40 protein-coding genes and 4 pseudogenes are annotated in these 57,671 nt (G+C 67.5%); 24 read left to right on the top strand and 20 right to left on the bottom strand.

Annotation, left to right across the window (positions count from 1 at the left end; translation table 11 throughout):
- Positions 1 to 131 precede the first annotated feature (131 nt).
- Both X946_RS15465 and X946_RS15460 read right to left on the bottom strand, forming a co-directional pair.
- Positions 132 to 1,907, bottom strand: a complete 1,776-nt coding sequence (locus X946_RS15465; protein WP_038748925.1) for an SWIM zinc finger family protein — start codon at positions 1,905 to 1,907, stop codon at positions 132 to 134.
- Positions 1,908 to 1,987: 80 nt separating this feature from the next.
- Complete coding sequence (locus X946_RS15460; protein ID WP_038748966.1) at positions 1,988 to 2,932, bottom strand: LysR family transcriptional regulator; 945 nt, start codon at positions 2,930 to 2,932, stop codon at positions 1,988 to 1,990.
- A gap of 124 nt (positions 2,933 to 3,056) precedes the next feature.
- Here X946_RS15460 and X946_RS15455 point away from each other — a divergent pair, with 124 nt between their 5' ends.
- Entirely contained in the window at positions 3,057 to 4,088 is a 1,032-nt protein-coding gene (locus X946_RS15455; RefSeq protein ID WP_038748923.1) for a zinc-dependent alcohol dehydrogenase family protein, read from the top strand.
- An 82-nt stretch (positions 4,089 to 4,170) separates the two neighbouring features.
- On the opposite strand, the gene X946_RS15450 is transcribed toward X946_RS15455, so the two are convergent.
- From X946_RS15450 to X946_RS15435, 5 genes are all read right to left on the bottom strand, one after another.
- Entirely contained in the window at positions 4,171 to 5,301 is a 1,131-nt protein-coding gene (locus X946_RS15450) for an oxidoreductase (RefSeq protein ID WP_038748918.1), read from the bottom strand.
- 111 nt (positions 5,302 to 5,412) lie between these two features.
- Positions 5,413 to 6,804: a class II 3-deoxy-7-phosphoheptulonate synthase gene (locus tag X946_RS15445; protein ID WP_038748917.1), complete on the bottom strand. Its 1,392-nt coding sequence runs from the start codon at positions 6,802 to 6,804 to the stop codon at positions 5,413 to 5,415.
- Positions 6,791 to 6,949 (bottom strand): hypothetical protein, encoded by a 159-nt coding sequence (locus X946_RS35130; RefSeq protein WP_156432257.1) that lies wholly within the window; start codon positions 6,947 to 6,949, stop codon positions 6,791 to 6,793. The genes X946_RS15445 and X946_RS35130 overlap by 14 nt, the downstream gene beginning before the upstream one ends.
- 199 nt (positions 6,950 to 7,148) lie before the next feature.
- A complete protein-coding gene (locus tag X946_RS15440; protein ID WP_226377155.1) occupies positions 7,149 to 8,156 on the bottom strand; it encodes an EthD domain-containing protein in 1,008 nt (335 codons plus the stop codon).
- Between the two features lie 436 nt (positions 8,157 to 8,592).
- Positions 8,593 to 9,015, bottom strand: a complete 423-nt coding sequence (locus X946_RS15435; RefSeq protein ID WP_038748915.1) for a hypothetical protein — start codon at positions 9,013 to 9,015, stop codon at positions 8,593 to 8,595.
- 154 nt (positions 9,016 to 9,169) lie between these two features.
- Here X946_RS15435 and X946_RS15430 point away from each other — a divergent pair, with 154 nt between their 5' ends.
- The 7 genes from X946_RS15430 to X946_RS15400 all read left to right on the top strand — a co-directional run bounded on the left by X946_RS15430 (position 9,170) and on the right by X946_RS15400 (position 17,374).
- Entirely contained in the window at positions 9,170 to 10,072 is a 903-nt protein-coding gene (locus tag X946_RS15430) for a prephenate dehydrogenase (protein ID WP_052145101.1), read from the top strand.
- A gap of 204 nt (positions 10,073 to 10,276) precedes the next feature.
- Entirely contained in the window at positions 10,277 to 10,720 is a 444-nt protein-coding gene (locus X946_RS15425; RefSeq protein WP_226377156.1) for a MarR family transcriptional regulator, read from the top strand.
- Between the two features lie 334 nt (positions 10,721 to 11,054).
- Complete coding sequence (locus X946_RS15420) at positions 11,055 to 12,563, top strand: acyl-CoA carboxylase subunit beta (RefSeq protein ID WP_038748913.1); 1,509 nt, start codon at positions 11,055 to 11,057, stop codon at positions 12,561 to 12,563.
- Positions 12,564 to 12,577: 14 nt separating this feature from the next.
- The gene (locus X946_RS15415; RefSeq protein WP_038748910.1) at positions 12,578 to 13,804 is read left to right on the top strand and encodes a hydroxymethylglutaryl-CoA reductase; all 1,227 of its coding nucleotides are present in this window, start codon (positions 12,578 to 12,580) and stop codon (positions 13,802 to 13,804) included.
- The gene (locus tag X946_RS15410) at positions 13,801 to 15,297 is read left to right on the top strand and encodes an acetyl-CoA carboxylase biotin carboxylase subunit (RefSeq protein WP_038748907.1); all 1,497 of its coding nucleotides are present in this window, start codon (positions 13,801 to 13,803) and stop codon (positions 15,295 to 15,297) included. Before X946_RS15415 ends, X946_RS15410 begins: the two co-directional genes overlap by 4 nt.
- A 49-nt stretch (positions 15,298 to 15,346) precedes the next feature.
- Complete coding sequence (locus tag X946_RS15405; protein ID WP_235364034.1) at positions 15,347 to 15,922, top strand: acetyl-CoA carboxylase biotin carboxyl carrier protein subunit; 576 nt, start codon at positions 15,347 to 15,349, stop codon at positions 15,920 to 15,922.
- A 57-nt stretch (positions 15,923 to 15,979) separates the two neighbouring features.
- Positions 15,980 to 17,374 (top strand): MmgE/PrpD family protein, encoded by a 1,395-nt coding sequence (locus X946_RS15400; RefSeq protein ID WP_038748902.1) that lies wholly within the window; start codon positions 15,980 to 15,982, stop codon positions 17,372 to 17,374.
- A 114-nt stretch (positions 17,375 to 17,488) separates the two neighbouring features.
- Here the strand turns inward: X946_RS15400 and X946_RS15395 are convergent, their stop codons facing one another.
- The 3 genes from X946_RS15395 to X946_RS15385 form a co-directional block, all read right to left on the bottom strand.
- Complete coding sequence (locus X946_RS15395) at positions 17,489 to 21,025, bottom strand: indolepyruvate ferredoxin oxidoreductase family protein (RefSeq protein WP_038748899.1); 3,537 nt, start codon at positions 21,023 to 21,025, stop codon at positions 17,489 to 17,491.
- A gap of 136 nt (positions 21,026 to 21,161) precedes the next feature.
- A complete protein-coding gene (locus X946_RS15390; RefSeq protein WP_052145100.1) occupies positions 21,162 to 21,392 on the bottom strand; it encodes a DUF2783 domain-containing protein in 231 nt (76 codons plus the stop codon).
- 2 nt (positions 21,393 to 21,394) lie between these two features.
- Positions 21,395 to 23,071, bottom strand: a complete 1,677-nt coding sequence (locus tag X946_RS15385) for an FAD-dependent monooxygenase (protein WP_038748896.1) — start codon at positions 23,069 to 23,071, stop codon at positions 21,395 to 21,397.
- Between the two features lie 452 nt (positions 23,072 to 23,523).
- Here X946_RS15385 and X946_RS15375 point away from each other — a divergent pair, with 452 nt between their 5' ends.
- Positions 23,524 to 24,681: an MFS transporter gene (locus X946_RS15375; protein ID WP_235364033.1), complete on the top strand. Its 1,158-nt coding sequence runs from the start codon at positions 23,524 to 23,526 to the stop codon at positions 24,679 to 24,681.
- A gap of 188 nt (positions 24,682 to 24,869) precedes the next feature.
- Positions 24,870 to 25,496 carry a nuclear transport factor 2 family protein gene (locus tag X946_RS15370; RefSeq protein WP_038748891.1) on the top strand — a complete coding sequence of 209 codons (627 nt, stop codon included), beginning with the start codon at positions 24,870 to 24,872 and terminating at the stop codon, positions 25,494 to 25,496.
- A gap of 460 nt (positions 25,497 to 25,956) precedes the next feature.
- Here the strand turns inward: X946_RS15370 and X946_RS36690 are convergent.
- Together X946_RS36690 and X946_RS36255 are read right to left on the bottom strand one after the other, a co-directional pair.
- A pseudogene (locus X946_RS36690) lies at positions 25,957 to 26,399 on the bottom strand (hypothetical protein).
- Positions 26,400 to 26,531: 132 nt separating this feature from the next.
- Positions 26,532 to 27,110: pseudogene (locus tag X946_RS36255) on the bottom strand (sel1 repeat family protein).
- Positions 27,111 to 27,468: 358 nt separating this feature from the next.
- Here X946_RS36255 and X946_RS15355 point away from each other — a divergent pair.
- Genes X946_RS15355 through atsR form a run of 3 tightly spaced genes read left to right on the top strand, consistent with a single transcriptional unit; the run spans position 27,469 to position 30,675 of the window.
- Positions 27,469 to 28,344, top strand: coding sequence for a helix-turn-helix domain-containing protein (locus tag X946_RS15355; protein WP_038748888.1), 876 nt, complete (start codon positions 27,469 to 27,471; stop codon positions 28,342 to 28,344).
- Between the two features lie 25 nt (positions 28,345 to 28,369).
- Positions 28,370 to 28,870, top strand: a complete 501-nt coding sequence (locus tag X946_RS15350; protein ID WP_038748886.1) for a molybdopterin-dependent oxidoreductase — start codon at positions 28,370 to 28,372, stop codon at positions 28,868 to 28,870.
- Entirely contained in the window at positions 28,867 to 30,675 is a 1,809-nt protein-coding gene (gene atsR / locus X946_RS15345) for a hybrid sensor histidine kinase/response regulator AtsR (RefSeq protein ID WP_038748884.1), read from the top strand. Before X946_RS15350 ends, atsR begins: the two co-directional genes overlap by 4 nt.
- A 122-nt stretch (positions 30,676 to 30,797) precedes the next feature.
- Here atsR and X946_RS15340 read toward each other — a convergent pair whose 3' ends face one another.
- Complete coding sequence (locus X946_RS15340) at positions 30,798 to 31,772, bottom strand: LysR family transcriptional regulator (protein ID WP_038748882.1); 975 nt, start codon at positions 31,770 to 31,772, stop codon at positions 30,798 to 30,800.
- 196 nt (positions 31,773 to 31,968) lie between these two features.
- Positions 31,969 to 34,353, bottom strand: coding sequence for a penicillin acylase family protein (locus X946_RS15335; protein ID WP_038748880.1), 2,385 nt, complete (start codon positions 34,351 to 34,353; stop codon positions 31,969 to 31,971).
- A gap of 282 nt (positions 34,354 to 34,635) precedes the next feature.
- On the opposite strand from X946_RS15335, the gene X946_RS33910 reads away from it, so the two are divergent.
- From X946_RS33910 to X946_RS15315, 3 genes are all read left to right on the top strand, one after another.
- A complete protein-coding gene (locus X946_RS33910; protein ID WP_145986812.1) occupies positions 34,636 to 34,974 on the top strand; it encodes a hypothetical protein in 339 nt (112 codons plus the stop codon).
- Positions 34,975 to 35,330: 356 nt separating this feature from the next.
- On the top strand, positions 35,331 to 37,163 hold the full coding sequence (tssF, locus tag X946_RS15320; protein WP_038748875.1) for a type VI secretion system baseplate subunit TssF: 1,833 nt from the start codon (positions 35,331 to 35,333) through the stop codon (positions 37,161 to 37,163).
- A gap of 481 nt (positions 37,164 to 37,644) precedes the next feature.
- Positions 37,645 to 40,725, top strand: a complete 3,081-nt coding sequence (locus tag X946_RS15315; protein WP_038748873.1) for a transglycosylase domain-containing protein — start codon at positions 37,645 to 37,647, stop codon at positions 40,723 to 40,725.
- A gap of 61 nt (positions 40,726 to 40,786) precedes the next feature.
- Here the strand turns inward: X946_RS15315 and X946_RS15310 are convergent, their stop codons facing one another.
- From X946_RS15310 to X946_RS15295, 4 genes are all read right to left on the bottom strand, one after another.
- Positions 40,787 to 41,482 carry a phosphoribosyltransferase gene (locus X946_RS15310; RefSeq protein ID WP_038748871.1) on the bottom strand — a complete coding sequence of 232 codons (696 nt, stop codon included), beginning with the start codon at positions 41,480 to 41,482 and terminating at the stop codon, positions 40,787 to 40,789.
- Between the two features lie 116 nt (positions 41,483 to 41,598).
- The gene (locus X946_RS15305) at positions 41,599 to 42,957 is read right to left on the bottom strand and encodes a nicotinate phosphoribosyltransferase (RefSeq protein WP_038748870.1); all 1,359 of its coding nucleotides are present in this window, start codon (positions 42,955 to 42,957) and stop codon (positions 41,599 to 41,601) included.
- Positions 42,954 to 43,631 (bottom strand): dienelactone hydrolase family protein, encoded by a 678-nt coding sequence (locus tag X946_RS15300; protein ID WP_038748949.1) that lies wholly within the window; start codon positions 43,629 to 43,631, stop codon positions 42,954 to 42,956. The genes X946_RS15305 and X946_RS15300 overlap by 4 nt, the downstream gene beginning before the upstream one ends.
- A gap of 24 nt (positions 43,632 to 43,655) precedes the next feature.
- Positions 43,656 to 44,975 carry an erythromycin esterase family protein gene (locus tag X946_RS15295; protein ID WP_038748868.1) on the bottom strand — a complete coding sequence of 440 codons (1,320 nt, stop codon included), beginning with the start codon at positions 44,973 to 44,975 and terminating at the stop codon, positions 43,656 to 43,658.
- Between the two features lie 317 nt (positions 44,976 to 45,292).
- Here X946_RS15295 and X946_RS36250 point away from each other — a divergent pair.
- Both X946_RS36250 and X946_RS15280 read left to right on the top strand, forming a co-directional pair.
- Positions 45,293 to 45,949, top strand: a pseudogene (locus X946_RS36250) (sulfonate ABC transporter permease); the annotation flags it as partial.
- 480 nt (positions 45,950 to 46,429) lie between these two features.
- Entirely contained in the window at positions 46,430 to 46,621 is a 192-nt protein-coding gene (locus X946_RS15280; protein WP_038748946.1) for a hypothetical protein, read from the top strand.
- Between the two features lie 319 nt (positions 46,622 to 46,940).
- On the opposite strand, the gene mnmH is transcribed toward X946_RS15280, so the two are convergent.
- Positions 46,941 to 48,005 carry a tRNA 2-selenouridine(34) synthase MnmH gene (gene mnmH / locus X946_RS15275; RefSeq protein ID WP_038748864.1) on the bottom strand — a complete coding sequence of 355 codons (1,065 nt, stop codon included), beginning with the start codon at positions 48,003 to 48,005 and terminating at the stop codon, positions 46,941 to 46,943.
- Between the two features lie 301 nt (positions 48,006 to 48,306).
- Between mnmH and X946_RS15270 the strand changes: the two are divergent.
- From X946_RS15270 to X946_RS15240, 6 genes and pseudogenes are all read left to right on the top strand, one after another.
- Positions 48,307 to 48,936: pseudogene (locus X946_RS15270) on the top strand (mandelate racemase); the annotation flags it as partial.
- Between the two features lie 528 nt (positions 48,937 to 49,464).
- Positions 49,465 to 51,225: a cholesterol oxidase substrate-binding domain-containing protein gene (locus X946_RS15260; RefSeq protein WP_038748860.1), complete on the top strand. Its 1,761-nt coding sequence runs from the start codon at positions 49,465 to 49,467 to the stop codon at positions 51,223 to 51,225.
- Positions 51,226 to 51,365: 140 nt separating this feature from the next.
- Complete coding sequence (gene pyk / locus X946_RS15255; protein ID WP_038748858.1) at positions 51,366 to 52,805, top strand: pyruvate kinase; 1,440 nt, start codon at positions 51,366 to 51,368, stop codon at positions 52,803 to 52,805.
- A gap of 1 nt (position 52,806) precedes the next feature.
- Positions 52,807 to 53,541: a TSUP family transporter gene (locus tag X946_RS15250; RefSeq protein WP_038748856.1), complete on the top strand. Its 735-nt coding sequence runs from the start codon at positions 52,807 to 52,809 to the stop codon at positions 53,539 to 53,541.
- An 11-nt stretch (positions 53,542 to 53,552) separates the two neighbouring features.
- Entirely contained in the window at positions 53,553 to 54,470 is a 918-nt protein-coding gene (locus tag X946_RS15245) for an AEC family transporter (protein WP_038748943.1), read from the top strand.
- Positions 54,471 to 54,726: 256 nt separating this feature from the next.
- Positions 54,727 to 56,475 (top strand): methyl-accepting chemotaxis protein, encoded by a 1,749-nt coding sequence (locus tag X946_RS15240; protein ID WP_038748854.1) that lies wholly within the window; start codon positions 54,727 to 54,729, stop codon positions 56,473 to 56,475.
- 165 nt (positions 56,476 to 56,640) lie between these two features.
- Here X946_RS15240 and X946_RS15235 read toward each other — a convergent pair whose 3' ends face one another.
- A complete protein-coding gene (locus X946_RS15235) occupies positions 56,641 to 57,234 on the bottom strand; it encodes a DUF4142 domain-containing protein (RefSeq protein ID WP_038748852.1) in 594 nt (197 codons plus the stop codon).
- Positions 57,235 to 57,671 lie beyond the last annotated feature (437 nt).

Below are 57,671 nucleotides of genomic sequence, written 5' to 3'. Positions count from 1 at the left end.
TCTCACCTGATGCAGCGCGATATCTCCTGCGATGCGTCCCTTCTCAGGAGGACCTTGCAATGCGTGGCGAGGGGTCTCGCCTTATGGGTTCGTTACGGTCGACTTCGGCCCGAAACGACCTGCGAGCGACTTCAGGACAGTTTGGCCAGCAGCTTCATGAAGTTGCGCTTTGCGCGATATGCTGCCCGAATCTCTTCCAGTTCACGGGTGAATTCCGCACGTTCATCCAACTTCGCCCGCAACATGCCGATGGCCCGCACGATTTCAAACGCCTCGTCATATCGGGCGTTGCGCGTACCGCTTTCGGCAGCAACCGGCAGCAGCCTGTGATAGAGGGCAATGGCGTCGTGCGGGTGTGTCTTGCCACGGACAGCGGCCATTTCCGGCCATAGCTGCATTACGACCGGTCCGCCGGTAAACGTTTCCCATGCGGCGTCGTTCTCTTTTCCAGCAAGAAAAATCCTGACCAGTTCGGTCCGCGTCGACCGCTGCCAGACATTGCGCTTCGATTTTGCAGCGGCCTCCTCTTCCCTGACCAGCGCCCAAAGGTGCGTAAGAGTGCGCTCCCGCGTCTCATCATGCCTGCCAGTAGCCGTGGCAACCTTCATCAAGGCGGGAAACGCCTCGGCTGTCGGGCGCATTTCGAAGCGGCGCCACGCGAACGCATCGGCCTTGTCGAATTCGCTGCGACGCAGATACGCGTCGATACAGAAGTCGAGCAGGCGCTGGTCATGGCTCTTGCCGGACTCCTTGATGCCGCGCTCGGCCCAGGCGAGCCCTTCATCCGGGCGACCGTGCTTGACACAAAGCTCCGCCACCAGCAGAAAGCGGTACGGACTCGACAGGTCCTTCGAGTAAATGCGTATCAACGCATCAACGTCTCCATCGAGTTCGGCCAGCGCCCCCATCGCGCGTTCGAGCTGCATGCGCGGCGAGTCGTGTGACCGTCGATATTCCTTGTCCGGCGCGAGCGCGGGCAGCGCTTCCCAAGCCTCGTTGACGAGCTCGCGGTAGCGGCTCAAACCGTTCTTGCCCAGTGGCTCCGCATACGCCGGCAAAACGTTGTAAAAGGTGTCCCACTTGCCTTCTGTCTGAAATCGGAATAGCCGCTCCGCGAGCTTCACTGGGTCGGGGACAGTCAACTTGCAGGCATCGAGGTGCACAGACGCCAGTTCGAGAATCGCCGGCATCACGTCGCCACCGGAGTCGTCAATCTGTTCGAGGCTTGTTTCGGCGCCCGCAATCGCCAGTTCGGATAGCTCGACTACCTGTGCCGCGTGAGGTCCGTGAAGCCTCCGGCGCAGCATGTCGGCCAGCGACATCAGGCCATCGCCGTATGCGCTAGCCTCCCGCCAGTCCAGTGGCCGGGAAAGGCGTGTCGCCTGCCTGACGGCGGCCTTCATGCCGGGCAAGTCGGAGGCCCCCGTCGCACGCGCGGCAAACAGCAGCTTGTCACGAAACGACAGGTCGCGTTCGATGGCTTCGAGCAACAATTCCTGAAGCTCATTTTTGTCGAGCGTCGCGACGTATTCGCGAATCACTTCCTCGTAGGTCTTCCGCTTCTTGCGTGGCTTGCCGGGAGCCGCCTCTTCGGCATGAAACACCTCTCCACCGGAATTCTCGAGCCAGGCGAGCGCAACAGCGACAGCGTGCTTGCAGAAAACGCCATCGTCTCCCACCGGACAGGTACAGTCATAAGCGAGTTCGCCATCGTCATCGACGCCGAGTTCAACCCGGTAACGATGCGTGCCACGTACAGTGGCGTGAACGGCGCCGCCACGCTCCTCGAGACGGGAAACCACGCCCTCGTGGAAATAGGCTTTGCCGCGCGCAAAGGTCTTCGTGTCGGCAAGCGACTGTACTTCGGCAAGAGTAAGAACCTCGGAGAGCGTTGCAGACTGGGACATCGATTGACCGGGGAAAAACGGAAGAATGCCGCGACGGGCGACGCACAGGCACGATGATACCCGTGACGCATGCAGTCGACTCACGGCAGAGTAATGCGTGGACGATTGTCCCAAGGCGGAACCGGCGTGAAATACTCGATCAACTCGTCGATCACCGCCCGCACCTTCGGCGACAGTTTGCGCGCCGCGAGCCAAAGCGCATGAATCGGCATCTCGCCCCCGGTGAATTCCGACAGCACGATTTCGAGCTTGCCCGCATGCACATCGTCGGCGACGAGCCACGTCGGCAAATACGCGAGCCCCGCGCCCGCCAGCGTCGCATCGCGCAATGCGTCGCCCTGCCCGATCGTATGCTTCGCACGCACTCGCGCCGTTACAGCCCCGTTGCACGCATCGGAAAACACCCATGGAATCGTCGCCCCGTCGCGGGCGAACACAATGCAATCGTGCGCTTCGAGCTCGTCGATCGTCCTCGGCCGCCCTCGCGTGGCGACATATGCCGGCGACGCGCACAGCACGGATCGCTGAACGCCGAGCCGCCGACAAACCAGATTCGCGCTGTCGCGCAGCTCGCCGAGACGCACGACGACGTCGATTCCCTCATCGACCAGATCGACGAATCGATCGGTCAACGATACGTCGAGCTGTAGCAGCGGATGTCTACGGGCCAGCCCGAACAGAACGGGCAGCACCCAGCGCCGTCCGAACGACGTCGGCAGACTGATGCGCAGCGGCCCCGCGACCTCATGACGCCGCTGCGCGAGCACCGATTCGACATGCCCGAGTTCGTCGAGAATCCGCAAGCAACTTTCGTAGTACAGGCGTCCCTCAGTCGTCGGCGTCAGTGCGCGCGTCGTACGCTCGAGCAGCCGCACGCCGAGACGCGCCTCGAGCCGCGCCACGTTCTTGCCGACGGCCGACTTGGACAGCCCCATGCGCGCCGCGGCGGCCGTGAAGCTGCCCGCGCCGACTGCATGCACGAATGCAACCATTCCTTGAAGATGAGTCAGTCTGATTCGATTCATGAAATTGGCGACGAAATGGCGCAGGTGTTCGGAACAGATATCGCCACCGGCACGCATGCCCCACCCCTAGAATGAATCAAGGGAATTCGCGGCGGCGCGAATCCGTTTTCGGGTGGGACACCAGATGGCGCAAACGATGAAGGTGTGGGAACTCGACGCATTCGGCATCGATCGACTCGCACTCGCGCAGCGGCCCGTGCCGAAGCCCGGCGACGGCGAGTTGCTGGTACGGGTAGCGGCGGCGTCATTGAATTATCGAGACAAGCTCGTGATCGAAGGGCAGTTGATGTCGACCAAACCCGCGATGCCGTTTACGCCCGTCTCGGACATGTGCGGCGAAGTGGTCGAAACCGGCCCGAATACCGAACGATTCAAGCGCGGCGATCGCGTGATGGGCAACTTCTGGACGCCCTGGATCAGCGGCGCGCTGCCTCCCGAAATGCGCCGATGCGAGCGCTCGCTCGGCGGGCCGCTGCCCGGCGTGCTCGCCGAATACGTCGTGCTGCCGGAATCGGCGGCCGTCTGCGCACCGGCGTCGCTGTCCGACGTCGAGGCATCGACGCTGCCCGTGGCCGGCGTGACCGCCTGGGTCGCCCTCGTCGAGCGCGGGCAGCTCGCAGCAGGTCAAACCGTCGTCGTTCAGGGCACGGGCGGCGTCGCACTGTTCGGACTGCAAATCGCCCGCGCGCTCGGCGCGAAGACGATCGTGCTGTCCCGTCACGACGACAAGCTCGTGCGCGCGAAATCGCTCGGCGCATGGGCCGGCATCAACACGACGCGCGCGCCCGAATGGGAACATGCGGTTCTCGAGCTCACCGGCGGACGCGGCGCGAACGTGATCGTCGAACTCATCGGCGGCGAGAACGTCGCACATTCCGTCGCCGCCGTCGCGGATCATGGCCATATCGTGCAGGTCGGTTTTCTTGGCAGTCCGAAGATGCTCATCGACGCGATTCCGCTGATGCTGACGCGCGCGTCGATCCACGGCGTATCGGTCGGCAGCCGGCAGGCGTTCGAAGCGTTCGTTCGCGCAGCCGACCGGCATGCGATCAAGCCGACGATCGACTTCGTCTATCCGTTCTCCGATGTGCGCGCTGCGTTCGCCCATCTCGACCGCGGACCGTTCGGCAAGATCGTCGTCGCCGTGCGCGGCTGACGTGCGTCGCGCACGGCGACGCGTCGCCGGCAAACCGCCCGCCGCGCGCGACGCTCGCTCGCGGGCCGTCTCATCGGCGCCGTCACGTCAACGTCGAGAACATGTCCTTGCGATACGGCACGATACGATCGAATTCGCCCGTCCGCACTTTGGCCGGCCATTCCGGATCCGCGAGCAGCGCGCGTCCGAGCGCGATGCAGTCCGCATGCCCCGCCTCGACGCGCGCGACCGCGCGATCGAGATTCTCGATGCCGACCACCAAACCCTCCGCGCCGCGTACTTGCGCAGCCGAGAACGCGCTGTCGATGCCGACGCTGCCGACCATGATGACCGGCTTGCCGGACAGCTCGCGCACGAGCGATGCCAAATCGGCGTCGCCTTCCGACGCGAACGCCGGCTCCCAGAAGCGTCGCGTGCTGACGTCGAAAATATCGACGCCCGCGGTGACGAGCACGTCGAGCATCGTCTTCAGTTCCGCAGACGATTCGACGATGAAGCCCGTATAGTCCTGCACCTTCCATTGCGAGAACCGGAAGATCAGCGGTATGTTCGGGCCGACGGCCGCGCGCACCGCTTCGGCGACTTCCACCGACAGGCGCAGCCGGTTCTCGAGCGAGCCGCCGTACGCGTCGGTGCGCGCGTTCATCTTGGCCCACAGGAATTGGTCGAGCAGATAGCCATGCGCGCCGTGCAGTTCGACCGCGTCGAATCCGGCCTCGACCGCGTCGTACGCCGCGCGTGCGAACGACGCCGCGATATCCCGCGCATCGGCATCCGTCAACGCCTCGACCGCGACGACGCCGTCCTTGACGACCCGCTCGGGCCCGATGCCCGGCAGCTCCGCATGGGGCGGCGTGCCGCGCTGCCTGACGTTGCCGAGATGCCAGAGCTGCGCGGCGATCACGCTGCCCGCCGCGTGCACGCCGTCGACGACGCGCCGCCAGCCTTCGAGCGCCTCCCGGCCGAAGAAGTGCGGAACGTCGGCGAACCCGCCCGCCACCGGATGGTCGACGTACGTCCCCTCGGTGATGATGAATCCGGCGCCGCCCTCGGCGCGCTTCGCGTAGTAGCGCGCGACGTCGCGGTCCGGCACGCCGCCCGGCGACTGCCGCCGGGTCATCGGCGCCATGACGATGCGGTTCGGCACGCGTAAGCCGCCGAGTGAAACCGGATCAAAAACGATATCGAAATTGGAGACGCTGGTCGTCGACATGAAGTCCTCGTCGGCTGGCTGAATGGGGCGCACACAGCGCGCGGCATATGGGCGCGCGCGCCATGCACGACGGATGAAACGACAGACACTCGTACAGTCGGCCGGGCCGGCTCACGCCGCTTGCTCGTCGCGCTGCAGGCTCTCGCGCGGATCGCGCCGCGCCGACAGCTTTTCCGAGACCAGAAACGCAAGCTCCAGCGCCTGCGAACCATTCAGCCGCGGATCGCAATGCGTGTGATAGCGTTCGCACAACTGATCGTCGCGAATCTGCTGTCCGCCGCCCGTGCACTCCGTCACGTCGGTGCCCGTCATTTCGAGATGCAGACCGCCCGCATGCGTGCGCTCGGCTTCGTGAACGTCGAAGAAGCGTTCGACCTCGAGCAGGATGCTTTCGAAGCGGCGCGTCTTGTAGCCGGACGCCGACTTGACCGTGTTGCCGTGCATCGGATCGATCGACCAGATCACCTCCCGCCCTTCGCTCTTCGTCATTCGCACGAGGCGCGGCAATAGCTCCGGCAACTTTTCCGCGCCCATTCTCGCGATCAGCGTGAGACGCCCCGGCTCGTTGTCGGGATTCAGCGCGTCGATCAGGCGCAGCAGATCGTCCGGCTTGATCGCGGGACCACATTTGAGGCCGATCGGATTCGCGACGCCTCGCAGGAATTCGATGTGCGCGTCGTCGATGCCGCGCGTGCGCTCGCCGATCCACAGCATGTGGGCCGAGCAGTCGTACCAATCCTCGGTCAGCGCATCCGGCCGCGTCAGGGCCTCTTCGTAATGCAGGAGCAATGCGTCGTGGCTCGTGTAGAGATCGGTCTCGCGCAGCGAACGCACCGAATCCGGCGACACGCGGCACGCGTTCATGAACACGAGCGCCTGCTCGATCCGGCACGCGATCTGCCGATAGCGCTGCCCTTGCGGCGCGGACGCGACGAAGCCGGCATTCCATTGCTGCACGTGGCGCATGTCGGCGAAGCCGCCGTGGCTCAACGCGCGCAGCAGATTGAGCGTCGCTGCCGCTTGCGAGTATGCCTTCAGCACGCGCTCGGGATCGGGCCGCCTCGCCGCTTCCGTGAATTCGATGCCGTTGATGATGTCGCCACGATAACTCGGCAGCGTGACACCACCGATGGTCTCGTCGGGCGAACTGCGAGGCTTCGCGAATTGCCCGGCGATTCTGCCCACCTTGACGACGGGCAGCCCGGTGCTGAACGCAAGCACGGTCGACATCTGCAGAAACACGCGCAGCAGATCACGCACCGCATTCGGATGAAATTCGGCGAACGATTCGGCGCAATCGCCGCCTTGCAGCAGAAACGCGTTGCCGCGCGCGACGTCCGCGAGTTGCGCCTTCAGATCGCGAATCTCCGCAGCCAGCACGAGCGGCGGCAATCGCCGCAACTGCTCCTCCGACTCCGCGAGTTTCGCGGCGTCGGGATAAGTCGGCACCTGATGAATCGGCCGCCCGCGCCACGACGAAGGCGACCAATCAGCGTGCGTCATGATGGCCCTCTCGCGTACCATCCGGATCGACACGCGATCCGCAGTCGCCGATCGGCGCGACGGCGGCATGCAACGCAGGCTCGGGTTGCGCCTGGCCCACGGGAAGCGTGGCGCCGATCAACACATCGTAATCGTAGTGATCCACAGTCAGGCTCCGACAAAGCAGATAACCGCCCGCGGCTCGCGCCAGCGGGGACTTGCCTCACTCCAGCCACACTCGTCGCGGCATACGTCATGCATCGAGCACGTCAGCGTTGCTCCGTCGCGCAGGCGCGATCACGCGTGCCGGCGCATCGCTCGAGCGGCCCACGCGGCGCACGCGATGCGCGGGCCCGCCGCCGTCGTCATCGCGTCGACGTTTCCGGGAAGATCTGATTGACCACTTGATATGCAAGTGCGGTCCAATATTCGCTCGTGTCCGCGGCGACGAGCTTCGCCTCTTCGTCGGCGAGCCCCACCACACCGGGGTCCAGCAGAAAGTCCTCGAGATCGTTGATCGACGTGAACGCGAGAATCGACACGCCGTCGATCGTGTGCCCGACCGAGTGGAAGAACGGCTCGCCTTCCCGAATCGGACCGACGTTGTGCAATTGCACGTAGCGCTTGACGTAGCGGCTCGTCGCGGCCTGCTCGAGCACGCGCGGCGCGTACCGGTTCAACCAGGCGTCGTGAAAATCCGCGCGGGACAGCGACGCATTGCGCCGAGCGACCTTCACGAGCAGGAACGATTCGCGCTGCGTCTCGCTCGGCACGATGATGTGCTGGCGCGCGAGCACCGGGCACAGCTCGCGAAAGATCGCCTGGTCTTCCGGCAAGACCTTCGCGGCGATCTCCGGTTGGCTGAAGACGGCCTGCAGGCCGGCGACGTTCTCGAAGCCGAGATACGCGATGCCGTCCCACTGCGGACGGCGATATTCGGGAATGTGGCCGATCACGGTGTCGAACAGTTTGCCGTTCGCGTCGACGGGCGGCTCGTACGGCAGCGGCGCGCCGCTCGACGGGCCGGCCGGCAGCCGATGAATCTGGTCGTAGCGAAGCAGATGCTGAATGCCGTTTGCCACGGGCGGCTGCGCGTAGATGAAGCGCGGGCCATGTACTTTTCGCCAGTACTCTGTCCACTTCTCGAACGCGACGTTCGGGTTGGACTCGAACGCGCTCGTCTCGGCCGCAGGGTCCTTGATCAGTTCGCCGCGGGCGTCGAGCAGCAGGTTCGGGTCCCTGCGGCGTTCGCCGAGCGGCGAGTTGTCCGCACGGGACAACAGCGAACAGATGACCGTCAGCGGCTCCGCATACGAACGGTAGCTCTTCAGATAAGGCGGACGAAACAGGCTTTCGGCGGAAGCATTGGACACGACTGACTCCTGCTCTTCGGAATGGTTGATCGCATTGCCGAGACACATCGTTTGGCCGCTCGCCGCGCAACCGGCGCAACGAGCGACGCACGCTCGCCCGGCATCGATGAGATCCCGCAACAATTCAGCACCGCTTATCATTGGATCGGCGGGCCGAGCAGTTCGACTCGGCCGCCGTCACGACGCACGTCCGGACATCGCTCGCGGCCGCGCATCACGGCCGCTCGACGCACCGGATGCGCCGCACTCTCAGGTCCCGCGAGCGACGAGCGGACCGGCTGGCGCGCGCATCGCCGCTCCGTCGGAACGATAGGCTCGCTGGCCCGCATCGCTCGGACGGTCGACACTTGCGACCAATAATCGCACGAGATTAGATCGCATGCAATCTAATTTAAACCCCGTTCGGGCCGCACGATTTCCGTTTGCCGCGCGACGTTCACGCGAACGGCGCGGGATGCGGCGGAAACGGCTTCTCGTCGGCCCCACCATCGGTCGAATCGACGCGAGTCGACGGAAAGACGACCGCGCGCGCCGTCCCTGACAACACCGTCGCGCCATCCGGCAGCCACGCGCGGCCGTTGAAGCGCACGACGTCGCCGTTGAGGCCCGAATGCGGCTCGACGGCCTCGACGCTCCATGCGATCAGGCACTTGCTGCCGGGCTCGGGCGTGCTCCTGCAGTCGACGGCGAACGACAGCAGCGCACTTGCGCCATGCTCGGCCGCGAACGCGAGAAACAACGCGGAGAACGCGGACGCCAACTTCGCCTGCGCCGCGAAGCGGTGCTCGGGCGTGTGCGACGCGGCCAGCGACACCCAGTCGCTGCGCGTCTCGCCGATCGAATATCTGGACCGACCCATTGCTTCTCCTGAAAACGACGGAGTCATCCGCCAGCGCAGCCGGATACGGCGACGTCGGGCGCTCTTTTTTATCGCAACAATATTAGTCGCTTGAGATGTAAAGTGTGAATATACTGAGATCGACGAGCGATTTCTCGCTCGAGGAGAAAGCCGAATGGAACGCTTTTCGGTCCAGCGCGTGGGCATCGTCGGGCTGGGGCTGCTCGGCGGCTCGATTGCGCGCGCGGCGAGGCAACGCCTTCCCGGCGTCGAGCTGATCGGGTTCGACGCGAACGAGGACGTTCGGCGCCGCGCCGTCGCCGGCTCGGTGATCGACGACGCGCCGGATTCGCTCGACGGCCTGTCGCGCGCCGAATTCGTCGTCGTCTGCGTGCCCGTGAGCGCGGTGGCCGCCATCGTCGAACGGCTCGCGCGCGGCAATCCGCGAGCGACCGTCACCGATGTCGCGTCGTCGAAGCAGTCGGTGATTCGCATGCTCGCGGGACGGCTGCCGCCCGGCTTCGCGTTCGTGCCCGCGCATCCGATGGCGGGCGGCGAAAAAGGCGGCCTCGACGCCGGCCGCGCCGATCTGTTCGAGGGCAAGAGCTGCCTGATCACGCCGACGAACGCGACGCCCGCGGACGCGACGGCGCGCGTCGAAACATTCTGGCGATCGCTTGGCGCGACTCCGCAGCGCTCGGACCCGGCGACGCACGACCGCATGGTCGCGCTGACTTCGCACCTACCGCATCTGCTCGCGTTCGCGCTCGTCGAGAATCTCGCCTTCGACCGTCCGGAGAGCCGCGACGTCGCGCCGTTCATCGGCCGCAGTCTCGACGAGCAGATTCGGCTTGCGTCGTCCGAACCCGCCGTGTGGGCGAGCATCTTCGAGACCAACGCGTCCGAGCTTCTCGCGCAGCTCGAACGTTTCCAGCGCAGGCTCGCCGACTGGCGCGACCTGATCGCGCACGCGCCCGCGGGCCTGTCCGAGCGGCTCGCGCAAACGACCCGGACGGCGCGCGCATTCGCCTTTGCGAAGCATCGCTCCGAGGAAGTCGAATGCGCGTCAACCCGGTAGTTTCAGGTCTCGGGCCCACACGAGCGGCGGCGAAACATATGCTATATTGGATCGATTACTCTAGACGCAGCATGCGCGCCGCAAAACCAGGAGACGGCATGTCCCGCGAACGTTGGGCGGGCAGGCGCGGCGCACTGCGCGCCCCGCGATTCGCGGCGGCCCGCGTACTCCGAATACCGTTCATTTTCGAGTTGGTCACACTGAATGTCTTCCACTTTGCTCTCCCTCGCTGAAGATACGTTCTGCCTGCGCCTCCAGCGAGCGGCGCGCATGTGGCGCAAGGTCGCGGACGTCGAGCTCAGCAAGCTGAATCTGTCGGAAGCGACGTCCACGCCGCTTTGGCTCATCTACAAGCTCGGCGAAGGTTTGCGTCAACGCACGCTCGCCGAGCATCTGGGCATCGAGGGCCATTCGCTCGTTCGCCTGCTCGATCAGCTCGAGGAAGCCGGCCTCGTCGTCCGCCGCGACGACACATCGGACCGCCGCGCGAAAACGCTGTATCTGACCGACGCCGGCCGCCGTGTCGGCGAGCAGGTCGACACGATGGTCAAGCGCATCAAGGGCAAACTGCTGCACGGCGTCGGCGCCGATCAGCTCGCGCTCGTCGATTCGGTGCTGAATACGATCGCAACTTCCGCCGAAGAGTAACGTCCGCGGCGAAACGGCCGCGCGCCGCCCCCGCGCACTCACCCGATATTCCATTCTTCGCGTCCGCCGCACTGCCGTCGGCCGCACGCCTTTCTTTCCCCTCCTTCGCCGCCCGGCCGTTCTCGCGTCGGCAATCCTTCATCCCACTCGTTGACTCGCATTTTGGCGGACAAAATATGGAGTATTGCGACTAAATCGCACATGATTTATTCTCGCCGGTGAATTGTTCCCGGAGTCGGTCAGTACTCCAACTTACCCTGAGCATCGTCGTTGACTCGTTGCTGCACCGGGTGAAAGACGATTGCGCCATCGAAGCACATCTCAAGGCGATTCGATGAGTGATCTTTCCGGAGTAGAAGAACGTTCGCGCGAACGGCAACCTCAAGCTGCCGAGCCCCCCGTCCATATCCGACGGCTTCGGGAACTGCTCGATCCCGGCTCGTTCCGCGAACTCGACGCGCTCGCCGAACACGACTGCACATGGTTCGGCGCGGATCGCCGCAAGCAGCCGGGCGACGGCATCGCGACCGGGCACGGCACGATCGACCGCCGCCCCGTGCTCGTCTATGCACACGACGGCGGCTTCCTCGGCGGCAGTTCGAGCCGCATTCACGCATTGAAGATTGGCAAGGTGCTCGATCTCGCGCTGCGCATCGGCGTGCCGATCGTCGCGCTCAATCATTCGTCGGGCCTGCGCATCCACGAAGGCGTCGACGCCGACTCGCAGTTCAGCCACGTGTTCTACAAGACGGTGCGCGCGTCGGGCGTCGTGCCGCAGATCTCTCTGATACTCGGCGACTGTGTGGGCGGCGCAGCCTATACGCCAGCGCTCACCGATTTCATCGTGATGGTCGACAAGGAGTCCGCACTATTCCTGACGGGCCCCGCGGTGATTCGGCGCGCGACCGGCGAAGAAGTCACGAAGGAGGAAATCGGCGGCGGGCATCTGCATGCGGCCGAAACCGGGCTCGCGCACTTTCTGGCCGAATCGGCCGACGACGCAATCGCGATCGCGCGCGAGCTCCTGTCGTATCTGCCGCAGAACAACGCGTCGCTCGTGCCGGCGACACTCGGGCCCGCGACGCTGCCGCGCGCGCTCGACGGCATCGACGATATCGTGCCCTCGAGCAAGACCGAGCCGTTCGACGTGCGCCGCCTGATCGAGCTGGCCGCCGACGATCACGTGTTCCTCGAGGTGCATCGGCTGTATGCGCGCAACATCGTCGTCGGCTTCGCCCGCATCGGCGGGCAGAGCGTCGGCATCGTCGCGAACCAGTCCGCGTGGCTCGCCGGCTGTCTCGACATAGACGCGTCGGAAAAGGCCGCGCGGTTCGTGCGCACCTGCGACGCGTTCGGCATTCCGATCCTCACGCTCGTCGACGTGCCGGGCTATCTGCCGGGCAAACAGCAGGAACGCTCGAACGTGATCGGCGCGGGCGCGAAGCTGATGCACGCGTATTGCGAGGCGGTCGTGCCGAAGCTCGCCGTCGTGTTGCGCAAGGCGTACGGCGGCGCTTATCCGACGCTCGCGAACCGCTCCGCGACGGACGTGATCTATGCCTTTCCCGACGCGGAGATCTCGGTGATGGGGCCGGAGGCCGCGGTCGACGTCATTTTCCGCAAGGAGCTCGCGAACGCGCCGGATGCGGCCGAACATCGCGGCGCGCTGATCGACGAATACCGCAATGCGCACGCGAGCGCGCGCTATTCGGCGAGCCGCGCGTACATCGAAGGGCTCGTCGAGCCCGCGGAACTGCGCAATGCCGTGGTCTCGACGTTCACGCTGCTGCGCGAGAAGATCGCGGGCGCGCCGGGCCGACGCCATTCGAACATCCAACTCTAGACAAGAGAAAACAAATGGGCATTCCGAGAGATTCGCAAAACGACTACGCCGCCGCCCAGGTCGACGCGCGCTTGCGCTGGGTCGAAGCCGAGACGGGCAAGCGCTATCCGCATCTCGGCGGCGCGAGCGTTGCGCCCGAAGCGGTGCAGGGCACGTGCGAGAATTTCACGGGCTTCGTCGGCATTCCGCTCGGGCTCGCGGGCCCGCTGAAGATCAACGGCGCGCACGCGCGCGGCGAGTTCGTCGTGCCGCTCGCGACGACGGAAGGCGCGCTCGTCGCGTCGTTCTCGCGAGGCATGAATCTGATCTCGGACAGCGGCGGCTGCACGACGACGCTGCTCGCGAACGCGCAGCCGACCGACACCCGGCCCGCGTACCGCTTTCTCGGCGACGCGCTCACCAAAGTTTCGGCGATCGTGCTGCGCTCGGCCGACGACGCGAGCGCATTCGACGCATGGCTGCGCGAGCACGTCGCGCAAGTCGTCGACGCGGCGAACGCGACGAGCCGTCACGCGCGCCTGCTCGAAGTCACGCCGCTGTTGCAGGGCGATCTCGTCGGCCTTGCGTTCACATACGAGACCGGCAACGCGATGGGCCTGAACATGGCGACGAAGGCGAACGAGGCGGCCTGCCGCTACATCGCCGAGCATTGCCCGAAGTTCGTCGACGGCTACCTGAACACGCTCGGCGGCGACAAGCGTTTCGTCGCGGATCAGGCGAAGGGCCGCTACGTATCGGCAAGCGTGCGCATTCCGGCCGCGCTGGTCGAGGCCCGTCTGCGCACGACTCCGGCGCGGATGCGCCGTTTCCTGCAGGCGTGCAACACGCTGCTCGCGCAGCGCGGCGCAACCGCGCCGAACATTCATGTCGCGAACGCGCTGACCGCGCTTTTCATCGCGTGCGGCCAGGACCCGGCGTTCGTTACCGTTTCGTTCAAGAACGCATGCACGACCTTCGACGTTCTGGACAACGGCGATCTGCTCGCGGCCGTCACGCTGCCGAACGTGATCGTCGGCGTCGTCGGCGGTGGCACACGCCTGCCCGCGCAACAGGAATGCCTGCGCATGCTCGGCTGCGAGGACGATGCGCGCAAGCTCGCCGAGATCGCTGCCGCCGTCGCGCTCGCGGGCGAAGTGTCGGTCGCGGGCGCCGTGAGCGCCGGCGAATTCACGCGCGCGCATACGGTGCTCGGGCGAGGACTCAAGCAAGCCGAGCAAACGCCGTCGGAGCTCGCGACATGAGCGTGAAACGCGTCCTGCTTTGCTGCCGCGGCGAGATCGCGCTGCGCTTCGTGCGCACCTGCCGGCTGCTCGACATCGAAACCGTCGCGATCTACACCGACGACGACGACAACGCCGGCTTCGTGCTCGCCGCCGATTCGGCGTTCCACATCGACGCGTGGAATCCGGCGACGCTGATCGACACCGTGATCTCGATCGCGCAGGCGGTGCGCGCGGACGCGGTCGCGCCCGGCTACGGCCCGCTTGCCGAGAACGCGGCGTTCGCGGCGGCTTGCGCGGCCGAGGGGCTCGTCTTCGTCGGTCCGCATGCCGAAGCGATTCGCCGCACCGGCGACAAGATCGAGGCGCGCGCGGCCGCGCAACGCGCAGCCGTGCCCGTCGTGCCGGGCGCGACGGTCGCCAACGACGCACAAGCGGCAACGGCCGCGGCCGAAATCGGCTTTCCGATTCTGATCAAGGCGGCGCTCGGCGGCGGCGGCCGCGGCATACGCGTCGTCGAGCGCGCGGAGCAGTTCGACGACGCGCTGGCCGAGGTGCGCCGCGAGGCGAAGCTAGCATTCGGCAGCGACGACATCTATCTGGAGCGCTTCCTCGGCGAGCGAATCCGCCACATCGAAGTGCAGGTGCTCGGGGATCGTCGCGGCAATCTGCTGCATCTCGGCACGCGCGAATGCAGCGTGCAGCGGCGCCGGCAGAAGATCGTCGAGGAGGCGCCCGCGCCCGCGCTGTCCGATGCACTGCGCGAGCGGCTGCACGAGTCCGCGCTCGCAGTCGCGCGCGAAGTTGGATACGACAACGCGGGCACGGTCGAATTTCTCGTCGACGGCAACGAGCGGTTCTACTTCATCGAGATGAACGCGCGCATTCAGGTCGAACATCCGGTCAGCGAAGCCGTGACGGGCGTCGACATCGTCGAGCAGATGTTGCGCGCCGCGGCCGGCGAACCGCTCAGCCTGTCGCAAGACGACGTGCGTTTGCGCGGCTCGGCGATCGAATTCCGCATATGCGCGGAAGACGCGCACGCGGACTTCCTGCCGACGGGCGGCGGCGTCACGCACTACCGCGTACCCGAAGGGCCCGGCATCCGGATCGACTCGGGCGTGCACGCGGGCGCGCGGCAATCGACGCGTTTCGACAGCCTGTGCCTGAAGCTGATCGTCGACGCCGCAACGCGCGAGCGCGCGCTGCGCCGCGCGCGCAACGCGCTGCGCGAGCTCGTGATCGCGGGCTTCAGCACGAACGTGCCGTTCCATCTGTGGCTGGTCGATCATCCGCCGTTCAAGCTCGGGCGCTACGACCTGTCGGTCACGCGAGACTTCCCGTTCGCCCACCGCGTGCCGGACGACACCGCGCGCGTGTTGCACGCGCTCGCGGCTCTTGCGGCTCACTGCAGCGGCGCGCCGCTTCCGGCGCGCGCAGGCGAGCCGGCCGTCGATGCATCGGCACCCTCCGCGTGGGTGACGCGAAACGACCGCCGCGCCTGGGCATCGTGACGGCGTCGAATCGATCTGCAATGCCAACCATGACGAAGGAGCGCCCGGCATGAGCCTTCCCCTGCTTCACACGTCTTACACGGGCACGTTGAGCGGTGCGCCGGAAGACGAGCCGCCCGCGCGCATCGACGTCCGCACGCTCGAGGCCGGCACCTATCGCGCGACGTTCAACGACGGCGACTCGTTGCTGCTTCGCCTCGTATCTCGCGAGTCGCTGCCCGACGGCGTCGTTCGGCTCGTCGCAGACGCGAACGGCACGCGTCACGACATCCTCGTCTCGCCCGCCGCAAACGGCGGCGTCACGCTCGACTATGCCGGCATCCGTCGCACCGTCGACACGCGCGGCGCGCGGCGACGCGCAGCCGGATCGCGCGGCGGTGGCCGGTCGACGCACACGGCGATCGCCGCGCCGATGCCCGCGCGCATCGCGGAAGTCCTCGTCGTCGAATCGGATGTCGTCGAAGAAGGCGCACCCGCGGTTCGCATCGAAGCAATGAAGATGCTGATGACGCTGTCCGCGCCGCTCCGTTGCCGGATCGAAGCCGTGCACGTGGCCGTCGCGGACAACGTCGAGGCGGGCGCGCTGCTCGTCAGCTTCGCCGACGTACACGCCGATTCCGCATGAGCGCCGCACCCGGGTCATTCTCTCGAATCTGAATCTCCACACTACCGCGGAGTTGCCGTGAGCCTCGAATCCCACATCACCGAGTACTGCGACGCCCTCACCTATTCGACCGTCGATCCCGCCGCGATCGAGATTGCGAAACACTCGCTGATCGACATTCTCGGCGTGTCGATCGCCGGCTCGCGCGACGCCGAGGTCGCGCTGCTCGCCGGCATCGTCGAGCACTGGGGCGGGCTGCCCGAAGCGCGCGTGCTCGGCCGCGCGAGCCGCCTGCCCGCACCCGCCGCCGCGCTGCTGAACGGCGCGTCGGCGCGCGCGCTCGATTTCGACGACGTCGCCGATCCGCTCGGCACACACCCGAGCGTCGCGATCCTGCCGCCGCTACTGGCCATCGCCGATCTGCGCGGCGACGAAATCGACCACCAGTCGTTTCTCACCGCATACATCGCCGGGCTCGACCTGTCGATCCGGTTGTCGCGCGCGCGCCGCGAGACGCTGCTCGAAAGCGGACGCTACGACCTATGCAAGGTGATCGCCGCGACGGCCGCGGCCGGCATGCTGTACGGGCTCAAGGGCGACACGCTGCGCCATGCGATGGGCATCGCCTATACGTCCGCGCTCGGCGAAACGCAATGCATGATCGACGGCGCGCCGACGGTGTTCTATCAGCAAGGGCTCGTCGCCGCGAACGCGGTTCGCGCGGTCGTACTCGCGTCACACGGCTTCACGGGCGCGCGCGATTTTCTCACGGGCCGCTGGGGCTACTACTCGGCGTTCGAGCCGGGTTCCGCGATCGAGACGATCGACGCCGATCTCGGCAAGACCTTCGCCAACGTCGACGGCATCGCGTTCAAACCGTTTCCGACCTGCCGCCCGAACACATCCGCGGCCGCACTCACGCTCGAGCTGACGAAGGGGGAGCGCCTGAGCGCGTCGCAGATCGAGCGCGTCGACATCCGGACCAACCGGCAGATCCATGACCTCGTCAGCGCGCCCGTCGAGCGCAAGCAGGCGCCGACGAGCGTCGTCGAGGCGCGCTTCAGCATCGCGTACAACGTCGCGACGGTGCTCGCGACGGGCGATCTCTTCATCGGCGATTTCACCGAAGAAGCGATTCGCCGGCCCGACGTGATCGCCGTAAGCCGGAAGATCCATCCGGCCGCCGCCCCCGATTGCGAATGCGCCGCGCTCGGCACGCACGGCAAGATCAAGATCGCGATTCAGCGCGTCAACGGCGCTGTCCTCTCGGGTGAAGTGTCATATGCGAAAGGCAATCCGAAGAATCCGATGAAGCTCGACGAATTGGTCGCGAAGTTCGGCAAGTGCGTCGCATACTCGGGCCTTGCGCACGTGAGCGCGAACCGCCTCGCCATCGTCGACTGGATCGTCGATCGATCCGATCGGAATCCGAAATACGCGCGGCTCGCGGAGCTGCTGCACGCACCCGCGTAAGAACATCCGCTCCGCGATCGGAGCGGATGCGCGCCGCCCTGAACGACACGAGAGCCGATGCGCGGGGCCGTTCGGCCCGCGCATCGGCTCTCGCCTTTTCTCTTTTTCTCGCGCCTACTCGACCGTTTCCGCGCCGCGTTCGTCGAGCGCGGGAACGGCGACGGGCACCGCCGCCTCCGCGCGGCCGGTAAGGATTCGCTCGACTAGCCGCGCCTGCCGCTCGCGCACCTTCTCGACCGCGCGCGCCTTCACGTGCCCGTAGCCGCGAATTGCGTCCGGCGCCTTCGCCCAGGCGACGATCTCCGCCAGCGTGTCGCGCTCCAGCTTGAGCAACAGACGCTCGAGCGTCTGCTCGTATTCGCGGACGAGTCGTCGCTCGTCGCGGCGCTCCGTCGTCCATCCGAACGGATCGAACGGCGTGTGCCGCAACGCGCGGCTCGCCGCCAGCACCCGGAATACCGGAACGATCCAGCCCGAGAACGCGCGCTTGCGCGGCGGCTGCGCGCCTGGCTTCGAAAGCGCGTCGAGCGTCGGCGGCGCGAGATGGAACGTCAGCTTCGCCGGGCCTTCGAACTGCTCGCGCAGCTCATCAAGAAATGCCTTCGACGTATGCAGGCGCGCAACCTCGTACTCGTCCTTGTACGCCATCAGCTTGAACAGCGTGCGTGCGACCGCTTCGGCCAACGAATCGTCACCGAGCGGCGATGCCGCCGCGCGCACGCGCTCGGCCATTCGACGGTAGCGCGCCGCATAGCTCGCGTTCTCATATTGCGCCAGCAACGCCGCGCGAGATTCGATCAATTCGTCGACGGATTCCTTCTTGCGGCGGACGAAGTCGACCGGACGCCACGCTCCCGCTTGCGCCGCGCCCGCCGCGCCGAGATGGGAGGCGACAAACGCGGGGGCGGCCGCCCACAGCCGCCCCCACGAAAACGCGAGATACTTCGCGGTTGCGCCGCCCTGCAGATTCAATGCCTGCCGCAGCGACGCGAGCGACACCGGCACCGCGCCCCGCTGCCACGCATAGCCGAACAACAGCATGTTCGCCTGCATCGGGTCGAGCAGCTCCGCGGCGAGCGCCTTCGCGTCGATCGCGTCGTAACGCTGAGCGCCGACGATCGTTTCGATCAGCTTCCGGATGGCGTCCGACTCGATGCGCGCGTCGACGTCGCGCAGCATCGCGCCCGTCTGCGTCTGCGCGGTGCTGGCGATGACGACCGTCTTGTCGCGCGCGAGCGATGCGAGCGCATCGTCTTCGGATGCGACGAGCAGGTCGGCGGCGATGAGCGCATCTACGCCGCCGCGGTCGATCCGGTACTGATGCAGCACCTCCGCCTCGCGCGCGATCCGGATGTGGCTCAACACCGCGCCGCCCTTCTGCGCGAAGCCCGTGAAATCGAGCACGCTGACCGCGCGCCGGTCCAGATGCGCGGCGAGCCCGATCGCGCCCGCGACGGTCACGACGCCCGTTCCGCCGACGCCGACCAGCATGACTTCGTACGGATCGTCGAGCGCACGCGACACCGGCGCGGCGAGCGCCTCCGCGCGCGCGATCACGTCCGCGTGGTCCGCCTTCTCGCGCCGCCGTCCGCGCGGCTTGCCCGTGACCGTCACGAAGCTCGGACAGAAGCCTTTTATGCACGACAGATCGGTATTGCACGCGTGCGCATCGATTTTTCGTTTCGGGCCGAACGGCGTGTCGACCGGCACGACCGACAGGCAGTTTGATTTCACCTGGCAATCGCCGCAGCCTTCGCACACCGCCTCGTTGATGAAGACGCGAGTCTGCACGTCGGGCGCCGGCTCGCGCTTGCGTCTGCGCCGCGCCTCGGTCGCGCATACCTGATCGAAGATCAACACGCTCACGCCGCGCGTCTCGCGCAATTGCCGCTGCACGTCGTCGAGCTCGTCGCGATGATGCAGCTCGACGCCGTTCGGCAAGCTGCCGCTCGCACGATAGCGCGCGGGATCGTCGGCGAGCACGACGACGCGCCGCGCGCCCTCGCTCAGCACGAGCTCGGCGGCCTTGCGCACGGTCAGCTGGCCATCGACGGGCTGCCCGCCCGTCATCGCGACCGCGTCGTTGTAGAGGAGCTTGTAAGTGAGCGTCGCGCCCGCCGCGATCGCCTGGCGGATCGCGAGAAAGCCCGAGTGAAAGAACGTGCCGTCGCCGATGTTCTGGAAAATGTGCGGCGTCTCGACGAACGGCGCCTGACCGAGCCAGTCGACGCCTTCGCCCCCCATCTGCACGCTGCCCGTGGTCGCGCGCTCGGGCATCCGCGCCGCCATCGCGTGGCAGCCGATGCCGAGCCGCGCCTCGCTGCCCTCCGGTATTCGCGTCGACGTGTTGTGCGGGCAGCCCGAGCAGAGATAGGGTGTGCGTCTGAGCCAGTCGGCCGGACGCGCCGCGGGCGTCTCGCGCCAATTGGCCGGAACGTGCAGCGCGACGTCGAACGCTTTCAACTGCCGCTCCAGCAGCGACGCAATGCGCGAGGGCCGCAGTTCCTCGAGTTCCGACACGATCGGCGCGCCTTTTTCGTCGGTCTTGCCGACGATCGTCGCGCGCCGATCGTGCCGCGCGTTGTAAAGGCTGTTCTTGAGCTGCTCCTCGACGACCGGCTGCTTCTCCTCGATGACGAGAACCTTGCCCGCTCGCTGCGCCCACGTCTCCAGCAGCGGCGACAGCGGATACACGACGTTGATCTTCAGGAGTGCGACGCCCGCGCGCTCGAGCCGGTCGAGCGTCACGCCGCCCTGCCGCAGCACCTCGCACACGTCTCGATACGCCTTGCCGACCGCCGCGATCACGAGCGCCGGCCGCGCGGGCGTCGTCACCGCTTCGTCGAGCGGATTGGCGCGCATGAACGCGCGCGCGGCCTTTAGCTTGTACGGATGACGTCGCTCGATCTGCATGCCGGGCAAATCGGGCCAGCGCCAATGCAAGCCGTCCGGGCCGGAGTCGACGGTCGGCATCGTGAAGCGCGGCGGCTCGAACGTCGGCACCGAAGCCGACGCCTCGACAGTCTCGGTGATCGCCTTGAAGCCGACCCACAGCCCCGACGCGCGCGACAACGCCCAGCCCCAAAGCCCGCAGCGCTCGTAATCGGCCAGCCCGGACGGATGAATCACCGGCATGCCCCACGCGATCAGCGTGCGGTCCGATTGATGCGACATCGACGACGACACGCATCCGTGATCGTCGCCCGTCACGACGAGCACACCGCCGTGCGGTGACGAGCCGTACGCGTTGCCGTGCTTGAGCGCGTCGCCCGATCGATCGACGCCGGGCCCCTTGCCGTACCACATCCCGAATACGCCGTCGTAGCGTCTCGTCGCGTCGGATTCGACCCGTTGCGTGCCGATCAGCGCCGTCGCGGCCAGATCCTCGTTGATCGCCGGCTGGAAGCGAATGTGCGCCTGCTCGAGACGCTCGCGCGCACGCCAAAGCTCATGATCGACGCCGCCGAGCGGCGAGCCTCGATAACCGCTCACGAAACCCGCGGTATTCAGGCCCATCGCGCGATCGGCCGCCGCCTGCGCGAACAGCAGGCGCACGAGCGCCTGCTGGCCGCTCACGAAGATGCGCCCGGGAGGATCTTCGAAGCCTTGTCGGTATAGGGAATCGCTTCGATATTCAGGAGTCTTTAACATGGTTTCGTGCCCTCGTACACGGAATACCCACATTGAAGTGGTTGAAGCGGTGCGGCGGCCGCGTTGCGGTGGATCGCCGCAATAGCGGGGGCGCGCGCCGCGCGCGCGGCGGACCGGCGGCCCTCGTTGCGACGGATCAGTCGAGGCCCGCGCGCGCGATCTCGATCGCCTCGCGCAACACCTCGGGGTCTGCAATGTGATGCATCAGCACGAGAACGAGTTGCGCATGAAACAGATGCCCTTGCGCGTCGTCGAGATCGCGGCACGCATCGGCCAGCATTGAAAAACGGGCGTCCGGATCGGCGAGTTCCGGCACGCGGACGCCCGTCAGGTGCCCGGCCAGGTTTTCGGTTGCGGTTGCGCCCATGTTTACGCCTCCTCTGACGAAATCGGAACCGATACGCCGACCGTCCGTTGCAGCGCGGCGCGTAGCTCGGGCGAATCGACTCGCGCGAACGAGCCGAGCACGTGCTGATCCGGGCGCAACAACAGCACGTTGCCGCATGCGAGCCCGTAGCGGAGCGCGACGAAGCCTTCGTGATCCCACAGGACGATGCGGCCCGACGGCTCGTGTGCGTGACGTACGGGCGACACCACGACGACGTCGAGCGGATGCGCGCTCGGCGCCGCGCCGAGCGCATCGAGCGCCGCGTCGTCGGGCTCGCCGTAGACGAGCAGCGTGTAACCGGCACCGCCCAGGTGCGCGAGCAGCCAGTCCGGCTCGCCTGCACGCTTGACGGGCGCGTCGATTGCGGGCGAACCGGGTTTCAGCACGCCGGGCAGCGCCGACGCGCCGGCGAACTGCCCGACGTCCGTCAGCACCGACGGCCGCGACAGGCGGCCGGAGTTGACGAGCGCACGTCCGAACGTCGTCGTGCGTGCGAGCGCGAGCGCCGCGCGCCGCAGCGTATCGACGGCCGGGCTCTCCGGCGAGATGAAGCGCGCGCTGCGGGTGGAGTTGAGTATGTTCTCGTCGGCGGCGAACACCCGCTCTTCGTTGTACGAATCGATCAGCGAAGGAGATGCGCCGTGACGCACGATCGCCGCGAGCCGCCATCCGAGATTGTCGACGTCCTGCAATCCCCCATTGCCGCCGCGTCCGCCGAACGGACTGACCTCGTGCGCGCTGTCACCGGCGAACACGACGCGCGACTGGACGAAACGCTCCAAACGCCGGCAACGGAACGTGTAGACGCTCACCCAATCGATCCTGAATGCCGCGCGCTGGCCGAACATCGCGCGCAACCGCCGTTCGACCCGCTCGGGCTGCCGCTCGAGCGCCGGGTCGGCGTCGACGCCCAGCTGGAAATCGACGCGCCACAAGTTGTCAGGCTGCTTGTGCAGGAGTACGGATCGGTTCGGATGAAACGGCGGGTCGAACCAGAAGCGCCGCTCGGCGCGGAGCTCGGCATCGTGCATCTCGACGTCGACGATCAGAAATCGGTCCGGGAACATCTCGCCGACGAACGGCAGGTCCAGCACCTTTCGCACCGTCGAGCGCGCGCCGTCGCACGCGATCAACCAGTCGCAATCGACGCGGTACTCGCCGTCGGGCGTCTCGATCGCGACCGTCGCACCGTCGGCGCGGCTCTCCACGTCGGTGACGCGATGAAGCGCGCGCAGCTCGACGAGACCGCTCTGCGCGCAGGCTTGCGCGAGCCATTCCTCGATATACGACTGCTGGACGTTGATGAACGCGGGCCACGCGAAGCCCGGCTCCGGCTGGAAATCGAAGCTGAACACCTCCCGAGCCTGGTGGTACAGCCGGCCGACCTTCCAGTTCACGCCCCTCTCGAGCAACTGCGGGCCGAGTTGCATTCGCGCGAGGATCTCGAGGCTGCGCTGGGCGAAAACGATCGCGCGCGAACCGTCGATCGGCGCGTCACGCGCTTCCAGCACGACGCTCGCCACGCCTCGTTGAGCAAGATCGCAAGCGAGCGCGAGGCCGATCAGCCCCGCGCCGACGATCACGACGGGAACGCGCGCCGTTGCGTCGCGATCGAGCTCGACTGGGCGGCGATAGGAAAAACGGGGTGGAATATGCATCCGCAGGCACTCCCAAAATGCCGCTTTAACGAGGAAACGACTTCGTAGGTTGTTTCGATTTCGACGAGATGCAGCGCAATATTAGATCGCATATGTTCAATTCGCAACAACAACAAAATTTCCAGTCGATATGGTGAATTTCGACCAAAATCGCCGAATTTGGATGCCAAATCGGGCAGAAACTCGAATTGGAGTCGGCCCTCTTTATTGAATTATTTGGTTACTATCACGTGAGACAACACAAAAAATATCGCATAAGATTTATTTGCATGAGATCATATTTGGCGACCTAATCGACGCAAGCGGCCGCATCTGCATTCGGCGGCTCGACTTGATGTGAGTTCGCGCACGCACGCCCCTCGCGCGAGACTTGCGCACTGCCCGTCCGAGGGCGTTGCCCGTTCAACCTGGGAAGCAAGGAGCGCATCTTGACGACACCTGCCGCGTTGCCCATGGGTCAGGAGACCCTGTCTCGACGTCTCGTCCTGCTGCTGGCGGTCGGGACCGGAATCGGCGTCGCGAACGTCTACTACATTCAACCGATCCTGAGCCTCGTCCAACGTGAATTCGACGTCCCTTCGCAACTGATCGGCTGGGCGCCGACGCTCACGCAAATCGGCTACGCACTCGGCATCCTGCTGCTCGCGCCGCTTGGCGACATGCTGAACCGCCGCTCGCTGATCATGACCAAGGGGCTGCTGCTGATCGTGTCGCTCGCCGCCACGGTGCTGTCGCCGAACTACGCGACGCTTCTCGCGACGAGCGCCGCGATCGGCCTGTTCAGCAGCGTCGGACAAGATTTCATCCCGGTCGCGGCGCAGCTCGCACCGGAGGCGCATCGCGGCCGCATGGTCGGCACGGTGACGACAGGACTCCTGACGGGCGTGCTGCTGTCGCGCACGCTCGGCGGGTTCGTCGCGCAGCAGCTCGGCTGGCGGGCGATCTACGCGGTCGCGGCGGTGCTCGAAGGCCTGATCGTGCTCGCGGTGTGGCGCTTCCTGCCGCCGCTGCGCGTGAGCGTCGCCGGCCGCTACGGGAAGCTGATGGCGAGCCTCTTCGAGCTATGGCGCCGGCATGCGGCGTTGCGGCGCGCCGTCTACACGCAGAGCCTGCTCGCGATGTCGCTCGGTGCGTTCTGGTCGACGCTCGCGCTCGTCCTCGCCGCACCGCCATTTCACCAGGGCTCGGGCGTCGCGGGCGCGTACGGCGTCGCGGGGGCGGCTGGCGCGCTCGCCGCGCCGCTCTTCGGACGATTCGCCGACCGCGCGGGCCCGATCCATGCGATTCGGCTCGGCTGCCTGCTCGTCATCAGCTCGTTCGTCGGCATGTGGATTTTCTCGGGCTCGATGATCGCGCTCGCGATCGGCGCCGTGCTATTCGACCTCGGCGTGATGGCCGCGCTCGTCTCGCACCAGACGATCGTCAACACGATCGACCCCGCCGCACGCAGCCGCCTGAACGGCATCCTGATCACGGGCGCAATGTTCGGCGTCGCCGCGGGTGCGGAGGCGGGCAACGTCGCGTTGAACCACGCCGGCTGGCCCGGCATCTGCACGGTGGGCGCGCTCGTCGGCGGCCTTGCGCTGTTGCTCCGGCTCGGCAACCGATGAACGGCCGGGCGCGACATTCCTTCGTCATGCAGAAGGTCTGCCGCGCCGCCCGCGCTCTCGCGGCCCGCGAACGCCCTCTTTTGTCGCCGACGCTCGGCCGGCCCGCGTCGGCGCGTACCGCGCAACACCCGCCGAAGTTCGCCCGTTTCTTCCGTTTACCGCGTCATCATTAGAACAGGTACGTCATCGTGAATCGAATCCCGCTTCGCGCCGGCCGGCTGATCGGCACGCTCACGTTCGCCGCGTTGTCCTGCGCCAGCCTCGCCCAGACCTCCAACAACCAGAGAACGACGCCGGCGAAAGCGGCCGACGCGATCGAGATCCAGTACCTCATTGCGCAGTACGTTGCGACGCTCGACGCCGACACCGTCGGCGAATCGACGCAAAGCCGGGTGGACCGGTTCACCCGCATGTTCACGCCCGACGGCGTGTGGACGCAGCATGTATGGAACGCGGGCAAGCCCGCCGACGACGGCCCCGGCTGTTTCGTCCGCGGCCAGGCGCAGCTCACGCGATTTGCGCAAGTGCTGTTCGGCAACGCGACGAGCCGACCGACCGCGACCGCGCGGCACAATCTCGTGACGCCGCTCATCGACATCGCCGGCGACCGCGCAGAAGCCGCCGTCAACTGGATGCAGACGCGCGACGCAACGCTGTCCGAAGGACGCGTCGAGCTGCTCGCGACAGGCCGCTATTACCTGACGTTCCGACGTCAACCTTCGGGCTGGGCGATCGAGAAGCTCGACCTGATGAGCGATCATCCGTTGTACGGCACGCCGCTCGGGCCGCCGTGCACGCCAACCGGGCCGCGCTGAGCGCGGCGTCATCTCCGGGCCCAGAATTCTAGTTCCCGACTCTCCGGAAAACTCAAAGCCCCCGACGATCAGCCGATCGCCGGGGGCTTTCTCTTTACTACTCAGCCAGCCACTTGGCGCAGCGCTCCCGCGCGCAAGTCGCCACCACATCGCCGGCATCGATCGAAGCGCCCGGCTGCGTATGCTGCAGCTTTCGAGTCGCCCGAAACAGGCGGCAGCCCGCGTTCGTCACGAACCCGGAACCCCGCCAAACCGAAATCCGGTCCCCGAACCGAACCTCGGCCTGCGATGCCGGCCCTTCCCTCGCCTTCGACCCCGCCCGCGAATCACCGCAGGCGATGCGGCAACCTGCCGCCGCTTCTCTCCATCGAAGACGAAAGACCCCGCGCCGCCGACCGCCGTCGCCCGCAAGCGAGCGCATCGGCGGCGCGTCCATCTCGCTCGTCGGTTCGTCAGCTAGTCAGTTGACCTGCAACTGGCCGCCGCGCCCGAAACCGCCCTTCACGTCCTGCGCCTTGTAATTGCGCACCGCGACGACGAGTTCGTTCCATGCGCCGACGAACGCGACCGCGGTCGCCTTGCCTTCCGGCGACGTCGAAAAACCGCTCGACCCGCCGCCGACGTTTCCGCCGAAGCCGGCGAGCATCGCGCCTGAATGGGTCGCCCTCGAGCTCCCCTCGCCCCCCACCATTCCGCATTGCGGCCGTCGTCGACCGCGATCGTGCCGGGCGGCACGCTGCAATGCTGCAGCATCGAATCGGCGCTTGCGTTCACCGCGCCGCACGCCGCGCCCGTCGCGCCCGCATTCTGGCCGCCGGGCGTCACGATGCCGCCGCACGCCGCACGCCGCGAGGCGTGCGCCGTCAAGCCCGCCGCCTTCAAAACGAGCAGGTTGGAGAGGATGATCTTCACGTGCTTATCGATATCGTTGGTCTCTGTTTTCGGCTCACGCACTCGTGCAAACGCCGCGAAGCCCCCGGCAAGACGTGCGATGAGTTGGTCTCCTGCGATCGCCCCGTTTCGGCCGATACCCGGTCAATACCCGCACCCGTCCGACTGACGCCAGACGCCCAAGTACGGGTAGCCCGAATACCGGTAGTCCTAATAGACGTCACGCCATCGCGTGCGCCATTTGAAGTCGTCCCCGTCCACCTGCTTCGCCGCCCCGCACCTGCTCGAGCAGCTTCTCCGATTCCTTGTCGTCACGACCCGCGGCAATCGCGCAGCCATTTGTCCGCCTCGCGCGAATCCGGCCGCCCCCTCGGGACCGAACAGATAGAACACGCCGAACGCTTTCTGCGCTCGCAGATTGCCGCGCTACGCCGCATTGCCCGTCCACATGAGCGCCTGATAGCTGCCCTGCCGCACGCCGTCACCGCGGAAGCATCGCAGGCCCGGGGCGCAAGCCACCTTCGGCTGCGTCTTCGCGCGCCCCTTCAATGCCGCGATCCGCGAGTCTTCCTGATCCACGACGTCGCTCTCCAACTCGTAGGAAACCTGATTTTTCGGCCGTTCGGAACAGCCGTGGTCGTCGCATATCCGCACCGCGTCGCTCCCGGACGAATTCTGCGCACACGCGGCCAGCAGCGACGATGCGGACAAACGGCAGTGCATTGGGCGTGACCTCGAGTTTTTATTTGGACTGCAAATCGAAATCGCTTGAATCCACACCACGCCACACGCCCGACGCAGCGGTACGACACCGCCGCCATCGGACGCCACCGCTCAAGGACTCTCTCAGGTTCCCTATGTCGAATCTTTCGGCCCGACGCACTCGTTTTTCTCTCGCATCGAAGGCCTGCATCGCCATGCACCGTCCGTCATCCAATGTGACGCAACAAACAAGGGTGACGCGAAACGTCATAATAATGCAGAAAATTGGCATGTCAAGGCAATTCAGGCGGAAGAAGCTTGCACATTGCGTCACGTTTGTTATTCTTCCACCCAAAAATCCAGCGAGGAGCGCATCAAGATGACCCAACCGGACCCAGCCAACGCCGACTTGATCACCGCGATCAAAGTCCGAGATCTCCTCACCCGGACGGGCATTGCGCCGCGCAGCCACAACACGACGATCGCCAATATCCTCGGCCTGAGTTTTTCCGTCGTCACGCGCAAGATGAAAGGGCAGATTCCATGGAATCTGTCGCAGCTTCAGGACATCGCTTCGTACTTCGGCGTGCCGCCCGCGATCCTGCTCGACGACAAAGGCGCCCAGTCGAGCCCGGCGGTCGAGATGCACGATGCGACGCTCGTCATCGAGACGCGGCGCTTCCGGTGCCGCGCGGCGATTTCGACGAAGGCCAGCAACCAGCCCGATTCGGATTTCGTCGCGCTCCAATGGCAGGACAGCTGGGTCGTCTATGAAAATAAGCACGCGCCGGAAGGCCGCGCTTATCCCGTCGACGTCGTCGAGCTTCGATCGAGCGAGAGCAGCGCGTACGAAGTGCGGGTCGCGGTCGTCGACGATTCGCCCGACGTCGCCGAAACGATCTGCGAGTACTTCGCGGAGAAGGGCGTCGCCGCGATCGCATATCACGACAGCGCGTCCTTTCGCGACGCGCTGGAAGTCGAGGATTTCGACGGATACATTCTCGACTGGATGCTCGGCGCGGAAACCGCCGCCGGCCTCGTGCGCCGCATCCGCACGAGCGAAAACGCGGACGCGCCGATCTTCCTGCTGACCGGAAAAATCTCGACCGGCGAGGCAAGCGAGGACGAAATCGCGGAAGTCGTATCGAGCTTCAACGCCCGCTGCGAAGAAAAGCCGATCAGGCTGCCGATCTTGTTCGCCGAAGTGGCGCGCGCGCTGAAGATCGCGTACCCGCCCAACGCGCATGCAAGCTGAACCACCACTTTGAGAGGATGAAGCGATGCGAATGTCGATCGAATGGATGAAGAGCTTCGCGCTGACGCTGCTGCTGGGCGTCGCGATCTCGTCTTACGCCGCCCCCTTCAAGTTCACGGTCGACGGAAACATCAGGCATGCCAATCAATCGGGCCGGCACGCGTACGTCTTTTCCGAAGCGGATCTGATGGCCCTGCCGCAGCATTCGATCACCACGTCCACGAGTTGGACGCCAAGCGCCACGTTCACCGGCCCGCGCCTCACCGACATCCTCAAGACCGTCGGCGCGACCGGCACGCAAATCGAATTCCACTGCATCGACGAATACACGTTCACGATCCCGATTTCCGATGCCGACAAATACGGCGTCATTCTCGCGCGGAAGATGAACGGCAAGGTGCTCGACAACAACAGCTATGGGCCGCTGTGGATCATGTATCCGCGCGACCGGTTCCCCGACGAGCTGAAGACGCCGATCAGCGAAGCGAAGTTTGCATGGCAGATCATCGGGCTCACCGTGAAATGAGCAAGGTTCGATGGCGAAATGAAAAAATCATCGTCGCGCTGGGGTCCTTGTGGATTCTGGGCTTCGCCGCGTGGGCGTTCCTGCTGTACGACCTGCTCGGCACGTCGGTCAAGGAAGGCATTCTGGAAGGCCCGCGCGAAGGTGTGTTCTGGACTGCTGCGCAATATCGAAACTCGTTCAGCCGGTTCGATCGGCAACTGATTCTCTACGCGGCCCGTCAGGATCGCGACTTCGACGGCGTGCTGCTCCAGCTCGACAGCCTCGAAGCGTCGTTCGGCTTCCTCCAGCGGCCGTCCGAGGTGTCCGCCTACTGGCTGAGCATCCCCAAGGCTCGCGACGACATCGACGAGCTGGCCCGCTTCATGACGAGCCTGCGTCGCGACGTTCCCGCGCTGCGCGACCGCCCGGACGATGCGAAACGCGTCCTGCGCGATCTTGCCGGACATTGGCCGAAGGTGAACGCGCTCGCGAATTACTTTCGCTCGATCGAAATGGAGCAGCGCGACTTCACGTTCCATCAGCTCAAGGAGAAGCGGCGCGCGATCGTCATGCTGGGCGGCGTGCTCGGCGTCATCCTCGGCGCGCTGTTCCTGCTCCTCTTCTACACGATACGCACGCGCGGCAGCCTGCTCGAACGGCAACAGGCGGCGCTCGACGCGCAACGTCAGGCGTCCGACCGCGCATTCGAGATGATCGCCGCGAAGAACGCGTTCCTCGGCATGGTCAGCCACGAATTGCGCACGCCGTTGCAGGCGATCTGCGGATCGATCGAGGTTCTGCTCGCGCGCCCGCAGTCCGAAGCCAACACGAAGACGATCAAGCGCTTGCAGAACTCGGCCGCGTCGCTCGAAGCGCAGGTGAAGGAGCTCACCGACTACATCAAGCTTCGGTCCACGAATCGATCCGTTCAAGCGGAGACCGTCCAGGTCGCGCCGCTGTTGACCGAGGTCCTCGATCCGCTGCGCGCCAGGGCCCGCGACAAGCACCTGACGGCGGCGCTGCGCGTCGAGCCGCCCGATCTCGTCGTCAAATCGGACCGCAAGCTGATCCAGCAGATCGTATCGAACCTGATCGAAAACGCGATCAAATACACGAACAGCGGGACGATTTCGATTTCGGCGGATCTGACGGGCACCGCCGCGAAGCGCGCGATGAGAATCGCCGTGCGCGATACCGGCGTCGGCATTGCGAAGAACATGCTGCAGAAGATCTTCGAGCCGTTCTTTCGCGTGAACGCCCCCGGCGTCCGCCATGTCGACGGCATCGGCATGGGGCTCGCGGTCGTGCGGGAGCTCGTCGTCGCGCTGCACGGACATGTAGACGTCCGAAGCGTCGTCGGCGAAGGAAGCGAATTCGTCGTCACGCTGCCCGTCGAGCTGCCCGGCAGCGCCGATGTGTCCGGCGACGCGGCGCAACCGTCATTGCAGACGCCGCATCGCGGCCTGCATGCGCTCGTCGTCGACGACAACGAGAACGCGCGCGAAACGCTCGGCGCGATGCTGACGGCCCTCGGCATTCAGGTCGATTTGCGCGGCACGGGCAAGGAAGGGCTGCGATGCTTCGGCGAGCGCCAGCACGACATCGTCGTGCTCGATCTGGAGCTGCCCGATCTGAGCGGCTTCGAAGTGGCCGAGCAGATCCGCTGGGCGACGTCGGCCGGCACGCAAAAGAAGACGTCGATACTCGGCGTGAGCGCGTACGAATCCGCGTTGCTCAAGGGCGATCGGGCGATCTTCGACGAGTTCGTCCCGAAGCCGGTTCATCTGGACGCGCTCAGCCGCATCGTCCGCCGGCTGCGCAACTGATTCGCGGCGCGGCGCGCGCAGGCAGGCATGGAGCGGCGCTCGTCGGGCCGGCGCGCGTTCCGCACGCGTTAGGCGCACCTTCGATGCACCTTCGGCGCGCGCCGACGCGCGCATCGCGAACGCTACGCCGCCACCTGCCCGCGCCTCCCCTGCGCTTCCCGCACCGCGACGCCGCCGCGCCAATCCTCGCCGCCTTCGAGCGCGGGCGTCGATTCGAACAGCTCGGCGATCCAGTCGGCGAATACGCGCACCTTCGCGGACAGATGCCGATTGTTCGGATAGACGATCGAAATCGGCTTCGGCTTCGGATTGAAGCCCGGCAGCACCTCCCGCAGCGATCCGTCGAGCAGGTGCGGCAGCACCATGAACAGCGTCGGCTGGATCATGCCGAAGCCTTCGACGCCGCAGGTCACGTAGGCATCCGAATCGTTGACGGTCACGGCGCCGTTCAACCTGACCTCGACCGGCTTGCCGTCGATCACGAACACCCACGGCACCGGCCGCGAACCGTGGCTCGCGCGGAAGTTCACCGCGTGGTGCGCGGCCAGCTCCTCGATTTGCGTGGGCTCGCCGAAGCGCTTCAGGTAATCGGGCGACGCGCACGTGACGCGCTTGAGCATCCCGATCCGCCGCGCGACCATCGACGAATCCTCGAGCGGCCCGACGCGGATCATGCAGTCGATCCCCTCTTCGACCGGGTCCACCGGGCGATCGGACAGCCCGAGATCGAGCACGATGTCCGGGTAGCGCTGACGGAAGATCGGCAGCGCGGGAATCACGAGCCGCCGCCCGAGCGAGCTCGGCATATGCACGCGCAGCGCGCCGCTCGGCTTGCGGTTGCCGATCTGAAAGCTCGCATCGGTTTCCGCGATCTCGGTGATGATCTTGATGCAGTGCTCGTAGTACGCGGCGCCTTCCGGCGTCAGCGACAGCCGGCGCGTCGTCCGATGCATCAGGCGCACGCCGAGCAGCGCCTCGAGATTCTGGATGATCGTCGTCACCGACGCGCGCGGCATCCCGAGCGTCTCCGCGGCCCGCGTGAAGCTGTTCGCATCGACCACGCGGGTGAAAACTTCCATTGCCTGAATGCGGTCCATGCTGTCCCCCTTCGAATCGCTAACAGGACAGAATAGAGCACGCGACGGCGCCGGTTCAAGCCGCTTCGCGACTATTCGCTTTCGCCGAATAGTCCTGCGGGTCGCGCGATCCGGCGCGCCGCCCGCACGCGGCCGGATCGACGGCCGCCGTGAACCGATGCGCTGATGCGCCGACGCCGATCGTTCGTGCGCCGAACTATGGCGCGAACCGCAGCGTGTGCTCGGTCGGCCCCGGCAGGAACGGCATCGGCTCGCCCTTCACCCATGCCTCGTGCCCCGCGAGGAAAAACGGACTGAGCGGATGCCCGCTCTGCCCGCCCGGCATGTTGAAGAGCCCGTGCTCCTCGTGCCCCGGCGAAACGACGATCCGCTCCGATTGCCCGAACTTCGGCGCGGCGACGCGCGGCATGTTCGCATCGCCCGGCACCTGATCGGCGGGTGCGGACAGCCAGCGCCCCGCGAGCGGCACGCTGCGCGCGAACGGATGCGCGATCCGCAGCGTGTTGCGCTCGCCCCAGGTGGCTTCGGCGAGCGGCGCGCCCTTCGAGGTCAGCGCGGCAATCGTCCGATCGATCGCCATCAGTTGCACGTCGCGCCAGCTCGCCGTGTCGGCGGGCAGCCACGCGGGCGGCTGCTCGTCGAGCAGCCGCGCGATCACGACCGGCCAGCGCGGATTCGCCAGCGCGTAGTCGGCGTCGCGCTGTTGCTGCTTCAGGCGCGCGTCGAGTCCGCCGAAGAGCACGTCGTAGAGCCGGTACAGATAGCCGCGCGCGAGCGTGTATCCGACCGAGTCGGCGCTCGCGCGCCCCGTCCAGCCGCTCGCGAGCAGGCGCCGGAACTCCGCGCGCTCGGGATGGCCGGCGAGCGCCGCTTCGTCGAGCACGCGCAGCGCCCGGTCGCGCCAGAGCGACATGAAGCGCGCGCGATCGTCGAGATCGAGCCGGTATGCGGATCGCTCGTCGGTGCGCCCGAGCGCCGTCAGGCCGTCGCGCAACTGGCTCGCGCGCGCGCCGAGATCCGCGCCGCCGTCGCCGATCAGCCGGTACGCGTCGCTCGCGAGCTGCCGGTTGTTCGCCGTCCAGAGCTGGCCGCCCGCGGGATCGACGATGCGCGGATACGCGTCGGACGGCAGCGCCGCCTGCCAGGTCGAGGCGTCGTTGCCACCGTCGTCCGGCCGCCCCCGGCGATCGGACAGCGCGCCCGCGATCGTCCAGCCGATGCGCCCCGAGCTGTCGCCGATCACGATGTTCTGCGCGGGAAGGCCCGCCGCGTTCGCGACCCTGATCGCGTCCTCGATGCCGGCCGCATCGATCATCTTCATGAATTCGAGGTTGGCCGCGCCGCTCGCCTGCGCGATCCAGTGCGCCGCGTAGAACTCGCCGCCGATTTCGCGCACGGGGCCGGCCGTCGTCTCGAGCACGGTCAGCTCGACGGGCGCGGCGCCGCGCACGCGTATCGTCTCGACGCGCGCGCGCGCCGTCTGCCACGCGCCGCCGAGCTTGAAGCGATCAGGGTCGCGCACGTCGCGCTCGAGCGGCAGCAGATCGAGGCAATCCGCGTAGCCGTTCGTGAAGCCCCACGCGATGCGCCCGTTGCTGCCGACCACGACGGCGGGCAGCCCGGGCAGCGTCACGCCGACGACCCGCGCGGCCGGCCCCGCGCCGCCCGCGAACCTGAACGCCGCGCGATACCAGATGTTCGGCAGGCCGAGCGACAGATGCATGTCGTCGCCGACGATCGCGGCGCCGCCCACGCTGCGGCTGCCCGCGAGCACCCAGTTGTTGCTGCCGACCGACGACTGCTCGTCGAGCGACACGCTGTTGATCGTCGCCGCGGGCTTCGCTTCGCGCAGCCATGCCGGCGCGGCCGCGCTCACCCGCGCGATCGGCGCGGCGACGCCCGGCGCGTCGAGCGGCGCATCGAAGCGGCTCGACGTCGGCAGCACAAACGCGAGCTGCTCGGGCGTCGAGTGCGCTCGCAGCCAGTGCCGCGCGAACTCGCGCGACGCGAGCCGGCCTTGCAGATCGAAGTACATCGCCCAGATCACGAGCAGCGAATCCTCGGGCCGCCACCGCTGCGGCTGCATGCGCAGCAGCGCGTATTCGAACGGGCGTGCGCGCAACGCGGCGAGGCCGTCGTTCACGCCTTGCGTGTAGCGCTCGAGCACGCGCAAGTCGTCAGCCGGCAAGTGCGCGACAACTGCTGCGGCGAGCGCGCGGAACCGGAACAGGCGATGGTCGCGATCGACGTCGAGCGCGATCGGCCCGAACAGCTCGGACAGCTCGCCCGCGCCGCTTCGGCGCAGCATGTCCATCTGGAAGAAGCGGTCCTGCGCATGCAGATAGCCGATCCCGTACGCGGCGTCGACGCGCTCCCGCGCGGAAATCGTCGGCACGCCGAACGCGTCGCGCTCGGCCGTCATCGGCGCGCCGAGCAGCGGCGCGCGGACGTCACCGTCGAGTTGCGCAAGACTCGCGCGCAGATACGCAGTCGCGCCCGCGAAAGCGAGCAGCACGCAGAGCAGGATCAGGCCCGACAGGATCTTCAGGTGGCGCCGCATGCGATTCCGGGTCGAGGCCATGGTTGCGCGAATCCTTGGGTTGCGCCGGCGCGGCGCCCGTCCGGTTCCGGGCGAAGGGCGAACGCGCTGGCGGGTTGGGCGGCCTGGCGCCGCTCGTCGATATCGGTCTGCTGAAACGGATCGAACGCATCGCGTGCCTTCGTTGCGACCTGCCCCGAATATTCTGCAGCGGCGGCGCTTCCGTCAAGGCGCCGCGCCCGCCTGCGAGACGGTTGCTTGCGCGCGTCCGCCGGCGCGCCGCTCGGCCGGTCGCCGATCGCGCCCCGCCCGCGGCGATCGCGAATGACGAGAACCGCGCCGCGCCCGTATCCGCGCGCCGGCGCAAACCAAACCATAATCGGCCGCCTTCGCCGGATGGTTCAATTCGATGACCGGATCGTGCGGCACCATACTCGAACGAATGACGAGCGGTTGCGCCAATTCGCGCGTACGCCGAAAATCCCCGGGCATGAATCCGGGCCGAGCCGCATCGCCTCCACGATTGGCGCGACGACTGTTTCCGGCATTAAAAATACCTTACATATCACGCGGTTGCACGATCACGTGGAATATTCATCCTTGCCGCCCGCGAATCCTGGTTTAATCAGGCGCATGCCGATATCGGCTGCACAACGATATTGAATCATTCCCCGGCGCGAATTTGAACGCAAGGCGGCAATAATGTGGCCACTCGACGCGTACCTCGACAATCGCGGTAATGATTTCTCGCTCGCCGCATCGAAACGCTTCGAGACGGCGCGCTTCGGCCGTATTCGGCATCGCCGCGCGGCCGCGCATCTCGACGGCGATTCCGGCGTCCGGCGCGCGATGGGCACTGCGACGCCATGCGCCCGTCGACTGAACGCCTGCGGCCCCGCCGCCATTCGCGGAACGCGCGATCGCGTCGGCGTCGGGCGCGACGCGCGCATGACCGCGCGCCGCACGGAGCCCCGCGGCCGGTCGCGCCGATCGGCCCGAATCCCGACCGCCTCTTTCCGATGAACGACCTCCTTCCCTACTACGAACGCGAGATCGCGCTGCTGCGCAACGCGGTGCGCGAATTCGCGATCCGTCATCCGAAGATCGCGACGCGCTTCGGGATCGCCGACGGCCAGACCGACGACATGCATGTCGAGCGTATGCTCCAGTCGTTCGCGCTGCTGAGCGCGCAGATCGGCGAGACGCTCGACGACGAGTATCCCGAGTTCACCGAGGCGCTCGTCGAAACCGCGTGCCCCGATTATCTGCGCCCGTTTCCCGCGTGCTCGATCGCGCAGTTCGACGCGGCGTCGCTGTTCAGCCAATTGACGGAAAGCGTGACGATCCGGCGCGGCACGACGCTCGAAAGCCGGGTCGGCGCAAATCGGTTCCGCACCGCGTACGACGTCGCGCTCGCGCCCGTGTCGATCGTCGACGCACGCTTTCGGCCGGCGTCGGCCGCGCCGGCCGCCGCGCAGATGCCGCCGTCGTCGACGGGCATCGTGTCGATCACGTTCGATTCGCCGACAGCGCAGCCGGCGCAACTTGCGCTGTCGGCATCGCACGCGCGCAGCCTGCGCGTGCATCTGCACGGCGACGCGCCGCTCGTCGCCGCGCTTCTCGACACGTTCGCGATGCACGTGCCCGCCGCGTTCGTCGAGCTCGACGGCGACGGGCGCTGGAAGCCGCTGTCGAAGGTGCCGCTCGCGCCCGTCGGGTTCGCGGACGAAGACGCGCTGCTCGCCCCCGCGCGCGACGCGTCGCCGTTGCGGCTGCTGATGGAATATTTCGCCTTCCCGGCCAAATTCGATTTCGTCGACATCGACGTCGCACGCATCGCGCGCGCGGCCGGCCCGTGCCGGCGCCTGACGCTGCACTTGCCCGTCGTCGACGTCGCGATGGATTCGCGGCGCGCGCGCGTGCTCGACACGCTGTCCGCCTCGAACCTGCGCCTCTTCTGCACGCCGATCGTCAATCTGTTCAGCCAGGACGCGATGCCGATCTCGCTGCGCGACGCCGCGGCCGCCTATCCCGTCGCGCCGCAGGCGCTGAAGTCGAACGGCATCGAGGTGCGATCGATCGACGCGGTGCGCATCGCGCGCGAAGGCGAGCACGGCGCGAGCGTCGACGTGACGCCGTATCACTCGCTGCTGCACGGCCAGCGCGGCCGCAAGGAACCGCTCTACTGGGCGCCGGAGCGCGATCCGTTCGCGCACGGCGCGCGCCCGGCGGCGCCCGCGGCGCTCAGGCTCGTCGACGCCGACGGCGCGCTCGTGCGGCCCCGTGCCGGTCAGTTGAACGTCGAGCTCACCTGCACGAACGGCGACTATCCGCAGACGCTGCCGATCGGCGATCCCGACGGCGACCTGTTCAACGAGAAGGACAATCTGCCGGGCAGGATCGCGATCCTGCGCCGGCCGACGCCGACCCGCCGCTTTGCGCGCGACCACGGCGCGCTCTGGCGGCTGATCGCGGCGATGACGCCGCACGCGTTGCTGCTGCGGCCGTCGGGGCTTGGTGCGCTGAAGTCGCTGCTCGTTCAATATGCGGCGCGCTCGTCGAGCGCGGTTGCGCAAATCGACGGCATCGCGAATCTCGATCACAAGGCCGCCGTGCGCTGGATGGCTGTGAAACCGATGCCGACGTTCGTGCGCGGCCTCGAAGTCGAGCTGACGCTCGACGAAGCCGCGTTCGCATCGAACAGCCTAAAGGTGTTCATCGACGTGATGGACGGCTTCTTCGCGCTGCACGCGCCGCCGAACGGCTTCATCCGGCTCGTCGTGTATTCGCGGGACACCGGCCGCGCGCTGCACCGATGCGAGCCGCGCGGCGCAATCGCGCAGCTCGTGTAGCAACGTTCGTTCGCGCGACGGGCAACGGGCAACGGGCAACGGGCAACGGGCGATGCTGCGGCAAACGGTAAGCGACAGGCGAAAGACGGCAAGCGGCAAGCGGCAAGCGGCAAGCAACGATCGTCACCTCCGCCCGCGCGGACATGAAGTCCGCGCAGACGACACCGTCCGGCTGACGCCGCATCAAGCGACGCAAGCCATCCAGGGCGCCGCCTCCGTTACCGCCCTCCTTCGCGCTGCCGCGACGCCGCCGTCGCGCGGCCGGCGGCGCGAGCGCCGCCGTGCGTCCCGCGAACGGTGCGCGCCGCACCATTTCCGGACATCGCCGCCGCCACTGCCGCGAGCTGCGCGACGCATACGGAAACGTTTCCACACCCACTGTGGTTTTTCAGAGTCAACCCGTACAGTGGCTTCCACAATTCGGTACTAAACTAAGCGAAATGGGCTCGGCGAGTGCCGCAGCTCTCCGGGAGACGCCGCCATGAATCGGCCGCTGATTCGGATTCCCCTTCGCCCCACCGGAACCCTGTCGTTCTGGAAGGCGCTCAAATGGTCGTTGATCGCGATCATCGTGGTCGCGCTTGCGATCATCGCGCGCGTCGTTCAGATCGAGATCGAAACCTCCCGGCTACAGGCGCGTTTCTTGTCTGAACTGACCCGCGACGTCGGCTACAGCGTCGACGAAGGCGCGAGCAACCGCATCCGCTTCCCCGAAAACGGCCCGTACGACCTGCGGCTCGGCTATGCGCTGCTGCCGTCGTTCCAGCAGAGGCTGCTGTCGCGCGGCTTCGTCGTCGCGTCGCAGGCGCGCGCGTCCGACCGGATGCTGTCGCTCGCCGACGACGGCCTGTTCCTGCCGTACGGCGAAAAAGACCAGGCCGGCCTGTCGATCGTCGATTCGACGGGCTCGCCGCTCTTCGGCGTCGTCTATCCGCACCGCGTGTACGACAGCTTCGAGTCGATCCCGCCGCTCGTCGTGCAATCGCTCCTCTTCATCGAGGATCGTTATTTGCTCGACCCGAATCAGCCGAACCGCAACCCGGCGATCGACTGGGGGCGCTTCAGCCGCGCGCTCGCCGACCAGGGGCTGCGCTTCGTGAACCGCCGCCAGGCGACGCCCGGCGGCAGCACGCTCGCGACGCAGCTCGAGAAGTTCCGCCACTCGCCCGACGGCCGCACGGCGACGCCGCCCGAAAAGCTCCGGCAGATCGCGTCGGCATCCGTGCGCGCGTATCTGAACGGCCCGCAAACGATGGCCGCGCGCCACGCGATCGTCGTCCACTACCTGAACTCGGTGCCGCTCGCCGCGCGCGCGCGCGTGGGCGAAATCACCGGCATCGGCGACGGCCTCGCCGCGTGGTACGGCCGCGACTTCGACGAAGTGAACCGGCTGCTCGCCGCGCCGACGACGCCCGACAACGTCGAAGCGCAAGGCGTCGCATTCCGGCAGATGCTGTCGCTGATGATCGCGCAGCGCGCGCCGTCGTACTTTTTGAACAGCGGCTTCCCGACGCTGCAGCGGCTCACCGACAGCTACCTGCGCCTCGTCGCGACGGGCGGCGTGATCTCACCCGCGCTGCGCGACGCCGCGCTCGCCGCGCGCATCGAGCGCAGCGCGCCGCCCGCCGCGCCCGATGCGCAATCGTTCGTCACGCGCAAGGCGGTGACGTCCGCGCGCTCGCACCTGCTCGGCGCGCTCGGCATCGACAACGTCTATCAGCTCGACCGCCTCGACCTGCGCGCGACCGATACGCTGAACAACAAGGTGCAGCAGGCGGTCGCGGCGGGCCTCGCGCGCGCGGCGACGCGCGACGGCGCGCGCGAAGCCGGCCTCTACGGCTTCGAGATGCTGCGCGCCGGCGACGATCCGTCGAAGATCCTGTACAGCTTCACGCTGTACGAACGACGCAACGGCGCGAACCTCCTGCGCGTGCAAACCGACAGCGTCGATCAGCCGTTCGACATCAACCAGGGCGCGCGCCTGAATCTCGGCTCGACCGCGAAGCTGCGCACGATCGTCACGTATCTGCAGATCGTCTCCGAGCTGCACGCGCGCTACGCGGGCATGAGCGCCGCCGAGCTCGCGAAGGTGAAGCCCGATCCGACCGACGCGCTCACGCGCTGGGCGCTCGACTATCTCGCGCATACGCACGATCGTTCGCTGCAGGCGATGCTCGCCGCGTCCGTCGAGCGCAAGTATTCGGCGAGTCCTGGCGAGACGTTCTACACGGGCGGCGGCGCGCAGAGCTTCACGAACTTCGAGAAATCCGACAACGGCCGGATACTGACCGTGCACGTCGCGTTCCAGAACTCGGTGAACCTCGTGTTCGTGCGGCTGATGCGCGACATCGTCCATTACGAGATGATCCGCACGAGCGGGCCGTCGACGTCGTGGCTCGACGATCCCGCGCAGCGCCAGCGCTATCTGATGCGCTTCGTCGATGCGGAGAGCCGCGTGTACGTGAAGCGCTTCTATACGAAATACGCGGGCAAGCCCGACGACGACGCGCTCGCCGCGATGCTCGACAACGTGCGCAAGTCGCCGCCGCGCGTCGCGACGGTGCTGCGCAGCGTCGCGCCCGAAGCGCCGCGCCCGTGGTTCGACGCGAAAATGCGCGCGACGCTGCACGGCACGCCGGCCGCCGAGAAGCTGTCGGACGACGCGCTCGACAAGCTCTACACGAAGTACGCGATCGACCGCTTCAACCTGAACGACCGCGGCTACATCGCGGGCGTGCACCCGCTCGCGCTGTGGACGCTCGCGTATCTGCGCAAGCATCCGGACGCATCGCTCGACAACGTGCAGAAGGCGAGCCGCGACGCGCGGATCACGTCGTACTCGTGGCTATTCAAGACGCGCTACCACGCGACGCAGGACCGCCGCATCAAGCGGATGGTCGAGCTGCGCGCGTACGACGAGATCGGGCAATCGTGGCGCGCGCTAGGCTACCCGTTCGATCACCTGACGCCGTCGTACGCGGCGGCGATCGGCGCATCGGGCGATCAGCCGGCCGCGCTCGCGAAGCTCGTCGGCCTGATCGCGAACAACGGCGAGAAGGTGCCGAACGAGCGGATCTCGTCGCTCGAGTTCGCGGCCGGCACGCCGTACGAGACGCGCTTCGTGCGCGCCGCCGCGCCGCCGCAGCCGCTGCTGTCGCCGGAAATCTCGAACCAGGTGCACGCGCTGCTCGGCGACGTCGTGCAGAAGGGCACGGGCCGCCGCCTCGCGCAGGGGCTCGCGTTCCCGAACGGCCCGACGCTGCCCGTGTACGGCAAGACGGGCACGGGCGACCAGCGCTTCAACGTGTACGCGCGCGGCGCGCGCCTCATCGAATCGCGCAAGGTCAATCGCAGCGCGACGTTCGCGTTCTCGATCGACGATCGGTTCTTCGGCGTGCTGACCGCGTACGTTCACGAACCGTACGCGGCGCGCTACGATTTCACGAGCGCGATGGCGGTGCAGTTGCTGAAGACGCTCGCGCCGGCGCTGCAGCCGCTGCTGAAAGCGCCCGCCGAGCCGGGTGCGAATGACGTGGGCAGTAAGGCCGCCGCCGCGGGCTGAGCGCACGCGATGCGCGTTCGATCGATCGAACGCCGGCTCGACGCCGCGCGGCCAGCCGCGCTCAGAACGGGCCCGCGTCCGGCGTCGGCGCGCCGTCCGCGCCCGACCATTCCCACTCGCTCGCGCGGCCGAGCAGCTCGCGCACCTCGTCGTCGCTCGTCTGGTCGAAATTCCGATAGAACTGGCCGATGCCCATCAGCCAGTCCGGCCGCATCACGCAGACGACCGCGTCCGCGACCTCCTCGACCTTCTCCGCGCTGCTCGGCGACGCGACGGGCACCGCCGCGACGAGCTTCGCCGGCTTGTGCGCGCGCATCGCTTCGAGCGCGGCGAGCATCGTCGAGCCCGTCGCGATGCCGTCGTCGACGACGATCACGGTGCGGCCCTCGACGTCGGGCGGCGCGCGGCGGCCGCGATACGCGGCCTCGCGCCTCGCGAGCTCGGTGCGCTCGCGCTCGATCGTGTCGGCGAGCTCGCGATCGCTCACGTGCATCGCGTGCAGCACCGACCGCTCCAGCTGCACGACGCCGCCCGTCGCGATCGCGCCCATCGCGAGCTCCGGATTGCCGGGCGCGCCGAGCTTCCGCACGATCAGCACGTCGAGCTTCACGCGCAGCGCCTTCGCAACCTCGAACGCGACCGGCACGCCGCCGCGCGGCAGCGCGAGCACGATGACGTCGCTGCGGTTCGCATAATCGGCGAGATGCGCGGCAAGCTGCCGGCCGGCATCGACGCGATCGCGAAAATAATCGTTCATCACGCCTCCTTCGCCGCGACGCGCACGAAGTCGTCATGCCGCGGCTCGTTCGAATGCATGCCGACGCATGCAAGGATTCGCGTCCACGCGCAATGCGCGCAGGCCCGCGCGTCGCGCTATGCGCGCGCTTCGCTCGCCGTGCGCGCGTCGATCCGCTGCGCGAGCGCGATCAACGCGTCGGTCACGGCGACCGGATACTCGGCCGCGTGCGTGAGATCGCGCAGCGCCGCGGGCAGCGCGCCGAGCTCCTTGCTCGCGTGCGCGCGAATGCCGGCAAGGCTCGGCAGCGGCGCGACGCGCTCGCCGTCGATCACGAACGGCTCGAGAAGCGCGCCGCCCGGATGCGCTTCGTCGGCGAGCGCGAGGCTGTCGCCGTCGATGACGCCGTCGTCGCGATAGCGGCGGTACACCTGCTTGCGCCCGGGCCACGTCGCCTTGCCCTCCGAGCGCTTGCGGCGCGGCACGCCCGCATATTCGGTCAGCTTGTACGCGCAGTCCGCGTACGGCGCGTCCGCCGACGTGTTCATTCGCGTGCCGACGCCGAAGCCGTCGATCGGCGCACCCTTGCCGATCAGCTCTTCGAGCTTGTATTCGTCGAGATTGCCGCTCGCGAAGATCGTCACGCGATCGAGCCCCGCCCGGTCGAGAATTGCGCGCACGCGCATCGCGTGCTGCGCGAGATCGCCGCTGTCGAGCCGCACGCCCTTCACTTCGATGCCGTCGCGCGCGAGCTTCTTCGCGACGTCGATCACCTTGTACGCAGCCGCTTCGGTGTCGTACGTGTCGATCAGCAGCATCGCGTTGCGTGGAAACGAGCGCGCGAAATGCTCGAACGCGAGCGACTCGCCGGCGTGCGCCTGCACGTACGAATGCGCCATCGTGCCGTACACCGGAATGCCGTAGCGCAAGCCGGCGAGCAAGGTCGCGGTGCCGGTGAAGCCCGCGACGTAGCTCGCGCGCGCCGACAGCAGCGCCGCCTCCGCGCCGTGCGCGCGGCGCAGGCCGAAATCGACGAGCGTCTTGCCCGGCGCCGCGAGCACCGCGCGCGCCGCCTTGCTCGCGACGATCGATTCGTAGTGCAGCAGGTTCATCACGCGGCTTTCGATCAGCTGCGCCTCGCGCATCGGCGCGGTGATCTGCAGGATCGGCTCGTCGACGAAGAACAGCGTGCCTTCGCGCATCGCGCGGACCGAGCCCGTGAAGCGCAGCGATTCGAGCGACGCGAGAAACCGGTCGCTGAAGAGCCCCGTGCTCGCCAGCCCCTCGATCTCGCCGGCGTCGAGCTTCAGGTCGGCGAGATAGTCGAGCACCTGTTCGAGGCCCGCCGCCATCAGGAAATTACGATGCGCGGGCAGCTTGCGCACGAAGAACTCGAACGTCGCCGCGTCGTTCATGCCGCAGTCGAAGTACGACTGCAGCATCGTGAATTCGTACAGGTCGGTCAGCAGCGCGCCGTCGCGAACGGGTTTCGTCATCTTCGATGCCTCTTGTGCGCATCCCGGTCTTCGGGCAGATGCGCGACGAACCAATCCGCCGCGACGCGCGCGACTTCGTCGAGCGTGCCCGGCTCCTCGAACAGATGCGTCGCGCCCGGCACGACGACGAGCTTCGACTCGCCGATGAGCCAGCCGGCCGCGAGGCGGTTGAGGCGGATCACCTCCTCGTCGCGCTCTCCGACGATGAGCAGTGTCGGCACGCGCACGCGCGGCAGCGCGTCGCCCGCGAGATCGGGACGGCCGCCGCGCGAGACGACCGCGCGCACGACACGCCCGCGCGCGTTCGCCGCGATCAGCGCCGCCGCCGCGCCCGTGCTCGCGCCGAACAGGCCGACGGGCAACTCGCCGACGTCGCGCCGCTCGCGCAGCCAGTCGAGCGCGCTCACGAGCCGGCGCGCGAGGAACGCGATCGCGAACCGGTACTCGGCCGTGACCGCGTCGCGCCGCTGCTCCTCGATCGTCAGCAGATCGAACAGGAGCGTCGCGAGACCCGCGCGCTGCAGCACCGCCGCGACCTCCTGATTGCGCGGGCTCAGCCGGCTGCTGCCGCTGCCGTGCGCGAACACGACGATTCCCGACGCATGCTCGGGCGTCGCGAGTATGCCGTTCAATTCGACCTTTCCGAGAGGTATCCGTACTTCCTGAATCTGCATCGTCATCTCCACGTCGCGCCGCCGTCACGGCGCGGACACCGGCTCTTCGCGCGGATGCCACGCATCGGGCGGCGCGAGCGGTTCGAGCGGGCTCGTTTCGTCGAGATGGAACAGCGCATCGAACTGCCCCGTGATCGACGACATGAAATAGTGGCTGTCGCGCTCCGTCCGCGGCAGATAGATCACGCCGATCGCGCGCTCGAGCAGCGCTTCGCCGAGCGGCTGCGCGACGATCTCGCGCAGCGGCAGGAAGAAACGGTCGAGCCCGGTCGTATAAAAGAGGCGTTCGTAGCTGTCGGACAGCGCGGGGCGCATCCATTTCTGTTCGACGTCGCCGTCCCATTGCGACGCGGCCGACACGTGGCCCGTGTAGGCGGTGAAGCCGATCGACAGCGCGCGCTCGCCGAGCGACTCGCGCACGAGCTGGCCGAGCGTCCATTCGCCGCGCAGGTGCATCTCGGTCGCGCGCGCGTCGCCGACGTGCGAGTTGTGCGCCCAGACGACCGCGCGCCCCGTGCCGCCGCGACGCGCGCGGTAGCGGCGCAGCGCGAAAAGCGTGTCGCGCATGTGCGAATCGCGCAGATTCCACGTGTTCGCGCGCGGCCCGAACATCGCGCGGTAATAGGTTTCGGCGTTGACGACGACCTGCGCGTTGCGCTCGGCGAAGAACTGCGCATCGAGCGCGTCGATGCCGTCCTGCGCGAGATACGCCGCCTCGTTCGCGCGCAGCCGCAGCAGTTGCGCGACCGCGTCGACGGTGGCGGCCGGCCGCGCGCCCGTGGCGACCGCGTAGCCGTACGCCCCCGGCTCGCGCACGTGATCGAGCGCCGCGTAGCGCCGCCGCGCGAATTCGGCCTCATCGGGATCGACGTCGTCGAGATAGCGGATCACCGCATCGGCCGAGCGGTACAGGCTGTACAGATCGAGCCCGTAGACGCCCGCCCGCGATTCGCGCGGCAGCGTCGCGTTGTGATCGCGCATCCAGCCGACGAATTCGCGCATCGGGCGATTGCGCCACATCCATGCGGGAAAACGCGTAAAGTCCGCGAGCGCCGCGTCGACGCCGCCGATCGCGGCGTCGCCCTGCACGTAGCGATTCACGCGCCACGCATCGGGCCAGTCGCCTTCGATCGCAATGGTGTCGAAACCGCATTCGTCGATCAGGCGCGCGGTGATCTGCGCGCGCATCCGATAGAACTCGTGCGTGCCGTGCGTCGCCTCGCCGAGCAGCACCACATCGGCGTCGTTCGCGATGTCGATCAATTCGTCGAAATCCCCCGCGTCGCCGCGCAGCGGGCGAGCGAGATCGCGCACGGCGAGAAAGGGCGTCTTCGCAGGATGCATGAATCGTCTCCGGACGACCGCAGCCCGGGCGTGCGCGCCGTTCGCGACAGGCCGTCGCGCGACGCCGCACAGAGCGGCTGATCCGATCATTCTCGACCGCGGTTTCGCCGAAACGTTGCGTTGAGTCAACGCTCGCCGCCACGGTCACGCCGTCGCTCGAGCGCGACGCGCCTCTTTCAATTTACGCGCTCTGCGCAGAAGTTGCAGTGCGAATAACCCGATCTACACGCATGCGTTCGCGTCATTTCGCAAGCGCGCGACGTTCCGGAGAACGGCGCTTCGATGCCGCTGATGCAAGTCGGGCGCGCGCGTCGTGATCCGACGTCGGCGACGGCGCGCGTAACGGCGCACCGAGGCTCGCGCGTGCTCGTGCTCATGCTCGCGCCGATCGGCGTCGCGACGGTCGTCCGGGCAGCGGCGGGCGCGCCGGTCCGGCCGCGGCCGCGCGCGACCGCGCTTGCGTAACCGAACGCGTGATTTCCCGCCGCATTCCCCGCGAACCGGCTGTTCGCGCTCGCGGCATTCGCGATCGTGCGCGTCGGGCTCGCGCCCGCTTTTCGGCTCGGCCCGCCGATAATTCTCGGCACGCGGCGGTGCATCCTGTCCAACGCGATTCGCCGGCCCGACCGCGTTTCCCGACGATCCGAAACAGGCGGCGGCGAGCTTGCGCGTGCGCCCGCCCGCTTGGCGGCGCGCGGTCGCGCCGCCCGGCGTCCTGCCGTACCGCGTGACGGGCGCGATCACCGCATCGGGCCGCGCATGCAATGCGAGCATCGGGCGAAGGCTCGTCGGCCAAGGATCGACGACGTGCGGCGCCACCGGACCCAGCGCATCCGTCGCGCGCGCGACCGCTTGCCGGCGACTATCCGCGAATCGCGCGCGACGCCGCCGCGATGTCGCGCCTCGCGATCGCGACGAATCGTCTGACATCACGGCCGCTCAACGCGATGGCGAAACGCCGCAGCCGCCTCGACCAGGCGACGCCATCTCCACGCCGACGCACACCGCCCTCGCCCCGCGCCCTGCGGCCCGCCGCCGCGAGCGGCGCGCACGAAACGCACTAAGCGCACGACATCCACCCGTCATCGCGCCGCGCGATGTCAGGTCCGCTCCGATTGAGTTCGATCAAAAGCCGAGGCGGCGTTGCTCGTACAGTGATCGCAGTACCTCGTCATGCGCGTGGCGCCGAACGAGTCGCAGCGCCTGTGCGTCGCGCGCGGATCGCCCGATGCCGAGGCGAGCGCGGCGGTTGCGCGCAAGTGCGCGCCGATCCATCGATGCGTTCGCCGTGCCGTGCAACGCATGCGCGACGCGATTCTTGCCGCACGCACCGCAGCGGTGCACCAGCCTTCCGCATCGCCATGCGCTCGGCGGATGCGCTCGCATGCGGCTCGATTCGTATCGATTGCATCGACGCGCACGTCGCCGCCGCGCGACTCTTTCGGAGATCGATCATGGTTGCAGGTGTGGTGCTGTGGGTCGCCCTCGCGGCGATCTTTCCGACCGTCGTCGTGCCCGCCGCGCAGCATGCGGTCGAGCACGCCGTCAAGCATCGGGACACGCATGCGGCGTCAGGCGCGCCGATCGCGAGCGGCGTGCGAGAGCAGCCCGCGTCGCCGGACGGCGGCGATGCGATCGGGCATTAAGCGGCACCGGCCGCGCTCGAAAAGAATCGGCCGTGCAAGCGCCGGGCGATCGGGCGCATGCGTGCCGATGCGTCGTTCGAACGCGCGCTCGAATCGCCGTTTGAATCGCCGTTTGAATCTCGTCGTTCAGGATCGCTGATCGCTCGATCGGCGCATATGCGCCGGCATGTGCGCCGTCATCCGTCCAAACGGATGCTCGCGAATTCACGCCATGCGATGCGCGGCGGCTGCAGCCCGCTCGTTCGGCGCGCGCAGCGCAGCGTCCTGCAAACGGCACTCGCGCGCGATCCGCGCCACGTTCCGCTCAATCCCGCCTGCGTCAGACGCTCGCGCTCATCGCGTCGAGATGCGCGAGCAACGCCCTCGCCTGCTCCACGACGTCGGCCGCAGTCGGCCTGAACGGGAAATGCTCGGCCCGCGGCAGGCGAACGAAATGTTCGCGGCTGCTGCGCGCATACGCGGGATCGTAGTGAACGTCGACGAGCTCTTCGGACAGCTCGCCAAGACGCCCCTCGTCGAGCATCTCGTGCCACTTGCGGATGCGCGCGTGACCGTGCAGCGGCACGAGCTTCTCGAGCTGCACCTTGAAGAACGCGCTCCGGTCGAACAGATGCCCGTAATCCTGCAGCAGCAACTCGACGCGCTCTTCGCGCTGGGTCTCGACGTTCACGCAATCCGCCTCGTGCATGCTGGCGAGCAGCGCGAGCGGCAACGTGATCGAGCCGATGCGCCGGCTCTCCGCCTCGATGAACACCGGCCGCTCGCGAGCGAAGCCGCGCAACGCGCGGACGAGCGCCGTGTCGAACGCCTTTTGCGACGGCTGCTCGCCGCTCGGCAGCGCGCCCAGCAGCGAGCCGCGGTGCGCGGCGAGCGCTTCGAGATCGAGCGTTTGCGCGCCCGCCTGCGCGAGCGCGTGCAGCAGCCGGGTTTTGCCGCTTCCGGTGTGCCCCGTCAGGACGACGTAACGAAACTCGGCGGGCAATCGGCCGAGCGCGTCGACGACCGAGCGGCGGTACGCCTTGTAGCCGCCGTCGAGCTGCCGCGCGCGCCAGCCGATCATGTTGAGCATGACGGCCATCGATCCGGAGCGCTTGCCGCCGCGCCAGCAATAGACGAGCGGCCGCCAGTTGCGCGGGCGGTCGGCGAACGTCGTGTCGAGATGCGCGGCGATGTTGCGCGCGACCATCGCCGCGCCGACGCGCGTCGCCTCGAACGGCGACACCTGCTTGTACATCGTGCCGACGATCACCCGCTCTTCGTTGCTGAGGACGGGTGCGTTCAGCGCGCCCGGAATATGGTCCTCCGCATACTCGAGCGGCGTGCGGACGTCGACGATCTCGTCGAAATCGTCGATCTGGTCGATGGAAACGGGCTGGAGATTCAACGTATCGGGCGCGGCGGGGCCGCATCATCGTTGGCGATGGAGCGGCGATTATCTCACGCGCGGCAGCCGCCTCACGCGGCGGCAGGCGTGTCGCCCGCCGGCGCCGGCGGGCCCAGGCGCGCGACGAGCACGAAGAACGTCGGGCCGTCGCTCTGATGGGCTTGCACTAAAAGTCAATAAACAAGTGACTCGCGGTTCATTCCAATCCCGGCTCGCGCGACCAACCTAGTGCGTCGGGCCCGCGTGCGCCCCGACGCCTTCGCCAACGATGCATCGGCCGCCGATGCGCCCGGGAGACGCGATGAGAATCGTAGACATCCGCGAGCAAGCCGTATCGATCGGTTCTCCGAGCCGCAACGCGTATATCGACTTCAGCAAGATGACGCCGAGCGTCGCCGCCGTGATCACCGACGTCGTCCGCGACGGCGAGCCCGTCGCCGGCCACGGCTTCAACTCGAACAGCCGCTACGGCCAGCGCATGCTGCTGCGCGAGCGCTTCATTGCCCGCCTGCTCGACGCCGCCCCCGCGAGCCTCGTCGACGACGCGCGCGACAATCTTGATCCGCACCGGATCTAGGCGGCGCTCTTCGCGAACGAGAAGCCGGGCGGCCACGGCGAGCGCGCCGTCGCGATCGGCACGCTCGCCGTGGCCGAGTGGGACGCGGTCGCGAAGATCGAGGACAAGCCGCTCTTTCGCCTGCTCGCCGAACGCCACGGCGACGGCACGCCGAACCGCAAGGTGTTCGTCTGTGCGGCGGGCGGCTACTACTACCCCGGCCGGGATCTCGGCAAGCTGAAGCACGAGATGCGCAGCGACCTCGACCGCGGCTATACGGTCGTCAAGAAGAAGATCGGCGGCGCGGCGCTCGACGACGACCTGCGCCGGATCGACGCGGCGCTCTCCTTGCTCGGCGACGGCCAGAAGCTCGCCGCGTCGCGCGTGACGTGAGCGAAGCATTCGAGGCGCTTGACGTACTCGAACCATTCGAAACGTTCGAACCATTCGAAGCGCGGCACGGCGAACGCCAGCGTCGCGGGCAAACAACCGTGCGGATTCCGAAGTTCCGCGGCGCGCCGTGGAAACCGCTTTCGACGCACCGCGTGCAGGCATCGATCGGCATCGCCGCCGGCGTGCTCGTCGGGCGCTTCGCGTCCGCGCCTGCGAGCGATTGAAAACGCACGGCGATCCGCTCGCTCGTGCGGTCGCGACGGCGCGTCGCACCGCCCCGCCATCTCGCCATCCGCCTTTTTTTCCGTCCGCGCTATCGCCGCGCCGATCCGCTTGACGCGCCTGCCTCGGCGCCTATCATCCAATGGCTTCCGAGCGAGCAACAACGATCTTTTCAAAAACAATAACGCGTATCGAACAAAAAGCACGTAGTCGAAGAGGGAAACGCATTACGGCTCACTCCAACGTTTCGCTCCTTTATTACGCAATAAATAATATTTCGAGAAGACCATGAAAAAGATCCATGGAGACCCGACGCCGCGTCTTCGTCGCCGCGCGTTTCTCAGCGATCTCGCGCGTCTCGCCGGCGCGGGCGTCGTCGCCGGATGGACGCCGATCCGGCCGATTCCCGCGCACGCGCAGCCCGCCGGCTCGACGCCGCCGAATTTCCCCGCCGACATCGCGCTCTACAAGCAGGCGTTTCGCAACTGGAGCGGCGAAATCGCCGTCGCGAACCTGTGGACGGCGGCGCCCGCGACGCCCGCCGACGTCGTCGCGATCGTCAACTGGGCGGCGCAGCACGGCTATCGCGCGCGAGCGCTCGGCCACATGCACAACTGGTCGCCGCTCGCGGTCGCGGCGAACGATGCGAACGCCCGCGTGTTGCTCGTCGACACGACCAAGCATCTGACGGCGGTGTCGGTCGACGCGTCGACGACGCCCGCGCGCGTCACCGCGCAGGCGGGCGTGTCGATGGACGCGCTGCTCGCGACGCTCGAGCAGTACGGGCTCGGCATGACGGCGTTTCCCGCGCCCGGCGACATCACGCTCGGCGGTGCGCTCGCGATCGGCGCGCACGGCACCGCGCTGCCGGCCGCGGGCGAAACGCGGCTGCCGGGGCACACGTACGGCTCGCTCAGCAACGCGGTGCTGTCGCTGACCGCGGTGGTTCACGACGCGTCGTCGGGCCGTTACGCACTGCGCACGTTCGAGCGGACCGATCCGGACATCGGCCCGTTCCTCGCGCACGTCGGCCGCGCGTTCATCGTCGAAGCGACGCTGCAGGCGGGCGCGAATCAGCGGCTGCAATGCGAGAGCTTCGTCGATATCCCCGCATCCGAGCTGTTCGCCCGCGCGGGCGCGCGAGGCCGAACCGTCGAATCGTTCCTGCGGCGCTCGGGCCGCATCGAAGCGATCTGGTATCCGTTCACCGGCGCTCCGTGGCTGAAAGTCTGGAGCGTCCGGCCGAACCGACCGGCCGGCGCGCGCGCCGTCGATCAGCCGTACAACTATCCGTTCTCCGATTCGCTACCGAGGGAATTGTCCGATCTGGTGAGCCGCATCGTGTTGAACGGCGAATTCCAGCTGACGCCGCTGTTCGGCAAGACGCTATACGCGATCACGTGTCTCGGCCTGACTAACCCGTTCGCGCCGGCGACGAATCTCTGGGGGTGGTCGCGCACGGTGCTGAACTACGTGCGGCCGACGACGCTGCGCGTGACCGCGAACGGCTATGCGGTGCTGACGAGCCGCGCGAACGTGCAGCGCGCGATCAACGAGTTCGTCGGCGCGTATCGGCAGCGGATCGCCGACTATCGCGCGGCCGGCAGCTATCCGATGAACGGCCCCGTCGAGATTCGCGTGACGGGCGTCGATTCGCCGGACGAAGTCGCTCCGGGCGCGACGGCGCCGTCGCTGTCCGCGCTCCGGCCACGGCCCGACCATCCCGACTGGGACGTCGCAATCTGGTTCGACATCCTGACGTTGCCGGGCACGCCCGACGCGAACCGCTTCTATCGCGACATCGAGCAGTGGATGCTGTCGAACTACAGCGGCGGCTACGCGACCGTGCGGCCGGAGTGGTCCAAGGGCTGGGGCTACACGAGCTCCGCCGCCTGGAGCGACGACACGATGATCGGCGCGACGATTCCGGATCTATTCCGGCAGGGGCTGCCTTCCGACGACAACTGGGACGCGGCGCTGCGCACGCTCGACCGCTACGATCCGCGCCGCGTGTTCTCGTCGCCGCTCCTCGACCGGCTGCTGCGCTGACGCGGCAAGCGGCCCGCAGCCCGCCGCACCGCGCCGCGGCCCGCTTATGACCAAACAAAATAAAAAGCGGAATTTTTATTATTTTCGGTGCCGATAGCGGTCTGTCATATTTCCGTCATACAAGAACAACGCGAGGAAATATGACAACCACCACCGTCATCGCCACCATCGGGCCGGCCTCGGCCGCGCCGGACGCGCTGCGGGCGCTGCATCGCGCCGGCATGAGCGTCGCGCGGCTGAACGGCTCGCACGGCGATCTCGACTGGCATCGCGCGACGATCGCGGCGTTGCGCGACACGCTGCCCGATCTGCCGATCCTGCTCGACATCCCCGGCCGCAAGATCCGCACGACGCAGTTGCGGGTCGAGCCGTCGTTCGCCGCGGGCGACGTCGTCACGCTGACGACCGATCCGTCGCACGACGGCTCGCAGAAAGTGCCCGTCAACTACGCGCGCTTTCACGAGAAACTGCGCGCCGGCGTGCGCGTCTACGCGGACGACGGCACGCTGTCGTTCGTCGTCGACGCGGTGCGCGGCCGCGACGTGCTCGTGATCGCCGAAACCGCCGGCACGCTGAAGAGCCGCAAGGGGATCAACGTGCCGGAGATCGATCTCGGCCACGATCTCGTCACGCCGCGCGATCGCGAGATGATCGCGTTCGCGAAGGAGACGGGCGTCGATTTCGTCGGCATCAGCTTCGTCGAATCGGCCGCGCACGTCGGCGCGATCCGCGCGCTCGTCGACGGCGCGACGCCGCAGATCGTCGCGAAGGTCGAAAACCGCGGCGGCCTCGACCATCTCGACGAGATCGCCGCCGCCGCCGACGCGCTGATGATCGATCGCGGCGACCTGTCGGTCGAGACAGGTCTCGACTACGTATCGCTCCATCAACGGACGATCGTCGCGAGCGCGCGCCGTCATGCGAAGCCCGTGATCGTCGCGACCGAGCTGCTGCACAGCATGATCGACAGCCCGCTGCCGACGAAGGCCGAAATCGGCGACATCACGCACTCGGTGATCGACGGCGCGTCGGCCGTGATGCTGTCCGGCGAAACGGCGGTCGGCAAGTTTCCGGTCGAGGCGGTGGCGCGGCTGCACGGCATCGCCGCGCTCGCCGACGCGCATCGCGCGGCGCTCGCGGCGTCGGCGCGCACCGCCTCCGACGCGGACTACGACGACCTGCGCGCGGCGACGCAAGCGCTCGCGCGCACGCTGCCGGTGACGAAAATCGTCGTGCTGTCGCGCACCGGGCATGCGGCGCGGCTCGTGTCGATGGCGCAGATCCGCCAGCCGATCGTCGCGGTCGGCAGCGACCGCGCGCGCGTGCGCGCGTGGAATCTGCTGCCCGGCACGACGGGCGTGCATCTGCCGAGGCTCGACGTGGGGGCCGCCGACGCCGTGCCCGCCGCGCTCGAAGCGCTCTGGCGCGACGGGCGCATCGACGAACGCGACGTCGTGCTGACGGTGCTCGCCGCGAGCGACGAAAACGACGCGTCGCTGAACGCGTTGCAGACGGTGCGCGTCGGCGCGCTCGCGAAAGCGTTGCGCTGGCCGGCGAACCGCGCGCTCGAGGCGGCCTGACATGCACGATCTCACGCTGCTCGCCGCGCTCGTCACCGCGCTCGCGCTGATTCAATCGATCTTCGGGATGGGCATCCTCGTGTTTGGCACGCCGACGCTGCTGCTGTTCGGCGTGGAGTTCGCGGCGGTGCTCGGCCTGCTGCTGCCCGCGTCGATGACGCTGTCCGCGATCCAGGTGTGGTCGAGCCGCGGCCTGCCGCTGCCCGCTCGCGAGCGCGGCAACATGGCGGTCTGCGCGGCCGTCGTCGTCGTGTCGCTCGCGACGCTCGTGCTGACGAAGCTCAACGCGCGCGTCGATCTGTTCGTCGGCGGCGCGATGCTGGCCGCCGCCGTGGTGCGCGTCGCGCCGGTGCTGCGCGACCGCCTGCGCGCGCGCATCGCGCGGCATGACCGACGCTACGTCGTCCTGATGGGCGTCGTGCATGGGCTAACCAACATGGGCGGCGCGCTGCTCGCCGTCTATGCGGCGAGCGGGCAGCGCGACAAGGACGAGATCCGCGCGATCGTCGCCCGCTACTACCTGCTGTTCGGCACGATCCAGCTCGGCACGCTCGCGCTGCTGCGGCCCGCCGCGCTGAGCTGGTCGGGCGCGGCCGTCGCGCCGATCGCGGCGCTCGTCTACGTCGCGCTCGGCAACGCGATGTTCCGGCGCGCGGGCGCATCGCTGTACGAGCACGCAATGACGGGCTTCATCGGCGCGTACGGCGCCGCCGTGCTCGCGAAGACCGCGCTATGACGGAGCATTCGATGGCCAACGTCATGGCGGCGCTCGTGCCGATCTTCGCGCTGATCCTGATGGGCTTCGTGATACGCCGGCGGAGGCTGCTCGCCGATGCGTTCTGGCTGCCGTGCGAGACGCTCAACTACTACTATCTGTTTCCGGCGCTGATGTTCAGCCAGGTCGCGAAGGCGAACCTCGCGCAATTCGCGATTCGCCCGATCGCGACGGCGATCCTCGGCGCGGTCGGCTGCGGCGCGCTCGTGCTGTACGCGTGGCGCGCGTGGAGCCGGCAGCCGGGCGCGGTGTTTTCGTCGGTGATCCAGGGTGCGTTGCGGCCGAACACGTACGTCGGCGTCGCGGCCGCCGCCGCGATGTACGGCAGCGTCGGCCTCACGCTGACGTCGATCAGCATCGCGATCGCGATCCCGCTGTTGAACGTCGCGTCGATCGTGATCCTGATGCACTACGGCAGCGGCGGCACGCCCTCCTTCAAGCAGGTCGGCAATGCGCTCGTCAAGAATCCCGTGATCGTCGCGGTGCTGCTCGGCGCGCTTTTCAACCTGAGCGGCCTCGCGCTGCCCGGCACGCTCGCGAGCCTGTTGTCGATCCTCGGCTCGGCCTCGCTGCCGCTCGGCCTGCTCGCGGTCGGCGCGGGGCTCGACATGAAAGCCGCGAAAGCGGCGAGCGGCCCCGTGCTGCAATCGTCGTTCATCAAGCTGCTGCTCGTGCCGCTCGTCACGCTCTGGATCGGCGTGAGCCTCGGCATCAAGGGGCCGGCGCTCACGATCATCGTGCTGTTCAACTCGCTGCCGTGCACGCCTTCGGCGTACATCATGGCGAAGCTGCTCGGCGGCGATCACCGGCTCGCGGCCGGCATCATCACGGTGCAGACCGCGCTCGCGGCGTTCACGATGCCGCTCGTGCTGCTGCTGTCGCGCGGCTGACGGGGCGCGCCCGTCGAGCGTCGGCCGCGCCGCCTCGCTCGCCCGAAAATCTGGATTCCGATCGTTTTCCCCGTCGCCGCGGCGAACCGGCAAACGATTGCACGATTGCGCGCACGTTGACCGGCGTCAAGCGCGCGTCATGGATTCTACTCACTCAGCTCTCGCGAAATCATCCGTAAACCCGATCATGTCGCCGGACTGCGCACTCCGCCGCAATCGCGACATTCGACGTTACGGACCTTGCAGAGAGCCTTCCATGCGCGCCAATCTTCCTGTCACCCAGCGGGAATTCGAGTTCCCCGACGACGCCACGCTGATGTCGACGACCGATCCCCAGAGCTACGTCACGTATGCGAACGCGGCGTTCATTCAGGTGAGCGGATTCGAGCGCGACGAGATCATCGGCGAGCCGCACAATCTCGTTCGGCATCCCGACATGCCGGCCGAGGCGTTCGCCGACATGTGGGCGACGTTGAAGGCCGGCTGCTCGTGGACCGCGCTCGTCAAGAACCGCCGCAAGAACGGCGACCACTACTGGGTGCGCGCGAACGCGACGCCCGTGATCCGCAACGGGCAACTCGTCGGCTACATGTCGGTGCGCACGAAACCGTCGCGCGACGAGATCGCCGGGGCCGAAGCGCTCTATCGCGACTTTCGCGAGCACGGCGCGCGCGGCAGGAAGTTTCATCAGGGTCTGATCGTGCGCACCGGGCTGCTCGGATGGACGTCGCTGCTGCAGACGCTCAGCGCGCGCTGGCGCATCCGAACCGCGCTGCTCACGCTCCTCGCCGGCTCCGCGTGGATGGCGTTCCTCTTCGGGCTGCGCGGCGCGATGCTCGACGGCTTCGCCGCCGCCGAGACAATGCTGCTGCTGCTCGCGGAATTCTGGCTCGCCGCGCAGATCACCGCGCCGCTGCAGCGCGTGCTGAAGCAATCGCTCGCGGTCGCCGCGGGCCAGGCCGGCGACAATGTTCACCTGAACCGTATCGACGAGATCGGCATGATCATGCGGGCGGTCAATCAGGCGGGCCTCAACCTGCGCTCGCTCGTCGACGACGTGAGCGAGCAGTTGTCCGGCCTGCAAGACGCGAGCGGCAAGATCACCGCGGGCAACGACGATCTGAGCGCGCGCAGCGAGCAGGCGGCCGCGAGCCTCGAGGAAACCGCCGCGTCGATGGAGCAGATGACCGCGACGGTGCGCAACAACGCGGACACCGCCATGCAGGCGAGCGAGCTTGCCGGCTCGACGCGCGATGCCGCCGCGAAAGGCGACGCGGTGGTCGGCAAGGCGGTCGACACGATGGGCGAGATCAGCGCGTCGAGCCGCAAGATCCGCGAGATCATCGGCGTGATCGACGGCATCGCGTTCCAGACCAACATCCTCGCATTGAACGCGGCCGTCGAGGCGGCGCGGGCGGGCGAGCAGGGCCGCGGCTTCGCGGTCGTCGCGGCCGAAGTGAGAACGCTCGCGCAGCGCAGCGCGAACGCGGCGAAGGAGATCGCGGCGCTGATCCACGACAGCGTCGAGAAAACCGCGGCGGGCGGCGCGCTCGTCAATCAGGCGGGCGAAGCGATGAACGATATCCGATCGCAGGTCGCGCGGGTCGCCGGCCTCATCGGCGAGATCAGCTCGGCCACGCGCGAGCAGTCGGACGGGATCGGCCAGGTCAACGTCGCCGTCGCGCAGCTCGATCAGATGACGCAACAGAACGCCGCGCTGGTGCAGGAATCGGCGGCGACCGCCGACGACCTGAAGCACCGCACGCAGCGGCTCGTCGATGCAGTGGCCGTGTTCCGGTCGAACGCGCCCGCGCCTGCGCGGCGCTACGACACGCGCGCGCCGCAAGCCGGCACCGCGGCCGCGACGCCGCTCCAGCGCATGCCCGCCGCGCGCAAGCGCTCCGCGACGCGCATCGCGTCCGCCCCGCCGCACGCGCCCGCGAGCGCCGCGCCCGTTCCCGCCCTCGCGGCGGCGAGCCCGAATGCCGATTGGCAAACGTTCTGAGCAGCGCGTGCCGGCCGTCGCGGCGTCGATACGAAAACAGGCGGCACCCGCGCGCCGCCTGTTCGTTTGCCGTTCGATGCGCCTCCTTCACAACGCGCGTCGAACGGTCTCGTCACCCGCGCATGCGTTACCGCGCGCGCGGCGACGGCCCGCGAACGACTGCCGTCACTGCGACGCGTCGCCCGGCAGGTGCTTGCGGCTCGCGAGTTCCCGAGCCTGCTGATAGTGCGCCTGAATCACCGGCAGGCCCTTGCGCGCAGCGTTCTTCAGCTGCTCGTTGCGGCCCGATGCGAGCTCGGCCTGGAACACCGACAGCGTCTTGCGGTTGCCTTCGAGCGCGACCTGCTCGATGTACGCCTTGTCGAACGCGTCGCCGCGCAGATTCTTGATGCCGTCGAGCACGGCGGGATCGGGATCGTTGTGCGGCACGTCGACGCCGCGCGGGCTCGCGGCGCGCAGCGTCTGCGACAGCTTCTCGTTGTCGCTCGCGACCCGTTCCGCGAACGCCTTCACGGCGCGATCACTCGAGCGCGAATTCGCGATGCGCGCGGCGTCTCGCTGCGTCGACACCGCCTTCGTCGCGTCGGTGACGAAAGCCTGATCGGCCTCGTGCAGCCGCGTACCGGTTTCAGCGGCCGCCTCGGGGCGCGGTTGCGTCGGCGTAGGCGTGGGAGCGGTTTGTGCGGACGCGGCGGTCGCGAAGACGAACAGACCTGCGGCGCACGCACCGGCAAGCGAAAAAGTAGAGCGGCGAGTCATACGTTCTCCTTAGGGTGAAATTCATCAACGGATCGATGAACGGGGCTGCGGTGCTGCGGGCCGGGAGCGGCAACGCGTTCGACGCCGTCGCCGCGAGCGCACCGGCCATGGACTCGGATGCGTCGCAACCCGTCCAATGCATTCTAGGAGGCGCGTCGCGACCGAGGTGAAACGATGGTGTCGCTTGTGTAACGGGAGGTAAGACAATTGGCCGCGCGAGCACGCGCGGCGCGCGCGGGCGTCGCGTACGTACGCTTCGCATTCGTCATCGGCGCGACGCGCACCGCACCGCACCGCACCGCATCGCATCGCATCGCATCGCATCGCATCGGTCAAAATTTGGTTCATCGCGGAATTCCGGGGAACGCGGCGCGGATCTTGAGGAAGAAGTACTCCTCGTCACGGTACCCGTAGGCCCTGCGCTTGATGACCTTGAT

Source organism: Burkholderia sp. ABCPW 111 (assembly GCF_000773065.1).
Lineage (GTDB): Bacteria > Pseudomonadota > Gammaproteobacteria > Burkholderiales > Burkholderiaceae > Burkholderia > Burkholderia savannae.
Note: the sequence above shows the minus strand (reverse complement) of the source record. Positions and strands in the feature narration are given on the sequence as shown.

Coding starts and splice junctions, on each gene's coding strand:
- X946_RS15430 (WP_052145101.1), top strand. CDS start 9,170: ATGGAACGCTTTTCGGTCCAGCGCGTGGGCATCGTCGGGCTGGGGCTG.
- X946_RS15445 (WP_038748917.1), bottom strand. CDS start 6,804: ATGACGCACGCTGATTGGTCGCCTTCGTCGTGGCGCGGGCGGCCGATT.
- X946_RS15450 (WP_038748918.1), bottom strand. CDS start 5,301: ATGTCGACGACCAGCGTCTCCAATTTCGATATCGTTTTTGATCCGGTT.
- X946_RS15295 (WP_038748868.1), bottom strand. CDS start 44,975: ATGCATCCTGCGAAGACGCCCTTTCTCGCCGTGCGCGATCTCGCTCGC.
- X946_RS15250 (WP_038748856.1), top strand. CDS start 52,807: ATGCACGATCTCACGCTGCTCGCCGCGCTCGTCACCGCGCTCGCGCTG.
- X946_RS15465 (WP_038748925.1), bottom strand. CDS start 1,907: ATGTCCCAGTCTGCAACGCTCTCCGAGGTTCTTACTCTTGCCGAAGTA.
- X946_RS15435 (WP_038748915.1), bottom strand. CDS start 9,015: ATGGGTCGGTCCAGATATTCGATCGGCGAGACGCGCAGCGACTGGGTG.
- tssF (WP_038748875.1), top strand. CDS start 35,331: ATGAACGACCTCCTTCCCTACTACGAACGCGAGATCGCGCTGCTGCGC.
- X946_RS15385 (WP_038748896.1), bottom strand. CDS start 23,071: ATGCATATTCCACCCCGTTTTTCCTATCGCCGCCCAGTCGAGCTCGAT.
- pyk (WP_038748858.1), top strand. CDS start 51,366: ATGACAACCACCACCGTCATCGCCACCATCGGGCCGGCCTCGGCCGCG.
- X946_RS15415 (WP_038748910.1), top strand. CDS start 12,578: ATGGGCATTCCGAGAGATTCGCAAAACGACTACGCCGCCGCCCAGGTC.
- X946_RS15260 (WP_038748860.1), top strand. CDS start 49,465: ATGAAAAAGATCCATGGAGACCCGACGCCGCGTCTTCGTCGCCGCGCG.
- X946_RS15315 (WP_038748873.1), top strand. CDS start 37,645: ATGAATCGGCCGCTGATTCGGATTCCCCTTCGCCCCACCGGAACCCTG.
- X946_RS15375 (WP_235364033.1), top strand. CDS start 23,524: ATGGGTCAGGAGACCCTGTCTCGACGTCTCGTCCTGCTGCTGGCGGTC.
- X946_RS15455 (WP_038748923.1), top strand. CDS start 3,057: ATGGCGCAAACGATGAAGGTGTGGGAACTCGACGCATTCGGCATCGAT.
- X946_RS15300 (WP_038748949.1), bottom strand. CDS start 43,631: ATGCAGATTCAGGAAGTACGGATACCTCTCGGAAAGGTCGAATTGAAC.
- X946_RS15460 (WP_038748966.1), bottom strand. CDS start 2,932: ATGAATCGAATCAGACTGACTCATCTTCAAGGAATGGTTGCATTCGTG.
- X946_RS15425 (WP_226377156.1), top strand. CDS start 10,277: ATGTCTTCCACTTTGCTCTCCCTCGCTGAAGATACGTTCTGCCTGCGC.
- X946_RS15280 (WP_038748946.1), top strand. CDS start 46,430: ATGGTTGCAGGTGTGGTGCTGTGGGTCGCCCTCGCGGCGATCTTTCCG.
- X946_RS15395 (WP_038748899.1), bottom strand. CDS start 21,025: ATGTTAAAGACTCCTGAATATCGAAGCGATTCCCTATACCGACAAGGC.
- X946_RS15355 (WP_038748888.1), top strand. CDS start 27,469: ATGACCCAACCGGACCCAGCCAACGCCGACTTGATCACCGCGATCAAA.
- X946_RS15350 (WP_038748886.1), top strand. CDS start 28,370: ATGCGAATGTCGATCGAATGGATGAAGAGCTTCGCGCTGACGCTGCTG.
- X946_RS15405 (WP_235364034.1), top strand. CDS start 15,347: ATGAGCCTTCCCCTGCTTCACACGTCTTACACGGGCACGTTGAGCGGT.
- X946_RS15240 (WP_038748854.1), top strand. CDS start 54,727: ATGCGCGCCAATCTTCCTGTCACCCAGCGGGAATTCGAGTTCCCCGAC.
- X946_RS15390 (WP_052145100.1), bottom strand. CDS start 21,392: ATGGGCGCAACCGCAACCGAAAACCTGGCCGGGCACCTGACGGGCGTC.
- atsR (WP_038748884.1), top strand. CDS start 28,867: ATGAGCAAGGTTCGATGGCGAAATGAAAAAATCATCGTCGCGCTGGGG.
- X946_RS15420 (WP_038748913.1), top strand. CDS start 11,055: ATGAGTGATCTTTCCGGAGTAGAAGAACGTTCGCGCGAACGGCAACCT.
- X946_RS15305 (WP_038748870.1), bottom strand. CDS start 42,957: ATGACGAAACCCGTTCGCGACGGCGCGCTGCTGACCGACCTGTACGAA.
- X946_RS33910 (WP_145986812.1), top strand. CDS start 34,636: ATGACGAGAACCGCGCCGCGCCCGTATCCGCGCGCCGGCGCAAACCAA.
- X946_RS15310 (WP_038748871.1), bottom strand. CDS start 41,482: ATGAACGATTATTTTCGCGATCGCGTCGATGCCGGCCGGCAGCTTGCC.
- X946_RS15340 (WP_038748882.1), bottom strand. CDS start 31,772: ATGGACCGCATTCAGGCAATGGAAGTTTTCACCCGCGTGGTCGATGCG.
- X946_RS15235 (WP_038748852.1), bottom strand. CDS start 57,234: ATGACTCGCCGCTCTACTTTTTCGCTTGCCGGTGCGTGCGCCGCAGGT.
- X946_RS15335 (WP_038748880.1), bottom strand. CDS start 34,353: ATGGCCTCGACCCGGAATCGCATGCGGCGCCACCTGAAGATCCTGTCG.
- X946_RS15245 (WP_038748943.1), top strand. CDS start 53,553: ATGGCCAACGTCATGGCGGCGCTCGTGCCGATCTTCGCGCTGATCCTG.
- X946_RS15410 (WP_038748907.1), top strand. CDS start 13,801: ATGAGCGTGAAACGCGTCCTGCTTTGCTGCCGCGGCGAGATCGCGCTG.